The organism is Ferdinandcohnia salidurans, from assembly GCF_042680725.1.
In the GTDB taxonomy this organism is placed as follows: domain Bacteria; phylum Bacillota; class Bacilli; order Bacillales; family Bacillaceae_L; genus Ferdinandcohnia; species Ferdinandcohnia salidurans.
The window spans coordinates 1-57,671 of the sequence record NZ_JBHUEK010000015.1; the positions used below are offsets into that span (position 1 = coordinate 1).

General features: G+C 38.1%; 58 protein-coding genes (1 of these 58 running past the window's edge). 38 read left to right on the forward strand and 20 right to left on the reverse strand.

Features of this window, described 5'->3' with window-relative positions; all coding sequences use genetic code 11:
• Positions 1-239: 239 nt before the first annotated feature.
• Positions 240-1,067 (forward strand): cytochrome c oxidase assembly protein, encoded by an 828-nt coding sequence (locus tag ACFSFW_RS10010; RefSeq protein ID WP_388037631.1) that lies wholly within the window; start codon positions 240-242, stop codon positions 1,065-1,067.
• 18 nt (positions 1,068-1,085) lie between these two features.
• On the opposite strand, the gene ACFSFW_RS10015 is transcribed toward ACFSFW_RS10010, so the two are convergent.
• Positions 1,086-2,132 (reverse strand): ATP synthase beta subunit C-terminal domain-containing protein, encoded by a 1,047-nt coding sequence (locus ACFSFW_RS10015; RefSeq protein WP_388037633.1) that lies wholly within the window; start codon positions 2,130-2,132, stop codon positions 1,086-1,088.
• Between the two features lie 539 nt (positions 2,133-2,671).
• Between ACFSFW_RS10015 and ACFSFW_RS10020 the strand changes: the two genes are divergently transcribed.
• The 9 genes from ACFSFW_RS10020 to ACFSFW_RS10060 all read left to right on the forward strand — a co-directional run bounded on the left by ACFSFW_RS10020 (position 2,672) and on the right by ACFSFW_RS10060 (position 11,138).
• The gene (locus tag ACFSFW_RS10020) at positions 2,672-3,259 is read left to right on the forward strand and encodes a DNA-3-methyladenine glycosylase (protein ID WP_388037636.1); all 588 of its coding nucleotides are present in this window, start codon (positions 2,672-2,674) and stop codon (positions 3,257-3,259) included.
• A 145-nt stretch (positions 3,260-3,404) separates the two neighbouring features.
• Complete coding sequence (locus ACFSFW_RS10025; protein WP_388037639.1) at positions 3,405-3,752, forward strand: lmo0954 family membrane protein; 348 nt, start codon at positions 3,405-3,407, stop codon at positions 3,750-3,752.
• 43 nt (positions 3,753-3,795) lie between these two features.
• A complete protein-coding gene (locus tag ACFSFW_RS10030; protein ID WP_388037641.1) occupies positions 3,796-4,443 on the forward strand; it encodes a PspA/IM30 family protein in 648 nt (215 codons plus the stop codon).
• A gap of 107 nt (positions 4,444-4,550) precedes the next feature.
• Positions 4,551-5,285 (forward strand): cell wall-active antibiotics response protein LiaF, encoded by a 735-nt coding sequence (liaF, locus tag ACFSFW_RS10035; RefSeq protein WP_388037644.1) that lies wholly within the window; start codon positions 4,551-4,553, stop codon positions 5,283-5,285.
• Positions 5,282-6,322 (forward strand): sensor histidine kinase, encoded by a 1,041-nt coding sequence (locus ACFSFW_RS10040; RefSeq protein WP_304215192.1) that lies wholly within the window; start codon positions 5,282-5,284, stop codon positions 6,320-6,322. The genes liaF and ACFSFW_RS10040 overlap by 4 nt, the downstream gene beginning before the upstream one ends.
• A complete protein-coding gene (locus ACFSFW_RS10045) occupies positions 6,315-6,947 on the forward strand; it encodes a response regulator (RefSeq protein WP_388037647.1) in 633 nt (210 codons plus the stop codon). Before ACFSFW_RS10040 ends, ACFSFW_RS10045 begins: the two co-directional genes overlap by 8 nt.
• A 293-nt stretch (positions 6,948-7,240) precedes the next feature.
• Positions 7,241-8,398, forward strand: coding sequence for an HD-GYP domain-containing protein (locus tag ACFSFW_RS10050; protein ID WP_388037650.1), 1,158 nt, complete (start codon positions 7,241-7,243; stop codon positions 8,396-8,398).
• A 234-nt stretch (positions 8,399-8,632) separates the two neighbouring features.
• Positions 8,633-9,811 carry a hypothetical protein gene (locus ACFSFW_RS10055; RefSeq protein WP_388037652.1) on the forward strand — a complete coding sequence of 393 codons (1,179 nt, stop codon included), beginning with the start codon at positions 8,633-8,635 and terminating at the stop codon, positions 9,809-9,811.
• A 94-nt stretch (positions 9,812-9,905) separates the two neighbouring features.
• Entirely contained in the window at positions 9,906-11,138 is a 1,233-nt protein-coding gene (locus ACFSFW_RS10060) for an ATP-binding protein (protein WP_388037655.1), read from the forward strand.
• Positions 11,139-11,193: 55 nt separating this feature from the next.
• Here the strand turns inward: ACFSFW_RS10060 and ACFSFW_RS10065 are convergent, their stop codons facing one another.
• The gene (locus tag ACFSFW_RS10065) at positions 11,194-12,522 is read right to left on the reverse strand and encodes a helix-turn-helix domain-containing protein (protein WP_388037657.1); all 1,329 of its coding nucleotides are present in this window, start codon (positions 12,520-12,522) and stop codon (positions 11,194-11,196) included.
• Positions 12,523-12,692: 170 nt separating this feature from the next.
• Between ACFSFW_RS10065 and ACFSFW_RS10070 the strand changes: the two genes are divergently transcribed.
• The 3 genes from ACFSFW_RS10070 to ACFSFW_RS10080 all read left to right on the forward strand — a co-directional run bounded on the left by ACFSFW_RS10070 (position 12,693) and on the right by ACFSFW_RS10080 (position 17,094).
• Positions 12,693-14,234, forward strand: a complete 1,542-nt coding sequence (locus ACFSFW_RS10070) for an AbgT family transporter (protein WP_304215182.1) — start codon at positions 12,693-12,695, stop codon at positions 14,232-14,234.
• Positions 14,235-14,330: 96 nt separating this feature from the next.
• Positions 14,331-15,644 (forward strand): amidohydrolase, encoded by a 1,314-nt coding sequence (locus ACFSFW_RS10075; protein WP_388037659.1) that lies wholly within the window; start codon positions 14,331-14,333, stop codon positions 15,642-15,644.
• Between the two features lie 7 nt (positions 15,645-15,651).
• Positions 15,652-17,094, forward strand: a complete 1,443-nt coding sequence (locus tag ACFSFW_RS10080) for a M20 family metallopeptidase (RefSeq protein ID WP_388037662.1) — start codon at positions 15,652-15,654, stop codon at positions 17,092-17,094.
• Positions 17,095-17,154: 60 nt separating this feature from the next.
• On the opposite strand, the gene ACFSFW_RS10085 is transcribed toward ACFSFW_RS10080, so the two are convergent.
• Positions 17,155-17,382, reverse strand: coding sequence for a hypothetical protein (locus ACFSFW_RS10085; RefSeq protein ID WP_388037664.1), 228 nt, complete (start codon positions 17,380-17,382; stop codon positions 17,155-17,157).
• A 340-nt stretch (positions 17,383-17,722) separates the two neighbouring features.
• Here ACFSFW_RS10085 and helD point away from each other — a divergent pair, with 340 nt between their 5' ends.
• A complete protein-coding gene (helD, locus tag ACFSFW_RS10090) occupies positions 17,723-20,008 on the forward strand; it encodes an RNA polymerase recycling motor HelD (protein WP_388037666.1) in 2,286 nt (761 codons plus the stop codon).
• A 333-nt stretch (positions 20,009-20,341) separates the two neighbouring features.
• Here helD and ACFSFW_RS10095 read toward each other — a convergent pair whose 3' ends face one another.
• From ACFSFW_RS10095 to ACFSFW_RS10110, 4 genes are all read right to left on the reverse strand, one after another.
• Positions 20,342-20,479: a hypothetical protein gene (locus ACFSFW_RS10095; RefSeq protein ID WP_388037669.1), complete on the reverse strand. Its 138-nt coding sequence runs from the start codon at positions 20,477-20,479 to the stop codon at positions 20,342-20,344.
• Between the two features lie 56 nt (positions 20,480-20,535).
• On the reverse strand, positions 20,536-21,402 hold the full coding sequence (locus tag ACFSFW_RS10100; protein WP_388037672.1) for a permease: 867 nt from the start codon (positions 21,400-21,402) through the stop codon (positions 20,536-20,538).
• 55 nt (positions 21,403-21,457) lie between these two features.
• Positions 21,458-21,913, reverse strand: coding sequence for a MarR family winged helix-turn-helix transcriptional regulator (locus ACFSFW_RS10105; RefSeq protein ID WP_304215170.1), 456 nt, complete (start codon positions 21,911-21,913; stop codon positions 21,458-21,460).
• A 214-nt stretch (positions 21,914-22,127) separates the two neighbouring features.
• Positions 22,128-23,684 (reverse strand): ABC-F family ATP-binding cassette domain-containing protein, encoded by a 1,557-nt coding sequence (locus tag ACFSFW_RS10110; RefSeq protein WP_388037676.1) that lies wholly within the window; start codon positions 23,682-23,684, stop codon positions 22,128-22,130.
• Positions 23,685-23,958: 274 nt separating this feature from the next.
• On the opposite strand from ACFSFW_RS10110, the gene ACFSFW_RS10115 reads away from it, so the two are divergent.
• The 4 genes from ACFSFW_RS10115 to ACFSFW_RS10130 all read left to right on the forward strand — a co-directional run bounded on the left by ACFSFW_RS10115 (position 23,959) and on the right by ACFSFW_RS10130 (position 28,366).
• Positions 23,959-25,287, forward strand: a complete 1,329-nt coding sequence (locus tag ACFSFW_RS10115; RefSeq protein ID WP_388037679.1) for a polysaccharide biosynthesis protein — start codon at positions 23,959-23,961, stop codon at positions 25,285-25,287.
• A 242-nt stretch (positions 25,288-25,529) separates the two neighbouring features.
• Positions 25,530-26,219 (forward strand): Na-translocating system protein MpsC family protein, encoded by a 690-nt coding sequence (locus ACFSFW_RS10120; protein WP_388037681.1) that lies wholly within the window; start codon positions 25,530-25,532, stop codon positions 26,217-26,219.
• A gap of 140 nt (positions 26,220-26,359) precedes the next feature.
• Positions 26,360-27,037, forward strand: coding sequence for a Na-translocating system protein MpsC family protein (locus ACFSFW_RS10125; RefSeq protein WP_388037684.1), 678 nt, complete (start codon positions 26,360-26,362; stop codon positions 27,035-27,037).
• 225 nt (positions 27,038-27,262) lie between these two features.
• Positions 27,263-28,366 (forward strand): ATP-binding protein, encoded by a 1,104-nt coding sequence (locus ACFSFW_RS10130; RefSeq protein ID WP_388037788.1) that lies wholly within the window; start codon positions 27,263-27,265, stop codon positions 28,364-28,366.
• A 221-nt stretch (positions 28,367-28,587) separates the two neighbouring features.
• On the opposite strand, the gene ACFSFW_RS10135 is transcribed toward ACFSFW_RS10130, so the two are convergent.
• Positions 28,588-28,959, reverse strand: a complete 372-nt coding sequence (locus ACFSFW_RS10135) for an ArsR/SmtB family transcription factor (RefSeq protein ID WP_388037687.1) — start codon at positions 28,957-28,959, stop codon at positions 28,588-28,590.
• The gene (locus ACFSFW_RS10140; protein ID WP_388037690.1) at positions 28,959-29,375 is read right to left on the reverse strand and encodes an SRPBCC family protein; all 417 of its coding nucleotides are present in this window, start codon (positions 29,373-29,375) and stop codon (positions 28,959-28,961) included. Before ACFSFW_RS10140 ends, ACFSFW_RS10135 begins: the two co-directional genes overlap by 1 nt.
• A gap of 247 nt (positions 29,376-29,622) precedes the next feature.
• Here ACFSFW_RS10140 and ACFSFW_RS10145 point away from each other — a divergent pair, with 247 nt between their 5' ends.
• Positions 29,623-30,351: a TerC family protein gene (locus ACFSFW_RS10145; protein ID WP_388037692.1), complete on the forward strand. Its 729-nt coding sequence runs from the start codon at positions 29,623-29,625 to the stop codon at positions 30,349-30,351.
• A gap of 122 nt (positions 30,352-30,473) precedes the next feature.
• On the opposite strand, the gene mreBH is transcribed toward ACFSFW_RS10145, so the two are convergent.
• Entirely contained in the window at positions 30,474-31,481 is a 1,008-nt protein-coding gene (gene mreBH, locus ACFSFW_RS10150; protein ID WP_388037695.1) for a rod-share determining protein MreBH, read from the reverse strand.
• Positions 31,482-31,750: 269 nt separating this feature from the next.
• Between mreBH and ACFSFW_RS10155 the strand changes: the two genes are divergently transcribed.
• The 3 genes from ACFSFW_RS10155 to treC all read left to right on the forward strand — a co-directional run bounded on the left by ACFSFW_RS10155 (position 31,751) and on the right by treC (position 34,570).
• Positions 31,751-32,122: a DnaJ family domain-containing protein gene (locus ACFSFW_RS10155; protein WP_388037697.1), complete on the forward strand. Its 372-nt coding sequence runs from the start codon at positions 31,751-31,753 to the stop codon at positions 32,120-32,122.
• A gap of 54 nt (positions 32,123-32,176) precedes the next feature.
• On the forward strand, positions 32,177-32,551 hold the full coding sequence (locus tag ACFSFW_RS10160; protein WP_309100379.1) for a DUF488 domain-containing protein: 375 nt from the start codon (positions 32,177-32,179) through the stop codon (positions 32,549-32,551).
• Positions 32,552-32,884: 333 nt separating this feature from the next.
• Positions 32,885-34,570 (forward strand): alpha,alpha-phosphotrehalase, encoded by a 1,686-nt coding sequence (gene treC / locus ACFSFW_RS10165; protein ID WP_388037699.1) that lies wholly within the window; start codon positions 32,885-32,887, stop codon positions 34,568-34,570.
• A gap of 42 nt (positions 34,571-34,612) precedes the next feature.
• Here treC and ACFSFW_RS10170 read toward each other — a convergent pair whose 3' ends face one another.
• Positions 34,613-34,753 (reverse strand): hypothetical protein, encoded by a 141-nt coding sequence (locus ACFSFW_RS10170; RefSeq protein ID WP_180271128.1) that lies wholly within the window; start codon positions 34,751-34,753, stop codon positions 34,613-34,615.
• Between the two features lie 289 nt (positions 34,754-35,042).
• Positions 35,043-35,270, reverse strand: coding sequence for a DUF1128 domain-containing protein (locus ACFSFW_RS10175; RefSeq protein WP_099361144.1), 228 nt, complete (start codon positions 35,268-35,270; stop codon positions 35,043-35,045).
• Between the two features lie 106 nt (positions 35,271-35,376).
• Here ACFSFW_RS10175 and ACFSFW_RS10180 point away from each other — a divergent pair, with 106 nt between their 5' ends.
• Genes ACFSFW_RS10180 through ACFSFW_RS10190 form a run of 3 tightly spaced genes read left to right on the forward strand, consistent with a single transcriptional unit; the run spans position 35,377 to position 37,059 of the window.
• Entirely contained in the window at positions 35,377-35,856 is a 480-nt protein-coding gene (locus ACFSFW_RS10180; RefSeq protein WP_388037702.1) for a low molecular weight protein-tyrosine-phosphatase, read from the forward strand.
• Positions 35,857-35,861: 5 nt separating this feature from the next.
• On the forward strand, positions 35,862-36,215 hold the full coding sequence (locus ACFSFW_RS10185) for a YtxH domain-containing protein (protein WP_388037704.1): 354 nt from the start codon (positions 35,862-35,864) through the stop codon (positions 36,213-36,215).
• A gap of 4 nt (positions 36,216-36,219) precedes the next feature.
• Positions 36,220-37,059, forward strand: coding sequence for a YihY/virulence factor BrkB family protein (locus ACFSFW_RS10190; protein WP_388037707.1), 840 nt, complete (start codon positions 36,220-36,222; stop codon positions 37,057-37,059).
• Between the two features lie 263 nt (positions 37,060-37,322).
• Here ACFSFW_RS10190 and ACFSFW_RS10195 read toward each other — a convergent pair whose 3' ends face one another.
• From ACFSFW_RS10195 to ACFSFW_RS10205, 3 genes are all read right to left on the reverse strand, one after another.
• Positions 37,323-39,257: a heavy metal translocating P-type ATPase gene (locus tag ACFSFW_RS10195; protein ID WP_304215155.1), complete on the reverse strand. Its 1,935-nt coding sequence runs from the start codon at positions 39,255-39,257 to the stop codon at positions 37,323-37,325.
• Between the two features lie 298 nt (positions 39,258-39,555).
• Positions 39,556-39,702 carry a BH0509 family protein gene (locus ACFSFW_RS10200; protein ID WP_099355480.1) on the reverse strand — a complete coding sequence of 49 codons (147 nt, stop codon included), beginning with the start codon at positions 39,700-39,702 and terminating at the stop codon, positions 39,556-39,558.
• Between the two features lie 160 nt (positions 39,703-39,862).
• Complete coding sequence (locus ACFSFW_RS10205) at positions 39,863-41,026, reverse strand: MFS transporter (RefSeq protein ID WP_388037711.1); 1,164 nt, start codon at positions 41,024-41,026, stop codon at positions 39,863-39,865.
• A 148-nt stretch (positions 41,027-41,174) separates the two neighbouring features.
• On the opposite strand from ACFSFW_RS10205, the gene ACFSFW_RS10210 reads away from it, so the two are divergent.
• From ACFSFW_RS10210 to ACFSFW_RS10225, 4 genes are all read left to right on the forward strand, one after another.
• Positions 41,175-41,561, forward strand: a complete 387-nt coding sequence (locus ACFSFW_RS10210) for an OsmC family protein (RefSeq protein ID WP_304215152.1) — start codon at positions 41,175-41,177, stop codon at positions 41,559-41,561.
• Between the two features lie 91 nt (positions 41,562-41,652).
• Positions 41,653-42,735, forward strand: a complete 1,083-nt coding sequence (gene cax, locus ACFSFW_RS10215; RefSeq protein ID WP_304215150.1) for a calcium/proton exchanger — start codon at positions 41,653-41,655, stop codon at positions 42,733-42,735.
• A gap of 329 nt (positions 42,736-43,064) precedes the next feature.
• On the forward strand, positions 43,065-43,694 hold the full coding sequence (locus ACFSFW_RS10220; protein WP_388037715.1) for a YczE/YyaS/YitT family protein: 630 nt from the start codon (positions 43,065-43,067) through the stop codon (positions 43,692-43,694).
• 135 nt (positions 43,695-43,829) lie between these two features.
• The gene (locus ACFSFW_RS10225) at positions 43,830-44,648 is read left to right on the forward strand and encodes a YfkD famly protein (RefSeq protein ID WP_388037718.1); all 819 of its coding nucleotides are present in this window, start codon (positions 43,830-43,832) and stop codon (positions 44,646-44,648) included.
• Positions 44,649-44,700: 52 nt separating this feature from the next.
• Here ACFSFW_RS10225 and yfkAB read toward each other — a convergent pair whose 3' ends face one another.
• On the reverse strand, positions 44,701-45,822 hold the full coding sequence (gene yfkAB / locus ACFSFW_RS10230; protein WP_388037720.1) for a radical SAM/CxCxxxxC motif protein YfkAB: 1,122 nt from the start codon (positions 45,820-45,822) through the stop codon (positions 44,701-44,703).
• 133 nt (positions 45,823-45,955) lie between these two features.
• On the opposite strand from yfkAB, the gene ACFSFW_RS10235 reads away from it, so the two are divergent.
• Entirely contained in the window at positions 45,956-46,144 is a 189-nt protein-coding gene (locus tag ACFSFW_RS10235) for an SE1561 family protein (protein ID WP_388037722.1), read from the forward strand.
• A gap of 130 nt (positions 46,145-46,274) precedes the next feature.
• Here ACFSFW_RS10235 and ACFSFW_RS10240 read toward each other — a convergent pair whose 3' ends face one another.
• On the reverse strand, positions 46,275-47,465 hold the full coding sequence (locus tag ACFSFW_RS10240; protein WP_388037724.1) for a DUF4317 domain-containing protein: 1,191 nt from the start codon (positions 47,463-47,465) through the stop codon (positions 46,275-46,277).
• 136 nt (positions 47,466-47,601) lie between these two features.
• Here ACFSFW_RS10240 and ACFSFW_RS10245 point away from each other — a divergent pair, with 136 nt between their 5' ends.
• The 3 genes from ACFSFW_RS10245 to pdaA all read left to right on the forward strand — a co-directional run bounded on the left by ACFSFW_RS10245 (position 47,602) and on the right by pdaA (position 51,664).
• On the forward strand, positions 47,602-48,831 hold the full coding sequence (locus tag ACFSFW_RS10245; protein WP_388037727.1) for an MFS transporter: 1,230 nt from the start codon (positions 47,602-47,604) through the stop codon (positions 48,829-48,831).
• 114 nt (positions 48,832-48,945) lie between these two features.
• The gene (locus ACFSFW_RS10250) at positions 48,946-50,481 is read left to right on the forward strand and encodes a fumarate hydratase (RefSeq protein ID WP_388037730.1); all 1,536 of its coding nucleotides are present in this window, start codon (positions 48,946-48,948) and stop codon (positions 50,479-50,481) included.
• Between the two features lie 421 nt (positions 50,482-50,902).
• Entirely contained in the window at positions 50,903-51,664 is a 762-nt protein-coding gene (gene pdaA, locus ACFSFW_RS10255; protein WP_388037791.1) for a delta-lactam-biosynthetic de-N-acetylase, read from the forward strand.
• A 170-nt stretch (positions 51,665-51,834) separates the two neighbouring features.
• On the opposite strand, the gene ACFSFW_RS10260 is transcribed toward pdaA, so the two are convergent.
• Together ACFSFW_RS10260 and ACFSFW_RS10265 are read right to left on the reverse strand one after the other, a co-directional pair.
• The gene (locus tag ACFSFW_RS10260; RefSeq protein ID WP_388037732.1) at positions 51,835-52,428 is read right to left on the reverse strand and encodes a lysozyme inhibitor LprI family protein; all 594 of its coding nucleotides are present in this window, start codon (positions 52,426-52,428) and stop codon (positions 51,835-51,837) included.
• 101 nt (positions 52,429-52,529) lie between these two features.
• The gene (locus ACFSFW_RS10265) at positions 52,530-53,042 is read right to left on the reverse strand and encodes a DUF2269 domain-containing protein (RefSeq protein ID WP_388037735.1); all 513 of its coding nucleotides are present in this window, start codon (positions 53,040-53,042) and stop codon (positions 52,530-52,532) included.
• A gap of 173 nt (positions 53,043-53,215) precedes the next feature.
• On the opposite strand from ACFSFW_RS10265, the gene ACFSFW_RS10270 reads away from it, so the two are divergent.
• From ACFSFW_RS10270 to rlmD, 5 genes are all read left to right on the forward strand, one after another.
• Positions 53,216-53,539 (forward strand): DMT family transporter, encoded by a 324-nt coding sequence (locus ACFSFW_RS10270; RefSeq protein ID WP_388037738.1) that lies wholly within the window; start codon positions 53,216-53,218, stop codon positions 53,537-53,539.
• Positions 53,540-53,893, forward strand: a complete 354-nt coding sequence (locus tag ACFSFW_RS10275) for a DMT family transporter (RefSeq protein WP_099361161.1) — start codon at positions 53,540-53,542, stop codon at positions 53,891-53,893.
• A 57-nt stretch (positions 53,894-53,950) separates the two neighbouring features.
• Positions 53,951-54,259: a cupin domain-containing protein gene (locus ACFSFW_RS10280; RefSeq protein WP_388037740.1), complete on the forward strand. Its 309-nt coding sequence runs from the start codon at positions 53,951-53,953 to the stop codon at positions 54,257-54,259.
• Between the two features lie 258 nt (positions 54,260-54,517).
• Complete coding sequence (locus ACFSFW_RS10285) at positions 54,518-55,384, forward strand: DNA-3-methyladenine glycosylase family protein (RefSeq protein WP_388037743.1); 867 nt, start codon at positions 54,518-54,520, stop codon at positions 55,382-55,384.
• 16 nt (positions 55,385-55,400) lie between these two features.
• On the forward strand, positions 55,401-56,786 hold the full coding sequence (rlmD, locus tag ACFSFW_RS10290; RefSeq protein ID WP_388037746.1) for a 23S rRNA (uracil(1939)-C(5))-methyltransferase RlmD: 1,386 nt from the start codon (positions 55,401-55,403) through the stop codon (positions 56,784-56,786).
• Between the two features lie 330 nt (positions 56,787-57,116).
• Here the strand turns inward: rlmD and ACFSFW_RS10295 are convergent, their stop codons facing one another.
• A protein-coding gene (locus ACFSFW_RS10295; protein ID WP_388037748.1) for an exonuclease domain-containing protein crosses the window boundary here: on the reverse strand, positions 57,117-57,671 show its end. 813 nt of this gene lie beyond the right edge of the window; 555 of the gene's 1,368 nt are visible here — the last part of the coding sequence; the start codon falls outside the window, past its right edge — the gene reads right to left on this strand; its stop codon occupies positions 57,117-57,119.

Sequence of the window (57,671 nt, forward strand, 5' to 3'; positions counted from 1 at the left end):
AGTTTGAGCGCGCTCAAATTCACCTTTTTCACTATTCGAAGCTAGTTATGTCCCAGACTCTTTTTTTTGTCTGAAAAATGTCTGAAAAACGACATGTGATATAAATCATATTCCAGCAGGGACATAAGGATTTACAATGAAAGTAGAAGCGTATGTTTAGAAGAGTTTTGGCGTGGAGAAGTCAAAAGCGCAGGATTGTGACCTTCTGAGCAACCAATATCCGTAAAGCTGGTGATATTGTGATTAGTCAAATATTAGATGGTTTTAGTTTTCACTCCCAATGGAATGGGGGTATCATCTTTTTTACCTTGATTTTAATTGTCTTATATATGTTCCTTTTACCAACACCAAAAGATCATCCGAAGTATAAATCAATGGCGTTTACGGGGAGTATGCTGCTAATTCTATTAGCTGTGGGAAGTCCTTTGAACCTATTAGGACGCATGCTGTTTCGTGCTCACATCATTCAGATTGTGATTGTACTTCTTATTGCAGCACCGTTGATTGTAATTGGGTTAAAGACAAATCTGCTTGAAAAAGTGCTCCAAAAAAATGGTGTGAAAAGAGTTTATCGTGTTTTAACTTATCCCGTGTTTACAATTGTTCTCTTCCACGGTTTGTTAATTGGATATCACGTACCTGAAATGTTTGACTGGATTCGAACAGGATACTTTACAAACTATTTCTTTTTAATTGGCTTGATAGTAGCAGCCGTCTTATTATGGTGGCCAATCATCGGACCAATCAAAGAACATGATCAGATGACTTTTAAGAAAAAGCTTATTTATATAGTGGTTAACATTGTATTGTTTTTACCAGTGACCCTGTTTTTATGGCTCGCAGCTGATGCATTGTATTCTGTATATAGTGACACAAGTCAAATGTTGGCTGCACTGGCATTATGTATGCCTCTCGGTGAGGAGATTCCGCCAGATTTATTAGAAACACTACTCCCATATCCACCAGTTGGAGAACAAAAAAACGGAGCCATCATCCTATTTATCACACAAGCACTAATCTTCGGCTTGAGTGCAATATGGTTGTTTATGAAAAAAGGCAGGAAGTGATTTCCTGCCTTTGTGAGTTTAATTTAGTTTTCCGATGTAGGCTAATTCTGAGACGTCATTTGAGTCGGTAGAGCCATCAAGAATTTTGCGGATATCGAGTAAAGTATCCTGTAAACTAATCGATTCGCCTTTTTTACCAGTAAAGGCTTCTGCTACATAAAACGGTTGAGTTAAATAGGCTTCAAGACGTTCACCACGTTTGTAGGTTTGAACCTCAGTTTCTGGTAGCTTTTCAATCCCATGCACCGTAACGAGTGAACGAAGCTCGCGGTATCTTCGTAATAGTTTTTTGGCGCGCTGTTGAATTGTGAAATGTGTTTGGTCTAGGTGTGCCCCTTCAAGAACGGAAGAGGTTGAGTATACTGGATTAATGGCAGGGTATTGATGTCTTGCAGTGAGGTCAGCGTCAAATTGCCATAATGTTTCAAGCGGTCCAAATGGAACATCCTCATCGACAACTTCACCTTTTAAGTCCACAAGAACCGTAGTGACAGAGTCAATTCCAATTGAATGTAATTTTTCTTGCAGGGTTTGGATTTCCCCCGTAATCACATGTGATCGGTCAGCTGCAAAAACAATTTCCTTAGTTATCCCAATCTTTGCGATTTCATCGTAGGCTTCTTTAATTGTTTTGACTTGGATTTGAACTTCATCTAAAACATCATTAACCCCTAGATGATCTCCTTCCGGTAAAAGTAATACTGTCGTGAAATCATTATTACGTAAGCGATGAAATAATTCTGCAAGAACTACAAGCTGCCCCATTCCTGGGCGAGCGACAAGACCAACTGTACCTCCTTTTGCTAACGGAGCAAAGACATCAAGCGTTTTAATCCCAGTTTCAATCATTTCCATTTTCTCCCCTCGAATTAATAATTCATCCAAACTACATTCAGCTAAATCAGCAAGCGCCACAAGTGTGCGTACCTCTGCTCGACCTACTGGAATTTTTCCAGTACACAGATTAGAGACAGTGGCCGGACGTAATCCTACTGAACGAGCAGCAGTTGTTAAATTGGGTACTCTTCTACGAAGTAAAGAAACATTGAGTCGAATATCTTCCAAAATTTTCACCTCCTGTTACTTTTTAGAGTAATCTAAATTCCGTTTGGATGCAATAGGTATTTTCGCTGTAGCGTAATTTTTTTTACGGTTGTGGTTTGGTAGTACTAAAATTGATAGTGCAAAATTAATACTAACGCTTGTCCAGTCTTAAGCTAGTTCGCCAGGGTACTCGTCCTTTCGATAAGTGGCCGTTTTCGTACCTTCATATGCCGAAAGCCACCCAAGTGAGGGTACGAAAAGGGTGTAATCGTACCCTCACAAGTCCAGAGTCACCCAAGTGAAGGTACGCAAAGGTGTAATCGTACCCTCACAAGCCCAGAGCCACCCAAGTGAGGGTACGAAAAGGGTATAATCGTACCTTCACAAGCTCAGATCCACCTCAGTGAGGGCACGAAAAAGGTGTAATCATACCCTCACCACCCACAGAAATCTCACTTGAGGGTACGAATCCCATCCGAATGCAACTCTAAACCCCTCAAGAATACACCCACCGCCCCAATCCCATACTATACCTAAAAACCGAAACAAAAGGAGTTGCCATGACGGATATCCTACCTGAATCATTTTTTCATCAACCTACATTAGATCTAGCCCAAGCTCTCCTCGGATGTAAGCTTATAAAAGAAACCGAACAAGGTGTGGCATCAGGTTACATCGTAGAAACCGAAGCCTACAAAGGCCAACTTGATCGTGCGGCGCATTCTTTTAACAATCGAAGGACGAAGCGAACAGAGGTGATGTTCGGCAAACCGGGCTATGTCTATACATATCAGATGCACACGCATTGTCTCGTGAATGTGGTCAGTAACGAAATTGACATCCCAGAAGCAATTCTTATCCGAGCGGTTGAGCCTGACCGAGGAATGAGCCTTATGTATGAACGCCGCGGCCAAATGCCCGCCAAAAATCTAACAAACGGCCCAGGAAAACTAACGAAAGCATTAGGGATAACAATGGAGGACTACGGACGCCCATTTTTTGAACCACCCATTTACATCACAAAAGGCTATATCCCCGAAGACATCTCAATCGGCCCACGAATTGGAATTGAAAATACAGGAGAGGCCAAGGATTATCCGTGGCGATTTTGGATCACTGACAATCCATTTGTTTCCCGCAAAAGATAAGGGTTTGCTCGTACCTGAGCAGACCCTTTTTTTCATAAAAACTTACGCCTTCTAAGCCTCAGGTCCTAGTGAAAAATATAACTGGGGCTCATTATAGCAAATCGAAAATCAGGATAAGATTGAATCATGAAAGGAGGAAGTAAACATGAAAAAATTCGGATTGTTTATTCTTGGAGGTATTGCAGCAATTGTGCTTTTATCGCAGGTTGGACCACTGATTGGTTTAGCGATTAGCTTAGCCATTCTGTATTTTGCATTTAAACAGTTTATGAAGACTGATTCAACACTGGGTAAGGTACTATGGGCAATTGTCGGGGTTATCTCTCTTATTGCGTCAGCTTCAAATGCACCTGCAATTCTAGGCGTCGTTGCAGCATACATCCTATATGTTGTTATTAAAAACTGGAAAAAAGAAAAAAAAGAAGTCGTATCTGAATCAACTGACCCATTCACTAACTTTGAAAGACAATGGGCTGAATTGAACAAACGTTAATTTTAAGAAATAAAATTATTCATTAAAAAGGAGAATGATACAAATGGCAAACCTATTAACTCGTATAAAGGACACAATTTTAGCAGATTTTCATGGCGTGTTGGATGAAAAAGAAAAGAAAAACCCGATCGCGTTGCTTAACCAGTATCTACGTCAATGTGAGGCAGAGGTTGAGAAGGTTCGCAAGCTTGTCGAGCGTCAGCACTCATTAAAGGATCAATTTGCAAGAGAACATCGCGAAGCAGCGGATCTTGCTGAAAAGCGTAAATACCAAGCGGGTGTAGCACAGCAAGCTGGTGAAACAGAATTATATGAGTTCGCTGTTCAGGAACAAGTGTCATATGAAGAACGTGCTGCTAAATTACAGGAAGCGTTAAAAAATACGGCTACAGAACTTATCGGACTTGAGAAAAAGTATGAGGAGATGAAGCATAAGCTTAAAGATATGCATATCAAGCGTATGGAATTAATGGGGCGTGAGAACATTGCACGTGCTAATCACCGCATGAATCAAGTGCTAGATACAAATGCATATACAAATAAAGCTTCAAGAACTTTTGAAGATATGGAATCATATCTTGATCGTCTCGAGCATCAAGTAAATTCCTCTTACCATCGCAACACAATTGATGCAAGAATTGCACAGCTTGAAAAAGAAGTAAAAAATGAAGAAACACATTCAATTTCATAGTGAAAACATGGTATTCTAAGAAGGCGTAGACAATCTACGTCTTCTTAGCCCCTATAACTTACGGGCGATAATCAATGCATTCAATGAAATGAAGGGAGGATCCGGACATGTTAAATAAAATCAAATCAGACAATCTTAATGCATTTTTTCTTCTTGGAATTATTTTATTAATCATTGAAGTTACGTTTTTTAATGGCGGAGTCCTGTTCTCTTTTGTAATATCGTTTGGATGTATTTATATTGGCCGTAAAAAATTGCCGCGAACATTTGGCAAAATCCTGTTTTGGTTTGGATGGATTAGTTTAGCTTTTACCATTTTAAATATGATGACAGTAAAGTTTTTGATTCTTGCTGTTCTTATTTATTTACTTATTCAATTTTTACAATCTAAGAAAAAGCCACATTATATTAAACCTGAAATAAAAGAATCGGAAAAAACATCGAAACAAGAACCAATTCTTAGACGTCAGCCCTTGTTTCAAAACATCGTCTTGGGTCAACAAAAAACACCAGAGTATGTGTATGAATGGAACGATGTGAACATTCAGTCTGGAATTGGCGATACGATTATTGATTTAAGCTATACGGTTTTACCTAAAGGTGAATCAGTTATTTTTATTCGAAATGTGATTGGAAATGTTCAAATCTTTGTCCCGTATGAGGTTGAAGTAAAGGTACATCATTCCGTCCTTTATGGAGCCACAACCATCTTTGAAAATCAGGACGCTAAGACGGTGAACCAAACACTTCATTATCAGACTGAACAATATGATCACACAGAACCCAAGATTAAGATCGTCACTTCCATTGGAGTGGGGGACCTAGAGGTGAAACGAGCATGAGTACCGTAAAAAAACAAATTATTGTTGGTATTTGTGTCTCGGTGTTTTTATTTGTAGTGGCTCATGTCATTGCATTCATGGCCTTTCCTTTAGCCAATTGGGCAGAACTCTGGCAAACAAAGCTAATGGATTTACCGTATATTATTTTAACCTTAAGTCTGAGCTTAATTGCTGGGCTTGTTTTTGGGATATTGTCAGGGTATTTATGGAGAAAACAGTTACTTTCTGTGTCTAACGCGATTTATCAAATGGAACAGGGAAGATCCATTTCTGACATCCCAGTAAACCAAACAGCTGAATTCAACACCATTTGGGAGCGGATTAAAAAGCTACAAACTCATATCGCTGAACAAACGAAGCTGTCCCAAAAACTTGCAAATGAAAAGGCTGAGGATCAGGAAAAACGAATACAACAAATTGTTTCCGATGAGCGTAACCGTTTAGCGAGAGAACTCCATGATTCCGTTAGCCAACAGCTCTTCGCTGCGTCGATGATGATGTCCGCTATCAATGAGTCAAAGCCACGAACAGATGAACGTGAGGCAAAACAGTTTAAGCTTGTTGAGGAAATGATTCATCAATCACAACTAGAAATGCGTGCACTCTTGCTCCATTTACGTCCAGTTGCATTAAAAGGAAAGACACTCCAAGAAGGAATTCAGGAGCTATTAGTTGAATTATCACAGAAGGTACCCGTAACAATTGAAACAAAGATTGAGGACTTTCAAATTGATAAAGGGGTCGAGGACCACTTATTTCGCATTCTTCAAGAGTCAGTTTCAAACACCCTCCGCCACGCAAAAGCAAATCAGTTAGAAGTCCTGCTAATTAAAAGGGATGAATTTATCATTTTACGAATCGTTGATGATGGAATTGGATTTGATGTGGAACAAGCGAAGACTGGTTCTTATGGTCTACAGAATATGTATGAACGTGCAGTGGAAATAGGCGGTACAATGCGGACCGTTAGTCTTAAAGACAAAGGAACACGGATTGAAGTAAAAGTACCAGTGTTAGAGGGTGGAGAAAATGATTAAAGTATTATTTGTCGATGATCATGAAATGGTAAGGATAGGAGTTTCCTCCTATTTATCCGCACAGCCAGATATTGAAGTCGTAGGTGAAGCAGATGACGGAAAAATAGCGGTTGATTTAGCACTAGAGCTTCGACCTGACATTATATTAATGGACCTCGTAATGAAGGAAATGGATGGCATTGAGGCAACCAGAAGAATCATTGAGAGCTGGCCTGAAGCAAAAATTATCATCGTCACAAGCTTTATTGATGATGAAAAGGTATATCCTGCTTTAGAAGCGGGTGCAACGAGCTACATGTTAAAAACTTCGAAGGCGAGTGAAATCGCTGAAGCCGTACGTAAAACCTATCATGGACAGTCGGTTTTAGAACCAGAAGTTACGGGAAAAATGATGGTTCGAATGAGACAAAAGGAAAAACAGCTTCCACATGAAGAATTAACAAACCGAGAAATGGAAATCTTGCTTTTAATCGCGGATGGAAAAACGAATCAAGAAATCGCGGATGAACTTTTTATCGCACTAAAAACGGTAAAAGTACATGTAAGTAATATATTAAGTAAGCTAGAGGTACAAGATCGGACACAAGCGGTCATTTACGCATTCAAACATTCTCTTGTAAAATAAAATAATATTTCGACAAAAAACGCAGATTTCTTTCTGTGTTTTTATTTTTGTATTAAAATAAAAGAACGTTTTTTATCGAGTGGGCACAAGGGCCTATAAGGCGATTACCATAATTTATGTGATTGAGGAAGATTTTTATACCTAATTAACTATTTAGTTTGTAGGACAGATGGTTTATAATTGAAAAGTCGATATTTGACGAATTGCGTCTGTGACTTTTGTACCTTTTTTGTTATAAAAAAAGGATTATTGCATATATATCTAGAAATATAAGAGAAAATGGAGAAAAAGAGATGCAGAAAATGAAAAGCAAATCTACTATTCTTAGTTCTGAAGAAAAAGGTACATTAAAATGGTTTTTAGGCCTTTTTTACTTAATAATGATTGTTTATGATTTGTTCTATTATATTATCTATCCGAAATTTGTCACGGGCACAAGTCCAGGACTTCCAAGTAAGTTTGGATATGTGGTTTATATTATTATGTTTCTACTTATTCCAGTAGCAATTTATTTAAGCAAAAAGGATAAGCTTTATCTAACTAAGTACGTAGTAGTAATAACCTATATGGTACTTTCAATATTAAATGATGTATCTTTCTATCTTAATAGTTCATATGAATATAAAAGTGGTAATCTTGCAGAAATGTTCATAGTTCTATTTTCTCCTATCTTTGTCAGTAAACGATTTTATTATGTGGTCACTATCGGTGAGTTTATACGCTATTTGATAATAGGAGGAATTCTCCGCACCAGTGATGCATTTTTTCCGTTAATATTAACAGCAGTATTCTCTGTAATAGCACTTATCTTTTTATTTAGATTTCAATCTTATGTACAGGCTGTTAAAACTTCATATAATGAACAACTAGAAGGTATGGTTAAAGGTGTAATTGCGGCTCTTGAATTAAAGGACCCTTATACTAGAGGTCATAGTGAACGGGTAGCAAGTTATGCATTATCTCTTGCAAAAGAAGTAAAAGAATTTACGAATGAAGAGTTAATGGCATTTAATTATGCATGCTTACTTCATGATATTGGAAAGGTTAATATTCCTGACCAGATATTGATGAAACCTTCTAAACTTACAAAAGAAGAGTTTGAGGTTATTAAGACACACCCAGTAGTTGGTGCGGAAGCTGTAAAAAATATTGAAGGTTTAAAGGGAAATATTTCTGTTATCCGTTCCCATCACGAACGTTGGGATGGTAAAGGATATCCCGATAATTTACAGGGTGAAAATATCCCGTACCTTGCAAGAATTGTTGCAATTGCCGATGCCTTTGATGCAATGACTTCCTCACGATCTTACCGAAGTGCTCTTCCTGCTGAGGAAGCCTACAAAAGAATTATTGAGGGACAAGGAACACAATTTGACCCTAATCTAGTTGAAACATTTAAAGAAGTTTTTCCAACTTGGGAAAAGATTTTACAAAATGATGATGTTAATTAAGTCGATATAGAAATTACATTGAAAGGAGGATGAAAAATATGAAAATCAGAAAGCTTAAAAAAGTAAAGACAACTTGTTGGTGGTGCTTTTTTACACCTAGAACTCCATAATAAAGAGTAGGATGCTTGCTTTTAATGCGCATCCTTTTTTATTTGCTTAATATCAACACAAATGTGTTTGTTTGTCGAATAATGTTATAATCTGCATATAAGAAAAAACATTAGGGTGAATGTATTGAGACTAACAAAAGAAGCACTACTAACATTACATGATATTGAAATTCGAAAGGACACTAAAAACTATATTGTGGAAGATCTTTCAACCCACGACTTTTACGAAATGCCATTAGTTTGTATTGATGCATTAGGTTTTATACAAAAAGGGTTGAGGTTAGGTGAAATTGAAGAAAAGTTGATAAAAGCCTTTCCAGACGAAGACATTAATATGATTGGCTTTGGTGAGCAGCTCCTTGAACTAAATCTAGTGCAATCAGTCAATGGTTCGGAGATAATAAAAAAAAAGGAACAGAATGGCAAGTTAGGGCTTGGTTGGATACCACAAAAGCTAGGAAAAGTATTCTTTAATAAATATCTTAACTATCTATATCTGGTATTTTTTATTGCCAATATTGGCATCTTTATCGTTCATCCTTCTTTATTTCCTCATTACAAGGACTTATTTGTATTTGATATCTTATCCTTAAACATATTATTGTTAGGCTCTCTTTCCTTTTTTCTTGTTTTGATACATGAATTTGGACATATATTAGCAATTAGGTCATTTGGCCTTCCAACAAGATTGGATATTGGACATCGATTATATTTTGTAGTATTTGAAACGGATCTTTCGATGGCATGGAAACTCCCTGCAAAGCATAGAAATATCCTTTATTTAGCAGGGGTTTGTTTAGATAATGTTGTTCTTTTTCTAGCCTTAATCATTCAATTATATACACCAAATCAATCGAATATAGTTTCTGGTATAATTGGACTTATTGTATTTGATGTGCTAATAAGAATTGTTTTCCAGGCTTGTATTTATATGAAAACTGATTTTTATTATCTATTTGAGAATATTACAGGCGTATATAACCTTATGGAAAGTAGTACTAAATATATTAAAAATATCCTTTTGCGATTAAATACTAACAATAATGAACTTTTCAGTGGCGAGGAAAAGATTGTTAAAACGTACAGTTTATTTTTTATAATTGGAGTAGGGGTCACTTTAGGATTATTTTTCGTCTATTATTTGCCCCAATTAGTATATATGTTTATTAATATATTACCTGGTTTCCGTAGTCCTATTACGGACTCGAAATTTTGGGATGCAATATTGTTTAGCATACAGATGGCAGTACTTATAGGGTTATTAATTTACTCGTTTTTTAAGTCTTATATAAGAAGAATGTAGAAAATTGATAAAAATTGTTAGTTGTATAGGACTTTTAGTATATAATGTATTGTATTAATCGCAAGGAAGATCATTTAATTAAAGAGGGCTAATAATGGGAAAGAAAAATTCATCTACGTTATTACCGCATGAAGAAAAGCGTGCTTTAAAAATATATTTAATATCATTTTATTTAACTTTAATCGGTTTTGATATATTTTACTACTTATTATTTGATAAAAGAGGTAGTGAAATTACACCCGGATTTAGTATTGGAATTGGTTTAATAAATTACCTGCTTTATTTGGCTTTATTAATTTATTCAATCTACTTGTTTAAAAAAGGAAAGCAAACAATCATTAAATATATTTATGTGTTGTTTTATTTTTCTCTAGCAATGATTTATGATTGTATTATTTTTATAAATGACCCTTCGTCTTATTCAAGTGGAAATGCAGCAGAATTAATTCTTGTTTTATTTTCACCGCTATTTATAAATAAACGTTTCTTTTGGACTACATCAATTGCTGCTTTTTTAAGATATTTAATCGTTGTAATAGTCATTCAATCACCGGTGGCTTTTATTCCAATTGTATTAGTTATGATCTTCTCAACCATTGGTTACATCCTCCTAACCCGTTTCTACTCGTATATCGAAGCACTGTCGGAAACGCATGAGGAGCTCCGCAAGAAGGAGAAGCTTGCGTTTGTGGGGCAGATGGCGACGACGGTTGGTCATGAAATTCGTAATCCGTTGGCGTCCTTAAAAGGGTTTACCCAACTTCAGCGGGAAAAACATAAAGAGGATGAAGTGCAATATATGATCATGGAGCAGGAAATTGATCGAATTAATTCAATCCTTAATGATTTACTGGTTATCGGCAAACCAAGGCAAATTAATGTGACGAAATGTAATCTAAAGGAACTTCTTGAATATGTCCTTTCGATCATTGAGCAATCTGAGAACGCGAGGAATGTTGCAATTGCTCTGAAAATGGATGAGGCTGTTCCGGATATCGAATGTGATGAGAAACAAATGAAACAGGTTTTCTTAAATCTCATTAAAAATGGTTATGAGTCCATGCCAGAGGGTGGTAAGCTAACGATTACAGGCAGCCAAACCGCAAATAACATGGTATCTCTTATCATTAGTGATGAGGGCTGTGGAATTCCTGAGGATGTACAGGAAAAGCTGTTCGAACCATTTTTCACTACAAAGGATTATGGAACGGGTCTAGGCTTAATGGTGTCTAAAAAAATCATCGAGGACCATCAGGGGAAAATTAGCATCAATAGTAAACCTGCAAAAGGAACAAAGGTAGAGATTATCTTACCGATTACGCAATAAAAAAGTCGACTCTGGGAGTCGGCTTTTGTTTTCAATGTATACATTTTCTCAAAGATTAAGATAATTTAGCTAAGAAATCAATATGATAAACTTTCTTGGGCCTACCACGTAATTTTTTTTGCTTTTTATAAGAAACTTCTGCTACTCCCTTTTCCTCAAGCTTTTGCAAGATACGGTTTGCTGCTCTTTGAGATATTCCGAAATGAATGGCAAGATCATCTGAAACAATTTCATTTGTTTGAAGCTTTTCCAAAACGGCCATTATTTTTTGTATATTTAATGCAGACATGCCTATTTGGCTGCTAAATTTCTCAATTTGGATGTTCAGTTGATTAGGAATCTGTAAACATGTCTCATCACCAAGAGGTCCGATTAATTGTTCATCTTCGGTCATTATATAGGACGTTCCTCGATCGATTCTTCTTTCTTTGTTTGCATGTTCAGCATTGAGACGAGCCTCTTGCAACGAATTGCCAATTCCCCAACCAATATCTATTTCATAAGGTAATGCTTGCTTAAGATAGGACAGTAGCGAACATTGTGTAAACTCATTTGTAATGTCTCTCAATGCCTTATAGTTTGTAATGACCTCAAAATTAAGGAAGTTTCTCTGGATAATAAAGCCGTGTTGATTTTTACTATTGTAATCTAACAGTGCTTGATTCAACAGTAACATTTTTCGTTCCAGGTCATGATTCATGTCAGGGCTTATTGTTATTTGTGATATGGCAATATTACCGATAGCTACTTGATTTTCAGTTAAACGCATCATTTTAATTTGATTAATAAAATCACTCACTTTTTTAACCATTGATTCTAAGGAAGGATAAACAATAACATGTTTGATGCCGTTTTCAGTTAATTTTTTTGATATACTACTAACCCTCGTAAAAGAAAGATCGATTTTGCCAGCTTCAAATAAGCTTATATGCTGTTGAAACACGTCGTCATATACTGTCTCTGTGTCAAATGACTCAATATCCTCGTTATGAAAATAGGGAAATTCTTCTTCTTCTAACCATTCCTTTAATCCTAGAAAATTATTTTGCTCAAAAATAAAATCAATTAATGTTCTTGAAATATCAAAATTCTTTTCTTTTAAAATTGTTTTGCATAATGTTTTATAAAAATCACTTTCATTTAAATCAAAATAAATGGTAGGTTTTTCAAAGTACGTTAATTCCTTTTTCATATAAAAATAGGGTACCTGACCACTAAAGATGATGCCGTCCATAAATAGGGCGTTTTTTTCATACATTTCTTTAATTTCATTAAAGTTTTCGTATGGAAGAAATGTAAACTTACATTGATTTTCAAAAAAGTTCTCTAACTCTCGAATCCATGTTAATGAATTTTTTGCTGTGATGATTCCTATTTGAAACATCTGTTAACTCCTTGTTTTTTCCTTTTATTATACTATAGCAAAAATAGACATTATAGAAAATAGTCAGAATCTTACATTGTAATTCTTTATTTTTTCTATTATGATAGAAACTATATTAGGAAGTGGACAAAAGGTGTCCGAAAATAAACCAAAATAAAAGAGGTGATGTGATGGCTCAACCAACAGTTGAAACTCAGAACAATCAAAATCAAAAAGGATATATGCGAATATTAAACTTTATTGAAGTGTTAGGTAACAAACTACCACATCCATTTATGTTATTCGTATATTTAGCAGGATTTATGATTCTGTTATCTTGGGTCGTTAGTCTATTTGATGTGACTGTTGTCCATCCAGGATCTGGTGAAGAACTAGAAATTAAAAGCTTAGTTTCTGGTGAAGGACTACAGTTTATGTTAACCACAATGTTGGATAACTTTACTGGCTTTAAGCCGTTAGGTCTTGTTTTAACAATGATGCTAGGGATTGGACTAGCTCAGAAGGTTGGATTGCTTGAGAGTGCAATTAAACAATCAATCATGAAAGCGCATAAGTCAATTATTACCTATGCTGTGTTTTTTGTAGCGATTATGGGTAATATTGCATCTGATGCAGCATTTGTTATTATTCCACCTCTTGCAGCTGTTATTTTCCATACGATGGGTAGACATCCGATTGCTGGTTTAGCTGCTGGATTTGCGGGTGCTGGAATTGGGTTTACGGCAAACATCCTGATTGCTGGTACAGATGCGCTTCTATCTGGAATTTCAACAGAGGTTGCAAAAACAATTGATCCAAATGTAGTGGTTACACCTGTCGATAACTGGTTTTTTATGAGTGCTTCTGTATTTGTTCTTACCGTAGTTGGGGTATTTGTCAACGATAAAATAGTTGAACCAAGGCTTGGGAAATATGAAGGTGGCTCGGTTAGCGAAGCATCGAAGGAAGTAGATCCACTTGAAAAGAAGGCACTTAGAAATACATTAATTGCTGCACTTATTTATATTGGGGCTATTGTAACATTAATCTATATTCCTAATTCCCCGTTAACAAATGAAGATGGTGGTTTAATTCCGTCGCCATTCTTAAGTGGGATTATTCCGATTATTTTCCTTTTCTTTGTAGTCGTCGGTATTACTTTTGGTGTGACAATGAAAAAAATCAAAACCACATCGGATGTACCAAAGTATATGACTGAGGCCATTACCGAAATGGCTCCTTATATCGTACTCGTATTTGCGATTGGACAATTTATTGCGTATTTTAACTGGAGTAATCTCGCAACATGGATTGCTGTTAATAGTGCAGCATTCTTAAGTGATGCAAATATTTCGGGCTTAGCTGTCATCATTGGCTTTGTTATCTTAACCGCATTACTTAGTCTATTTGTAACGAGTGGTTCAGCATTATGGGCACTCGAAGCGCCTATTTTTGTTCCAATGATGATGCTAATGAACTATCATCCAGCATTTGTTCAGGTTGCTTATCGTATTGGTGAATCATCTACTAATATGCTAACACCACTTAACCCATATATTGCGATTATCCTCGCTTTTATGAATGAATATGATAAAAAAGCTGGAATTGGTACATTGATGGCACTGATGATTCCTTACTCAATTGCATTTTTAGCAATCTGGATTGTCATGCTACTCGTATTTGGCCTATTTGGTATTCCAATTGGACCAGGAATTCAAATGTACATGAATTAATTTGTTTTTATAAAAGCTTGTAGATTACTTGTTTTAGGAGGAGGGATTAAAGCCCTTCTCCTATAAACATTTCAACGTCTAAAAGGGGTGACCAAGATGTCAAGAAACTATGCACAAATGGTAGAAGAGATTTATCCAACAATGGTTGAATGGAGACGAGATTTTCATAAATTTGCTGAATCTGGCTGGGTCGAATTTCGAACTGCTTCGATTGTTGCTTCAAAACTATCAGAATGGGGTTATGAGGTTAAGGTTGGGAAAGAAGTAGTCGACCATAACTCTCGAATGGGTGTACCACCGCAATCAGTACTTGAAATGCATGAAAAAAGAGCGTTAGAGCAAGGAGCAAAAGAAGAGTGGCTCCCATATTTATCAGGTGGATATACAGGAGTAGTGGGTGTATTAGACACAGGAAAACCAGGACCAACTGTAGGACTACGATTTGATATGGACGCACTAGATATTCAGGAATCGAATGCAGAAGATCATTTTCCTGTTAGCCAAGCATTCCAGTCTGTTAATTCTGGGATGATGCATTCTTGTGGTCATGATGCGCATACTTCAATTGGTCTAGGACTTGCCAAGCTTTTAACAGGAATGAAAGAAGAACTAACTGGAAAAATTAAACTCATTTTTCAACCAGCTGAAGAAGGTGTACGTGGTGCGAAATCCATGGTAGAAGCAGGAGTCGTCGATGATGTTGATCTATTTATTGCAGCTCATGTTGGTACAGGAGTTCCATTAGGTGAGGTTATTTGTGGTTCTAATGGATTTTTATCAACGACGAAATTAAATGTTGAGTTTTCTGGAAAAGCTGCACATGCTGGGGCAAAACCAGAAGAAGGAAAAAATGCTCTACTTGCTGCTGCTTCTGCGGTTCTTGGCTTACAAAGTATTCCTCGTCATAGTGGTGGAGCATCGAGAGTAAATGTCGGGGTACTTCAAGCTGGAAGTGGTAGAAATATTATCCCTCAACATGCTCACTTAAAGGTTGAAACTCGTGGGATCAATACAGAAGTAAATGAATTTATGTTAGAAAGCGCAAAAAATGTATTGAATGGCGCTGCTTCTATGTATGGAGTGGATGTTGAATATGACATCGTTGGGGAAGCCCGTACTAGTGATTCAAGTGAAGAATTAATCGAATTTATGCATGACAGCATCGGGAATGTGACAGGCGTACATTCAATCGTAAAATCGTCTTCTTTTGCTGCAGGTTCAGAAGATGCAACCTACATGATGGCTAGAGTGAAAGAAAACGGGGGACTTGCAACCTATAGCATACTAGGAACTACTTTAGCTGCTGGCCATCATAATGAAAAGTTCGATATCGATGAAACAGTCATGAAAATTGGAGTAGAATCATTTCTACACATCTTAACATCAGTTAAAAATCGACAATGGGGGTAAGTGAAAATTGAACTTTGTTCAACAAATAAACGACTATATAGAGGCAAAAAGAGACACATATATCAAAATTAGCGATCAAATTTGGGATTTGGCTGAAACGAGATTTGAAGAGCATCAGTCTGCGGACGTTTTATGTCAGGCACTTGAAAATGAAGGCTTTAAGGTTGAACGTGGAGTAGGTGGAGTCGAGACTGCATTTACTGGTACCTTTGGAAGTGGAAAGCCTGTTATTGGGATTTTAGGTGAATTTGATGCCCTTTCTGGAATGAGTCAAAAAGCAGGGTCAACCACATATGAACCTCTCGAAGAAAAAGGGAATGGACATGGTTGTGGACATAATTTGCTAGGAACTGCTCCATTAGCAGCGGTTATTGCCGTTAAGCAATATATGGAGGAAAACAATGTATCTGGTACCATTAAATATTATGGATGCCCTGGTGAAGAAGGTGGTTCAGGAAAAACATTCATGGCAAGAGAAGGTGCGTTCGATGATATTGATTGTGCCCTCACATGGCACCCCCATTCAACAAGCGGAATATTTACGCTGTCAACTCTAGCGAACTATCAAGTTTATTTTACATTCAAAGGAGTAGCTGCTCATGCTGCAAACTCCCCACATCTAGGTAGAAGCGCATTAGATGCGGTTGAACTAATGAATGTAGGTGTCAATTATTTACGTGAACACATTATACCAGAAGCACGGGTCCATTATTCCATTACGAATACAGGAGGATTTTCTCCGAATGTAGTCCAAAGTGAAGCACAAGTTCTCTATTTAATTCGAGCACCTCATATGAAGGATGTAAGAAGTATATATGAACGTGTTGTGAATATTGCTAAAGGTGCAGCTCTGATGACGGAAACAAAAGTCGAGGTCACTTTCGATAAAGCGTGTTCAAACTATATTCCAAATAATGCTCTAGGCCAAGTGTTACATAATCATTTAGAGAATGTAGGCCTTGCGGAATATAATGAAGAAGAAATGAGTTATGCGGAAGAAATTAGAAAGCAAATTTCAGATGATGATGTTAGCAATGCCCTTAATGAAATGAAAAAAGTGGCGGGATCAAAGGCCAATTTAATTACAAGAGACTTCGCAACAAAAACATTCAACGACCTTGTTGTCCCATATGAAGAATCGAATGGTATCTTGTTTGGTTCATCAGATGTTGGGGATGTAAGTTGGATTGTACCAACAGCACAATTCTTTGGCGAATGCTTTGTATTGGGAACACCACTCCATTCATGGCAGTTAGTTTCCCAAGGCAGAACATCAATTGCTCATAAAGGAATGCTTCAAGCAGGTAAGGTGTTAGCTAATACAGCGTTAGATTTATTCCTTCGTCCTGAGGTAATTGAAGATGCAAAATGTGAATTAGAAGAAAAATTAGATGGAAATCCATATGAATGCCCTATTCCAAAAGGGGTAGAGCCATCACCATTAGCATAATAAGATAGACACAAAAGTAGGCGCATGATTCATTCATGCGCCTACACTGTTTTTGATCACTTATTTTACTTCGGCTTCAGATTCCTTAATGTCTTTGTTTTGATGCCACATTTTAATATGAGTTAGTATAGTAAATGCAAAGAAGAAATTCATTGCCAGCACGCTAACGAGTAGATGTAAATCTCCAAAGTAAATACCAGTATACCCTTTTAATTTAATCACAATAAAGCCTTCAAATAGTAATAAAAAGAAACTTAAAAAAGCGGCAATCCCTGTCCGAATCATCATTAGCTCCCCCTTATGTATGCTAAAATCTATTTTTATTTTTCAGTAATTGTGGATAATTTGTGAACTTACTTAAAATTATACACTACTCTGTAATAATACGTAAGATGAAAGCGCTAAAAATTATTTAGCGAACATTTTTTTCAGTTAAGATGTTGCAAGCAAAGTTAGTAATGAATATTCCATAAAAGGAAAATATAGGTTGCCTTCGTTAAGGGTGTATACTATAATCAAAAATACGTCTTTTACATATTGTATCGGAAAACTTTGTTCTTTGAGCTTACTAACCATGGATTATCAGCTAATTCATGGTTTTTTCTTCTTGATAATTGGAGGTGGTTTGATGATGGAGGAGAAACATCAAGACTTCGATGAGGAAACAGAACGGTTGGATTTTACGAAAAAGTACATGGATATTGTCATTCAGGCATCAGAGTCAACCGAGGAGAATTTTCGTGAAAATTTAAAGGGAGCTTTAGATGGTGTTGATTTCAAAGATAGTAGTTTGAGCTATCTTAATATGCTAACGAATTCAACCTTACTAAGAAGAACGCATGAAGAGGTGCGAAATCTGAAGAGAAACCGCAACAAGCCTTACTTCGCGAGAATTAATTTTAATCGGGAAGAAACGGGGAAAGAGGAGATTCTCTACTTCGGGAAGGTCTCTCTCTTTGATAAGGAAACCCAGCAGCCCATTATTGTGGATTGGCGTTCACCTGTTGCTAACCTCTATTATGACGGCCGCCTCGGGGATGTCTCATATGAGGCAGAGGGAGAGGAGTTTAAAGGGTACTTGGCTTTAAAGCGCCAGTTTATCATTGAGGATGGGGAACTTGCGGAAATTCGAGATGTTGATTTAACAACTACCGATGAGCTTCTGCAAAAGTCTTTGTCCGAAAGTGCAAGTAACCGCTTAACTGATATTGTCTCAACTATTCAGGAGGAGCAAAACAGTATCATTCGTGCGGATTTGAACAAACCAATCATTGTTCAAGGAGCCGCAGGAAGTGGGAAAACAACCATTGCCCTACACCGCATCTCTTATTTTATTTACACCTATGCAGAGTATTTTTCTCCTGACCAGCTGATGATTCTGGCACCGAACCGCCTTTTTATCGATTATATTTCTGAGGTTCTTCCAGAATTAGGTGTTGATCACATCCAGCAGACGACGTTTGTTGATTTTGTGAAAAAATGCCTTGGAAAACCGATTAAGCTCACAAAAGCAGATGAGAAGCTACTCGGATTCATCCATGATGAATATAACAATCCCGGAATGATTAAATGGATCTCAGCATTTAAAGGTTCCCTTGAGTACCGAGATATGCTGGAGCATTATGTGGAGGATATATTAAGTTCCTTACTGCCAAAAGAGGATTTCTTTGTCTCAAAGTTTCGTCTATACAAGGCGAGAGATATTCATCATTTAATGACCTATGAATATCGCTATCTTCCATATTATAAGAGGATTGAAAAAGTAAAAAAGGTGCTTCAAAACACAGTCCGGTTGGAAAAGAAAAAAATGCTTCATAAAGTGACAAAGTTTTATGATGATAAGCTGGATAACGTATTATTCAAAACGCAAATCGACCCGGAAAAGCGCCGTCGTTATGTGACAAAAGCGCTGGATAAAAAGGCGGAGCTTATTGAAGAAATCACAAAGCAATCCCGCACGGCAGTTAATACCTATATTAAAAAGCTTCCACATCACGATGTATTCTACTATTTTCAAAGGTTTGTGACTGAATTATTTCCTAGCTACGCGTCAGGGATTCTGACCGATGAGCAAATACAATTCTTTATGGACTATCAAAAACAACTAAAGAAATCATATGAGCTTGAGGATTTAGCTGGACTTTTATATTTGAAGGCAAAGCTTTATGGGGTGAAAAAGGAGCTGAAGGCCCGTAATGTTGTCATTGATGAGGCGCAGGATTATAGCTATTTTCAGCTAGCTGCCTTAAAAACAGCACTTGAAACTGACATGTTTACAATTGTAGGGGATCTAGCCCAAGGAATTCACTCTTACCGAGGCATTAACAATTGGGCAACAGTTAGGGATAACATCTTTCCAAGGGCAACCTATAAGACCCTACAAAAAAGCTACCGGACCACCATTGAGATTATGAATGCAGCAAACCAATTACTTGAGCTCCTGCACCTAAATCTACCAATGGTTGAGCCAGTTGTCCGCCACGGTGAAAAGCCTGTTTTTCATCAAATTAGTGGGTCTGAGAAAGAAACCGTTCTCGCCATAACTGAGGTAATTAACACTCTTTATAATGAAAATATGAAAACAGTCGCGATTATCAGCAAGACCAATAAAGAGTGCCAAAAACTAGCGAAAGCCTTCAAAAAATATAGTGATCTTCCTGTGCAGCTTTTAAAAGAAAATGAGGAAATTAATAAGCAAGAGGTCGTCATTGTCAGCTCGAATCTGTCAAAAGGCTTGGAATTTGACGCGGTGCTGGTCTATTCGAACGAGGAAGTATTCAATAATAATGAAATAGACATCAAGCTTCTTTACGTATCCATGACCCGTCCATTGCACCGGCTTCACTTTTTCGGATCCGACCTTACCAATTTTTTGCTGGATAAAGTGGATGAGGAATTATATCAAATAGAATAAAGAACCAGGGGGACGGTTCCCCTGGTTCCCGTGGATGTAATTTAATAATAGTGTCCATTGAGGACCAATAGAACCGTCCCTATGGTTCATTGAATTTGACGCGGTGCTGGTCTATTCGAACGAGGAAGTATCCGATAATAATGAAATAGACATCAAGCTTCTCTACGTATCCATGACCCGTCCATTGCACCGTCTTCACTTTTTCGGAACGGATCTTACGAATTTTTTGCTGAATAAAGTGGATGAGGAATTATATCAAATAGAAGATAAAAAGGAGCCTTGGCAACTAGGCTCCAAGCCAATGCCCCCCTTCATTAGAAGAGGGGCATTACATTAGCTACAACAAGATTGCTGATTATCACAGCATTCGGCTACATCTTGCATTTTTTCATCCTTAACTTCTTCGATCGTAATGGAGCAGCAGTCTTCTTTGGAAAAACTTCTAAATTTGTTCATAAAACCTTTAAACATAATAATCTCCTCCTAATGGATTAATATTTATATCAATCTTTTATAAGATTAATACCTTAAATAAAGTAGAACAAAGTACCAGACAAAGTAGACATTGTAAAAACAGAGAGTAAAAAGGCAACAACTAATCGTTTATGAAAAATGGAATTTAATAAAGCAACTTCTGGTAAACTGGCACCTGTTGAACTGATCATAATTGCCATCACAGGACCTAGAGCCATTCCTTTTGCAACCATAATTTGAGCGATTGGAATCATGGTGGATAGCCTTATATAGAGGGGAATCCCAATAATCGCTGCCACAGGTATTAACCACCATTCATTTCCACCAAAATACGTAGTTATAAAACCAGTTGGAACTGCACCGTGAATGATAGAGCCGATTAAAGCGCCAACAATGAGATAGGGGTAGACAGTTTTCATAAGGGATAACGTCACTGCCCAAGCCTTTTTCATATTGAATTTTGTGACTCCTTCGTTTAAGCCTTTGACGATAACTTTTTTAACAGCACTTTCGAATCCAAGTGCTTCAAGCGTAAATCCGATAATAATCGAAAAAACAGTCGTAAGAACTGTATATAAGACAGCGACTTTCCAACCTAAGAGTGCACCCATTAAAGTAAGTATTGTTGGATCAAGAACAGGCGATGCGAATAGGAACACCATTACAAAACCGAATCTCATCTTTTTCTGAAGCATTCCAACCACAATAGGGATGGTCGAACAGGAACAAAATGGTGTTATGAATGCTAATAAGATAGCGACAGTTGCTCCGACCACTTTATTAGAATGAACTAAATACTTCTCAAGTTTCTCGTATGGAATTAATCCTTGAAGCATGCTTATGACTAAAGAGATGAGAAAAAATAGCACGGTTAATTCAAGAGCAATTGATAAAAAGTCAAAAAATACGTCTTTCCACATTGTATTCACTCCTTTATATTTGCAAAATGCAAGTATTGTTTCAAATAGTATCCTCCTATTTAGGAGGACAACAATAGCTTTCTGATTTCTTCATTGCATCATTTAATAATTTTACAGATCTTATCACTGACTCTCGTTCATATTCGCTTAGGTGAGATAGGATTTGACTTAGATAATGATTCATTTCTTGATCGATATTAATCTCCATTGTTTCACCTTTTTCTGTAAGGGAAAGAATGTTGACTCTGTTATCATTTGGATGAGGCGTTTTCTTAACGATTTCTCTGTCTACTAGTGTTTTTATTTGTCGGCTAAAAGTTGTTATATCAATACCTAAAGCTCCAGCAACTTCTTGCATGGAAGGATCATTCTGTCTTTTTATTTCGTATAAAATATGACTTTGTAAAAGGCTAATTTCTTCTCCACAGCAGTTTTCACAGCACTGTTCATTTAGGAAACCAAATCGTCTTACAACCATTTGAAATAAGCTTCTCAAGTTATTATTTTCCATTATTTTCACCTCTGATTTATTTATACAATAAATATTTGCGATTTGCAACTATTTTTATTATCATTTTGCAACTATTTTGAGAACCAGGGGGACGGTTCCCCTGGTTCCCGTGGACGTATTTAATAATAGTATCCATTGAGGACCAATAGAACCGTCCCTATGGTTCATATGAAAAAACGCAAAACACCTGATATGGTGCTTTGCGTTTTTTAAATTAAAATACTTTTGTTGTCCAAGATTCAACATTCCATACGTCTGTCACAACGTCGTGATAAAATTCAGGTTCGTGGCAAATGAGGAGCATGCTTCCTTTATATTCTTTAAGGGCACGCTTTAGTTCATCTTTTGCGTCAACATCTAAATGGTTTGTCGGCTCGTCAAGTAGAAGGATGTTTGTATCTCTATTAATTAATTTACAGAGACGGACTTTTGCTTTTTCCCCACCACTTAATACTTCAACTTTGCTCTCGATATGCTTTGTCGTCAAGCCACATTTTGCAAGTGCTGCACGAACTTCATACTGGTTGAAGGAAGGGAATTCACTCCAAATTTCTTCAATACAAGTATTATAGTTAGCTTCTTTAATTTCTTGTTCGAAATAGCCGATTTCTTGGTTCTCACCTAGCTCAACTGATCCAGATAGCGGCTTGTTCATACCGAGGATGCTTCGTAATAGAGTTGTTTTTCCGATTCCATTCGCTCCAACCAACGCAATCTTTTGACCTCTTTCCATGCGAAGATTAAGCGGTTTTGAAAGTGGATCATCATACCCAATCACAAGGTCCTTCGTTTCAAAAATTAGCTTACTTGACGTTTTACCTGTTCTAAAATTGAATTCTGGCTTCGGCTTTTCCTTCGCAAGCTCAATGACTTCCATTTTATCAAGCTTCTTTTGGCGAGACATTGCCATATTTCGTGTGGAAACACGGGCCTTGTTTCGAGCAACAAAGTCTTTAAGCTCAGAAATCTCTTGCTGCTGCTTTTTATAAGCTGACTCAAGCTGTTGTTTTTTCACTTCATAGACTTTCTGGAAGTTATCATAATCCCCAACATAGCGATTAAGTTCTTGATTTTCCATATGATAAATGAGGTTGATTACACTATTTAAAAATGGAATATCATGCGAAATCAGGATAAACGCATTTTCATATTCTTGAAGATAACGTCTAAGCCAGATAATGTGTTGCTCATCCAAATAGTTGGTAGGCTCATCGAGTAACAGAATGTCTGGTTTTTCAAGTAAAAGCTTTGCAAGCAATACCTTTGTACGCTGACCACCACTTAAATCTTGAACATCACGCTCAAGACCGATATCCTCTAAACCCAGTCCACGGGCAATTTCGTCTACCTTCGCATCGATAATATAGAAGTCATTGTTTGTAAGAGTATCCTGGATGGTTCCAACGTCCTCAAGCATTTTTTCAAGTTCATCAGGAGTTGCGTCACCCATTTTTCCATATATTTCATTCATTTCTGCTTCCATATCAAATAGATATTTGAAAGCATTATTTAATACATCGCGGATGGTCATTCCTTTTTCAAGCACCGTATGCTGGTCAAGGTATCCAACGCGAACATTTTTTGACCATTCAATTTTCCCTGCATCAGGCTCAATCTTGCCAGTGATGATATTCATAAATGTTGATTTACCTTCACCATTTGCTCCAATCAACCCGATGTGTTCACCTTTTAAAAGACGAAATGAAACATCATTAAAGATTGCACGATCACCAAAACCATGGCTCACATTTGAAACTGTTAATATACTCATCTATTTACACCTTTTTCATAAGTTCTAGTAGGGACCAGGGGGACGGTTCTCCTGGTTACTTATTTTCAAAAAAAATAAAATCAATAGGGACCAGTAGAACCGTCCCTATGGTTTCTGGTTTCTAAACACATTATTACAATTATAAACGAGGAATTAAGTGGTTGGAAAGGGTACTTTATTAGAAGTGCAGTAAAAATTTTCTTTTCGTTAAATAATTTTTGGACTTGTCTCATATCTATTTAGTACTGAAAAAAAATAAATAAGGGGCTACAGGATGAATACATTCTTTAAAGGAACATTGTTACTGATTATCGCAGCATTTATTGGTGAATGTGTGGAGTTCTTAATCAATCTCGTTCTGGCAAAAGAGCTCGGCGGGCACGGAATGGGATTATATATGACCATTTTGCCTTCTATCTTTTTAGTTGTCATTTTGGCAAGTCTGGAGCTGCCTATTTCCATTTCCAAATTTATTGCCGAAAAAGAGGACAGGTATCACAAGAGTATGCTAAAGCATGCCACCGTTTTAACAACTGTATTTACAGCAATTATTATTTCGCTCGCATTTGTGATTCTACCGGTTATCCCTGTATTCGATGATTATCATCCATTTGTTAGATGGCTGGTCATCTTGTTTATTCCCATCGTCTCGTTTCTATCAATTGCCAGGGGGTATTTTATGGGAATACAATCGATGGGGCGAATTGCATTTGCGAACTTCCTACGTAAAGCAGTCCAGTTAATCTTATTAGTGTTTATTTATCAATTACTTGAATTTGAGATTCATACTTCAATCCTTATCGCCTTATGTACACTTGTTGCAAGTGATTTAATCGTATTTGGTTATTTAGGATATGAATATCTCATTCACTATCGCAGATTAGGCCATCGTCCGACATCATCATTAAGTGGAAAAGCTGTACGCAAAAACCTGCTAGCGGTTTCCTTGCCGACAACTGGGATGCGAATTTTTCATGCAATCTCACATGCGGTTCAACCATTTTTAATTAAAGCAGCACTTCTAAAAGCAGGCATGCCTGCAGCAGTCGCAACGGAGCATTTTGGTTTGATGACTGGAGTCGCATTAACAATAGGCTTTTTCCCAGCTTTTATCGCTCATTCATTGCTAATCGTGTTAATTCCAACTGTATCAGAAGCCTACTCAAAGAGAGATATGTCGATGCTGCAAAACCTTCTCAAACAGGTAATGAGAATGACCTTCCTATACGGGGTTCCAGCCTGTGTGATTTTTTACTATTTCGCAGAACCACTTACACATATATTCTTTGAATCATCTTCAGCCACTGTGTATTTGCAAATGTTGTGGCCATATTTCTTATTCCATTTCTTCTTAATCCCGATGCAAGCCTATTTAATCGGGTTAGGGTTGGTAAAGGATGCATTCATCCATAATGTTTGGTCAACTGTCGTATCATTTGGGATTATGTTTGCCTTAGGATCCCTTCAAACTTTGCAAATGGAGGGAATTATCATTGGTATGAATATGGGCGCTGTTTTACTAGCACTTCTGCATTACGTAACAATCTGTAGGAAAATTGGTGTCTCCATATTTTCAATCAAGTTTCTACACACGGCATCATAGGTCATTTTGTTTGTCTTTATAGTAACTTCGTGATACAATGAGCAAGATTAATGTCTAGCAGTCATTAGTCTCAATATTTGCAACTAATAATACGTATTTTTAAAAATATTAAAATATTAAAATTCATTTTTCGAAAAGATTGGTAAATGGTAGAATACGAATAAGTCTAACCATGGCCTAACTTCTATTTTGTGTAGAAGTTAGGCCATTTTTTATTGCGTTTTAGGAGGATTATGGATCGCATGTCAAGGAGTTACATTACAAAACAGGAAGAATTAACACAAATCAGCAGCTATGTGAGCAAACAAATAAAATCAAAATTTGGAAAAGGTCCAGAAACTTGCTTTACGTCGATTTCGGAACAATACATTGTGGTTCACATTAAAAAGTTTATGACAAAAATTGAATATGAACTCGTTGAAAAAGAGGATATTGAAACCGCCGAGAGAATCCGAAAAAGTATAATGGTAGATCTTTATGACCCTATTCAGGAAACGTTAGAGGAGCTATTGTGTGTAAGGATCACCCAATTGTATCAAGACTGGAACTTTCAAAAAAACACGGGTGTGCTTCTGGCGGAAGTGGTTCAGGAAGAGAGGACACCAAACCAAAATTCGCTTGAATTTATGTTACTACGAAACGAGATTAGCAGACAAAGCGAATTTTATCAATATCAGCCAAAAGAGCTTGATTTAACGAAAATTGGTTCAACGGTTTATATCATTAGATGTGCAGGCTATTTACTCCCTATCGAAAGGTTGTTACTTGAAAAAGGGATGCACATTCTCTCTGAAAGAGAAAATAGAGTTCGACATAATTACATTGCAAATATAAAGAGATTCAACAAAATTACAAACAAAGAAATAGATGATATCTTTATGATTTGGAATTACGACAAAGATGTTAGCTATAAAGTTTTTTACTGTAAGTGATAATTTCCTAATAATTCCTACCAAAAAAGGCAAACTATACGTGTGTATGGAAAAGAGAGGGAAACGATGCTACAATAATATAGGCTAATGAATATAAAGTCATTGGTTATTGTAGTGAATTCCCTAAAGGTGGGAGTCACATGGATTTACAGGAAAGATTAAAATACATAAGTAGTTACACAAGCAAACTTCTCCGAAATAAATTTGGACGGGGACCTGAGTCCTGTTTTGCGGTTACTGCCGACCACTTCTTAGTTCTGCAAATTCGTGGCTTTATCTCTCCAATGGAAGAGGTTCTTTTACAGGAGAATCAGCGTATTCAAGTGGACCATGCAAGAGATGTTGTAATCAAAAGTATAGTAGCAGAATTAAAAGGTGTATTTCAGGTAACCCTTGAAACGGAAGTAAAGACATTTTTTCATGATTGGAACTTTCCGAATAACACAGGCGTCATTATTGCAGAATTGGAAAATACGTTAATGCCAATGAAAAAGAGTGAGGAAATTAATTTTCCACTTCTTGAATATGAAGTTGCAAGGATCAGCGAACTCGTCGAAAAGACACCTGAGGAAACATCTAGTTTCCAAATTTCCCCGAAAGTTTTTATCGTGAAGCGTGAAGGAATATTGGTTCCTATTGAAAAGGCGTTAATCGAGGAAGGCTTTAAAAGAGAGCTCCATATTGCAAAGGACGATCTTGAAAAAAAATATCTGCACCGCTATGGAAAGTTTGATCAAGTATTTCAGCGAGCGGTTACCGATATCTTTGTTGACTGGAACTTTAAAAATGATAACAGCTTAATTTGTTTTATTTTATAATAAATATGGTAAATGCGAGGATGTCTTATTTGGACAAGCCTTCGTCATGGCCTAACTTCTATTATGAGGTTAGGTCTTTTTTCTTTTTTTTAGAAAAAATAGAGAAAAGGTTGGGGAGAAATGGGAAAGAGAAGATGGAAGGCATTAAATTTTTCGATATTTCTGTGTAGTTTGATTTTAATTTTGGGCCAAATCTTTTATGTAGGGCCCATGAATCGAATAGAGATGTATCTGTTACTAATCGTATTAATAGCATCATTATTTTCTATTTATGAATCACGAAAAAACCGGGAGTACCGCTTTTTGGTCGAAAATGCTCCACATGCGATTATCCTGATGCGCCAAGAGAAAATTTTCTATATAAACGACACGGGGAGATTTCTGATCGGGGTTTCGGATGATAAATCGGTCATTGGCCATTCATTGACCGATTTTGTTCAATACGACTCCAAAAAGACAACAAGAAAAATAGAAAGAGGCCATAAGTTTAAAAAAATAACCGAAGGGATGATTGACCATCCGGTATTAGGCGAGATCTTTGTTGAGTTAAAAGTAATGCCAATTACCTACCAAGGGGATAGTTGTCAATATATTGTCGTCCGGGACATTACGGAAGTAAAAAAGAGCCAAGAGCTTATTCAACAAACCGATAAACTTTCGATGATTGGTGAAATGGCAGCGGGGATTGCCCACGAGATTCGAAATCCGCTTACAAGCTTAAAGGGGTTTGCTCAACTTTTGCAAGATGAAAAAGCGACAAAAATGATTAACGGTTACTCCGAAATCATGGTATCCGAAATAGACCGGATTAACACCATTGTTGATGAAATGCTTTTACTCGCAAAGCCGAAAAAACTGGAGCTTAAGAAACAAAGGATCACAACGATCTTGAATGAAGTGGTGTTTCTATTAGATACACAGGCAATTCTACACAATATCCGAATCAAAACAGCCTATGATGATGAAATAAAAAATGTGTTCATCAATTGTGAGGAAAATAAACTGAAGCAAGTCTTCATTAATATTATGAAAAATAGTATCGAGGCCATCGATGATGGAGGAATCATCGATATTACGTTATATCCAAAAGGGAACGATGCGATTCTTCGCTTTGCTGACGACGGATGTGGAATCCCAAAGGACAAGCTCGAGAAAATCGGCAAGGCGTTTTTTACAACGAAAGAAACAGGCACCGGCCTGGGCTTAATGATCTGCCAAACGATTATCCAAGAACACGGCGGCCAACTCACAATCGATAGCGAAGAAAACAAAGGCACCACCATCGAAATTTCATTACCGCTAATAGCTGAAGGTCTTCATCTGGGATGAAGACCTTTTTGCATGGGGTTTGTTGGAAGGGGGGGATGAAAGCTCGAACAATCGCTGAGGCTAGGCGCAAAGTCCTTCATGGGGTTGATGAAGTCCCGCTCACCGCTGTAGCTCGCGCGTAAAGTCCTTCATCCCAACGATAAGCTTGTTAAGTTTGCTCTTTATAAAAGTTAAGGTCTTCATCACCCGATGAAGACCTTAACACAAGACACATCATGAACTTAGTCTTCCGAATCAGATGGCTTCACAACTTTTAATCCACTACCACCATCTAGACTGTTCTCCGCGATATACTTTAACACCGATAGCTTATTATTCCAGAATTGATCGAAGTAGGAAAGCCAATCGTGCAGCTCGGATAACGATTCAGGCTGAAGGCGATACCGTTTTTCTCTACCAACTTTTTTGCCGCTCACTAAATTGGCCTCAGCAAGAATGTGAAGATGCTTTGCCACGGCTGTCCGACTCATCGAAAAGTGACTAGTAATTTCTGAAATAGGGAGTTCCTTATTTGAAAGTAAACGGAGCACCTCTCTACGTGTTGGATCAGCAATCGCTTGAAATACATCATATCTTCCGGCCGACTCTGCCACTAATTAGTCGCCACCTGACGCAGTTTTTGTACGATACCTGCCCAACCGCCATTCATTGTTTCGCGGACCTCTGAAGCTTTGCGATTTGCTTTACCAATGATTTCTTCAGAATCTTTCCAACCTCCATGTATAAGGGTGAACTCTGTTTTTCCATCGATATCTTTTAAAAGAAACTCCACAACCCAGCCATCCGTGTCCCAGGAAAAAGTAAGAAGATGTGGCGCCTCTACTTTTAAAACTTTACATGGAGAGGGACCAAATGGAGATTGGATATGAAATTCATGGCCTTCCTCTGCTACTAAATCATTTGGCATGAACCAAGTTCCGATTCCTTCCCCGTTCGATACAAGGTCCCATACCCTTTCAATAGGTGCTTCAATTAAAACAGTTTGTTTTATATCAGGTGTTTTTGCCATAATAAAATCTCCTTTTCGATTGTAAATAAAACCATTTGGTTCTGTATTTTGATTATATGAAACCAAATGGTGTTATGTCAATAGAATTTCATATGTAGTATGAACATCAATGATGTGGATAATTCTGGTGGTTTTGCATGTAAGATTTCATACCCAATATATTGAATGTGACAAAAAATAGGAGTATGCTAGAATATGTAATTTAAATTATGCTATTTTACCATATTAATTGAGGGGGAATTACCCTATGGATATGCTAACGATTCTTGGACTAGCTATCTCTTCTGGAGCGACAATTGCTCTATTAAAAATCATCGCTATTGATATTATTTTATCTGGAGACAATGCTGTTGTAATTGCGATGGCTACTAGAAATCTTCCAAAAGATCAACAAAACAAAGCCATCTTTTGGGGAACAGCAGGAGCGGTTATTTTACGTATTATATTTGCAGCCATCATTGTTTACTTGCTGAAAATTCCTTATGTGAATGTGATTGGCGGAGTCTTACTCCTTTTCATCGCCTACAAGGTATTAGTCGAAGAAGAAGGAGAAGCACATGTGAAGTCTACATCTGGCATAATGTCAGCTATTGGTACAATTATCATGGCAGATGCTGTCATGAGTCTTGATAATGTAGTTGCGGTTGCAGGTGCTGCTGACGGTCATATTGGTATGATTGCACTAGGTGTTTTCATAAGTATTCCAATTATGATCTTCGGTTCTAAGTTCATCGTAAAAGCAATGGACAAATATGCTTGGATTTCATACGTCGGTGCCGGTATTCTTGCATGGACAGCGGGGGAAATGGTAATGAAGGACAAGGGATTTACTAATTTCCTTCACATCGAACATGGTCCAGTTTCATACCTAATCGCAGCAGTATTAACAGTTCTTATATTAGGACTTGGATACATGAAAAATAAAAAAAATGCTGCCAAAAAAGAATTTCAAAAAACTACTTCTAAAACAGCATAATAAAAAGAAATAGAAAAGGCCGAATCGTATAGGATTCGGCCTTTTCTAATTTAGGTAACCATAGGGACGGTTCTAGTGGTTCCTATGAATATGGAACCAGGAGAACCGTCCCCCTGGTTCCGTTATTTTGCGATTTTATGAAGTTTTGTGATGATGCTTAAGGAACGTCCTGTTCCGATTGCAACTGATTCGAGTGGATTTGGAGCAAGGTGTACCGGGACGACAATTTCTTGGCTGAGCCAATCTTGCATGCCATTTAATAACGCTCCGCCTCCTGTTAAAATAACTCCACGATCGACAATATCACCACTTAATTCTGGTGGGCAATCCTCTAGGGTTGCGCGGATTGCTTCTAAAATATGAAGTAAGGATTCTTTTAGCGTTTCTTGAATTTCGGTTGAACGCAATGAAATGGTTTTCGGTAGACCAGTGACAAGGTCACGTCCGCGAATATCCATTGTTTTTACTTCATGTTCAACAAGTGCATAGCCGATTTCAAATTTAACTTGTTCAGCAGTATGTTCCCCGATAAGAACATTGTATCTTTTTCGTACGTATTGAATAATATCTTCATCAAACTGGTCTCCGCCGATTCGAACTGAGTTACACGTGACAACACCACCAAAGGAAATAATCGCAACCTCGGTATTGCCTCCACCGATATCAACGATTACGTTCGCAACCGGCTCATCAACCGGTAAATCAGAGCCAACGGCTGCCGCAACTGGTTCTTCAATTAAATAAACCTGCTTGGCTCCACATAGTCTAACCGCATCTTGTATGGCGCGACGTTCAACGGATGTAGACCCAGAAGGTGTACAAACGACCACATTTGGTTTGCGAATTGAGTAACCAATTTTTTGACTCACTTTTTTCATAATATGACGAAGCATATCTGCAGTCATATTGAAGTCAGCAATGACACCTTGACGTAAAGGGCGAATCGCTACGATTTTTTCAGGCGTCTTACCAATCATTCTTTTCGCTTCTGCCCCAACAGCAATGACTCTGTTACTTTCAGTGTCAACCGCCACTACGGATGGCTCATTAATGATGATACCTTTATTTTTTGTATATACAAGAATATTTGCAGTTCCTAAATCAATTCCAATTTCCACGTTTGAAAACATTGTTATCTCCATCCTTTATAAAGTTTGGGGTTCTATTTCTAATAGACTAAAAATGGTTTTGCGAAACAATTTTAGTCCTCATTTATTTATAAAAGTAGTCATTTCAACCCACTTACTCTATAGAGTTCACGAAAAAATGTCGATTTTTGGGGGTTGTTGTCATATTGTAAAAATTGAAATATAGGAGAAATATATGAGGAGAATGGCAAAATGTTCAAAAAACACGTAAAGTAGTAGTAGAAGAAACACTCCAAGAAGGAGGCGTTAATATGGATTTTTCACGTATTGTATCAGAGGATAAAATTCGTAAGGCCTATAAAGAAGGGGAATTTGATAACTTACCTGGATTTGGAAAACCTCTTAAGCTTGATGACGATTCTGCGATTCCAGAGGACCTTCGAATGGCTTATCGCGTCATGAAAAATTCAGGGTTCATCAATGAAGAAACAGAAATTAAAAAAGAACTGCTTACGATTGAAAATCTCATTGATAACTGTGAGGATGAAGTACAGCGGCAAATCTACCAGAAAAAACTAAACGAAAAACAATTTCGTTTAAACCAAATTCTAAAAAATAGAAAGACTTCACATTCAGCCGTATTTAAAGACTATCAAATGAAATTGCATAATAAATTCAAATAGTGAAAAGGGGGTAAAACATTTCGTTTTGCCCTTTTTTTAGGAAGGAAGTCAAAAATGATTGTATTAAAACGTATTTATGAGCCTTCTAGTACGGAAGATGGAAAAAGAATACTAGTGGATGGAATTTGGCCACGAGGAATATCAAAGGACAAGGCTCAACTTGACAAGTGGATGAAAGAAATCGCCCCAAGTACTGAGCTACGCAAAGAATTCAACCACAAGCCTGAAAGATTTGAAGAATTTAAGGAACATTACATAAAAGAGCTGCAAGAGACTGAGGAGAAAAAAGTGGCGTTGAATCAGTTGCTAGAGATGGCGAAGGAAGAAAAAGTTACTCTTCTGTTTGGTGCAAAGGATGAAGTACATAACCAGGCCGTCGTGCTGAAAGAAGTACTAGCGCGTGTAATGGACGAGCATCAAAATGGTTAGTGGCAGTATTTTCGAAATAGCGGCAGTAATTTTGAGTTAGTGGCAGTATTATCGAAATAGCGGCAGTAATTTTGCTTAGTGACAGTATTTTCGAGATAGTGACAGTAATTTCGGAACAGTGACAGTATTTCACCGATAGTGACACTATTTTTGAATTAACACCAGTATTTTCACAGTCATTGACTCCACCACATCATGATGCTTTTGCCCACCAAATCAATGGTAGCAATTATTTGACTAACTTGTATATACAAGTTAAACTACAACTACAAATAAGTTTGTTTCCTTTATGAAATACTACAAACATGAATTACATATATGGTGGTGTAGCAATTGAAACAGCCTTGGTGGAAGAAGTCAGTCGTTTATCAAATTTATCCGAAGAGTTTTAATGATACAACTGGAAATGGTGTCGGTGATCTTCAAGGGATCATCGAGAAGCTCGATTACCTGAAAACCCTTGGAGTGGATGTCGTTTGGCTAACGCCGATTTACAAATCTCCACAGCGGGATAACGGGTACGATATTAGCGATTATTTTGCGATTCAAGAAGAATATGGCACGATGGAGGATTTTGATCGCTTGCTAGAGGAAGCTCATTCACGCGGCATCAAGATCATCATGGACATCGTTGTGAACCATACCTCGACTGAAAACGAATGGTTCAAGCAATCCCGACAGTCTAAGGACAACCCGTATCGAGATTTCTATATTTGGAAAGACCCTAAAGACGGTCACGAGCCAACTAACTGGGAATCTAAATTCGGCGGTAATGCTTGGGAGTATGATGAAACAACAGGTCAGTACTACCTTCATCTTTTTGACGTAACCCAAGCGGATCTTAATTGGGAAAATGAAGAGGTTCGTAAAAAAGTCTATGACATGATGACTTTTTGGTTTGAAAAAGGGGTAGATGGTTTCCGTCTTGATGTGATCAATCTCATCTCAAAAGACCAAAGCTTCCCGGATGATGACGGTTCTGTCCCTCCAGGTGACGGCCGGAAGTTTTATACAGATGGGCCACGCGTCCATGAGTTCATGCACGAAATGAATCAGAATGTTTTTTCGAAATACGATAGTATGACGGTTGGGGAAATGTCCTCTACGACAATTGAAGATTGTATTAAATATTCAAACCCTGAACGTGAAGAACTTAGTATGACTTTTAATTTTCATCATTTAAAGGTGGATTATCCGAACGGTGATAAGTGGACGGTTGCCGATTTTGATTTCCAAGCGTTGAAAAAAATCCTCTCAACTTGGCAGGTTGAAATGCATAAGGGTGGTGGCTGGAATGCACTGTTCTGGTGCAACCATGACCAACCGCGGATTGTTTCAAGATATGGGAATGATGGTGAATATTTAACGGAATCAGCGAAAATGCTTGCGACAACGATTCATATGATGCAAGGTACGCCTTATATTTATCAAGGTGAAGAGTTTGGAATGACCAATCCGAAGTTCAATGATATCTCTGAGTATCGTGATGTTGAGTCCATCAATATCTACAATATTAAAAAAGAACAAGGAATGAGCAAAGACGAAATTATCGAGATTTTAAAACACAAATCACGTGATAACTCTCGGACACCTGTGCAGTGGGATGCAAGTGAACATGCTGGTTTCACAAGTGGAACTCCATGGATTAATGTTGCTTCAAATTATAAAACAATTAATGCGCAAGAAGCGTTAGAGGATAAAAACTCAGTCTTCTATCATTACCAAAAATTGATTAGGCTCCGTAAGGATTTCGACATTATTACGTATGGAGATTATGAATTATTTCATGAGGACCATCCTGAAATCTTTGCGTATGTACGTAATGGTGAGAATGAGAAGCTTCTAGTCGTAAACAATTTCTATGGAAGAGAAACAACGTTTGAGATTCCTGCAGGATTAAATGTAAGTGAGTATACCAGTGACTTACTCATTTCCAACTATGAGAATTCGCAACTTGACCTTTCAAAAGGAATCAAATTACGTCCATACGAATCTGTTGTCTACCATTTGAAAAAATAAACAATGAGCCATACCTAAGGGTGTGGCTCATTTTCATACCTATTATTCTTTTTCATCAGGTAGTGGGTCAATTTTTTTTGAATCATCGATATCCATCGAAGTGGCGACAAAGTAAAACCAGAATCCAGCGGAGATAAAATACAACACAGACATGCCAATAAGCGTTAGCCAAAGTCCTAGCAAATGTAATCCCCCCTTTAGATGGGACACAGGGACAGGTTCATTGTCCCAAAGTTACAATGCCCTTTCTATAGATATATGCAAGGGTGAATAGTTATTGACTCAATATTCTGATTTTGTGCAGTGCCACAATAAAAAAACCGCCAGGAACCAGGGGGACGGTTCTCCTGGTCCCCAGGTTCCATAATCATAAGGAACCACTAGAACCGTCCCTACGGTTACCCAGATTTTGTAAAATGCCAAAATAAAAAAACCCGCCAGAGGCGAGTTTCAGTAAGGTTGGTACTATGTATTATTTATTTTTGCGTAAGCTCCCGAGTTCTTCGACAAGTGCTTGCATTTCGTTCGGGCTAAATGAGTTCTTTTTCATGGTAAGGTCGTAAATATCCTTTAATTCTTCGTACATTTCTTCGTCAAAATGGGAAGGCTTAATGGCACCGATGTTTAGCACTTTAAGTTTTTCCTTAATTTTTTCTATCATAAACTCTACGTTTTCGACTGACTTTTGTGAGAGATCCATGTTTTCATCCTTTCAATTTTCAGTGTATTCTTATTGTATCACGTTTCTGCTATTATTTAATATGGCGAGGTACGGAAAAATATGACATGAAGGAGAATGGACAAAAATGATAAAGGTATTATTCGTATGCTTAGGCAATATCTGTAGATCACCGATGGCGGAGGCCATTTTTCGTGATTTAGTACAAAAGGAAGGGCTTGCGGATCGAATTCAAGTTGACTCAGCAGGAACGGGAGACTGGCATATCGGACATCCCCCACATAAAGGCACGCAAACCATTTTAACAAAATATAATATCTCATTTGAAGGGATTAAGGCACGTCAAGTGATACCTGCAGATCTCGGTCAATTTGATTATATTATTGCAATGGACTCAGACAACTTAGGAAACCTTCAAAAAATGATAACTGGAGAAAAAACAGGTCGAATTCAACGGCTGCTTGATTTTGTTGATGAAAGCAAGATTACAGATGTACCTGACCCGTACTACACTGGAAATTTTGATGAGGTGTACGAACTGGTGACCAACGGTTGCAAACGTCTATTAGACGTCATCAAAAAGGAAAACCTAGTTGGAAAGGAGTAATACGAATGGCGAAACGTAATAAAATGGTCGAAGGCATGGTCATAGGCGCTGCCATTGGTGCAGCAATTTCTTTACTCGATAAGGAAACAAGAGAGCAATTTTTACATACTAGTAAAAGAGTGAGCAAAAAGGCAGTGGAAGTGATGAAAAATCCACAACGTTATACAGAGCTTGTCAAGGACCAGTTCAATACTGTTCGTACAACTGTTGAACAGGTCGCAGAGGATGTTCGTATCGTAACCTCAAAGGTGAATGAAATCGTTGAAACCACACCAGAAATTGTCGAAGCTGTCAAAGAAACAAAGGATGCAATTGCTAATAAAACGGAAGGTATGAGGGACGATAATATAGAGAGGTGAAGAGATGACCGAAGTTCGAACCTTAGATTTGCGGTTTATTAAGGAATTAATTTTGCGATATAAGGAAGATGAAGTAGGGAGTATGTCTGCAGAATTAGCCTACTTTTTCTTGCTTTCATTATTCCCGTTTTTAATCTTTCTTGTGACACTCATAGGATACTTGCCAATATCCCAAATAGATGTTTTGGCATTTGTGGGACAGTATGCACCTGAAGGTACTGTTGATTTGATTGAAGAAAACTTGAATTTTATAGTCAGTTCAAATAAAGGCGGGCTGTTATCAATAGGTATCATAGGTACATTGTGGTCATCATCCAATGGAATCAACGCGGTCGTTAGGTCGTTCAATAAAGCCTATGATGTAAAAGAAACCCGGAATTTCTTTATTACGCGTGGGATTTCAATACTGCTCACATTCGGGATGATTTTTGTCATTATTGTCGCTTTATTATTACCAGTCTTCGGAAAACAAATTGGGATTTTTATGTTTTCGTCTTTTGGCTTATCTGATGAATTTTTGGATGTGTGGAATGGAATTCGTTGGATTGTGAGTGCGGCTATCCTGTTTATTGTATTTACGTTTTTGTACTGGGTGGCGCCTAACCGTCCGTTAAAATTTAAAGAAATCATTTCGGGATCCTTTTTCGCGACTTTCGGATGGATGTTCGTTTCCCTCGCGTTTTCCTATTACGTGAATAGCTTTGGCCATTATTCTACGACATATGGCAGCCTAGGTGCCATCATAGTACTGATGATTTGGTTCTATTTATCAGCGATGATCATCATCATCGGGGGAGAAATCAACGCCATTTTAAACTGCCATCGGATTAGGGATGGCCGATAATTTTACCGTAAGTTACCTTCATGGAAAGTGAGGTAGCGAGAGATAATAGAGGTGTAAGTACAGTACAAGGAGGCCTTTATTATGTCTAAAAAAGACGGTGGAACAAAACAAAAGGGAAAGAAAAATAGCCCAAAACAAAAAACTAGCAGTTCTGCAAATGGCAGCAACGGCTATCACTAGGAACCATAGGGACGGTTCTATTGGTCCCCGATACATGGATAGTTAACAAAAGAGGACTTGACCGATGGGGTCAAGTCCTTATTTTATGACTTCAACAAGCGAAGTCCATTTAAAATAACGAGAATGGTGCTTCCTTCATGGCCAATGACGCCAAATGGCAGGTCAATGATTTGAAAGAAGTTTGACAGAATTAACAGCATAATCACACTGATAGAAAAAATAATATTTTGTTTGATGATCCGGTTCATGCGTTTTGAAAGCTTAACGGCTTCCGCAATTCGTGGAAGGTCATTTTTCATCAATACGACATCAGCAGTTTCAAGTGCAACGTCCGTTCCTTGACCCATCGCAATCCCAACATTTGCAGTTGCTAAAGCAGGTGCATCATTGATTCCGTCTCCGACCATGGCAACAGTATCATATTTTGAAATAAGGCCCTTAATGTGGTTCACCTTTGTTTCAGGCAAACATTCAGCAATATGTTGGTCAACATGACTTTCAGCCGCAATGGCTTCAGCTGTTTTTTCACCGTCTCCGGTTAGCATAACTGTATAAATCCCAAGGTCTTTTAGGTCAGAAATAGCTGAAACTGTATCATCACGGACAACGTCTTTGAGTGCGATAATTCCAGCAATATCGTTACCTGCTTTTACATAAACAATCGTTTTACCTTCAGAAGCGAGTTGTTTCGCAACACCATTATTAAAAGTAACTGCAGCTTCTTTTCCAACAAGATCTGCTTTACCTATTAACCAATGAGTCTCACCGACAGTTGCTTTAACCCCATATCCAGGCATATCCTCAATACCATCTATAGTTATTAGCTCCTGACCATTTGACTTAACATGATTCACGATTGATTGTGCCAGTGGATGGGTAGATTGATTTTCAATGGAAGATACAATTTGTAAAAATTCGTTTTGATCAATTGAATCGGAAACAATCACATCGGTTACGACAGGTTTACCTTTTGTCAGTGTCCCTGTTTTATCAAATGCAATAGCTTTTAAATTACCTAACTGCTCAAGGTGAACACCACCTTTAAACAGGATCCCACGTCTTGCTCCATTTGAAATCGCCGATAATGTTGCTGGCATAATGGAGGCAACCAGAGCACAAGGGGATGCAACGACTAATAAAATCATGGCACGGTAGAAGGATTCAGTCCAAGACCACCCTAATAGGAAGTGTGGAAGGAACATCATTAAACCTACCGCAATTAAAACAAACTTCACATACGTACCTTCAAATTTTTCGATAAATTGCTGGGAGGGGGACTTTTCGCTTTGAGCTGATTGTACAAGCTTAATAATTTTTTGGAACAACGAATCCTCATTCGGCTTTGTCACTTCAACAGTGATGGAACCACGAAGGTTAACGGTCCCCGCAAAAACATCGTCTCCTAGGGATTTACGTACAGGAATCGACTCACCTGTAATGGCCGCTTGGTCGACGTTCGTGTCACCTTTTAAAAGCTTACCGTCAGCTGGAATGCGTTCACCTGGTTTGACTAAAATCGCATCTCCAATTTGAAGAGAAGAAACATGGACAATTCTCTCAATACCATTTGTAACAAGTGTCGCTTCTTCAGGCTGAAGGCCCATAAGTGAAGAGATTTCCTTATGACTTTTATTCATCGTATAGGTTTCAAGAGCACCACTTAATGCGAAAATAAAAATTAAAATCGCACCCTCATTCCAGTATCCAATGATCGCAGAGCCAATTGCGGCAAATATCATTAACATCTCTACATTTAATTCTTTTTCCGCAATCGTATCAGAAATACCTTCCTTTGCTTTAGCAAAACCACCAATTACAAACGCGAGGAGATATATAACAATTGAGGTGGTGTTGTGTTCGAAGTGCCCTAATGTCCAGGCAATCGCAATTAAACCACCACTCGTTAACGCTGCAATCAATTCACCGTGAAGCTTTACTTTTTCAAAGAGAGGGGATGATTCATTATCTGTTTTATATACTTGCTGTCGTCTTGGAGCAGTCTTTGCTTCAGTATTCATTTAGTTCGCCTCCATTTTCTAATTGAGAAAAACAATCAATTATCCATATCTAATTGAGAATAAAAATCAACTTGATACTGCTAATTGAGAAAGGGAATCACAATCAATAAGCCATCTAAACAAGAAAACTGCAATCTATTCGACAGCAGTTGCTAATTTAATTTATTTTTACTTTATAATTATTATTAATTATATCATATTACCTCAATTTTAAAAGTGTTTTTTATAATAATTTTAAATAAGCTTGTAAGAACATAAAAAAACAACTCGCCAACAAATGACGAGTTGTTCTTCTTCTTTATTCTGCGATTTCTTCAAAGTGAAAATAGGTGGTGTTATAGATATGCTCGATATCTGCATCGGTCATATACATAAGCTCCATTTTAGTAATGCCCTTAAACTTCTCAATAAACTCCATCATGTTTTTGCGTTCTTGCCTACTCATTACAATCATCCCCTTAGATTTTTTTCGTCCTACACATCTGTTTTAATACAGTGTATTAATCTTTAATGTATTATATAACAGTTTTTCGAAAAACGTCAATCAGATTTTGAAAAATAGGCAGAAAATCATAGAAAATAAGAAAGACTCCCTAAAAAGGAAGTCAATTTTCAACTGTTTTGGCTGCCGTTCTCGTACCAAAGACAGATAGAATAATAAATATTAAAAATAGAATCGTTCCTATGACATTAAAAAAGCTGATGCTTTCAAAGTATTGGATAAACAGTCCCCCGAAGAACGGTCCGACAAGGCTTCCGATGCTAAAGAAAACGCCACATAGAAGGTTTCCGGTCGGCAATAAATTCTTTGGCATTAAGTCTGTCATATAAGAGATTCCGAGAGAGAACGTCGATCCAACTGCCATTCCTGCAAACGTAATGCAGAGCCAGAGTCCGACATGAGAGTGTTCAAGGAAGCTTGCAATGGTAAAACTTAAAAATCCTAAAAACAGTACAATTATTAAAATATTTCTTCGACCAAATTTATCACTTAGGATACCCAATGGAAGCTGGGTAATGATACTGCCGAGCGCAAATGAAGTTAATAGAATTGAAACAAATCCTACATTTAGATCAATTCGTAATCCATAAACCGGAAAACTTCCGTTAAGAGATGACTCAAGAAAGCCATAGGCGAGCGGCGGTAGAAACGCAACCCATGCATACTTCCAGGCTTTTGAAAAACGATTGAATGTTTCCCTAAATGAGTTCACCCCTAAATCTTGTTCCGGAAACTCATTTTTTAATAGGAATAAAAAGAACCAACCAATTAAACAAAGGACAGAAGATAAAATAAATGGCAGGGTTTCATTAATGTTAACCAAAGGTGTCATTAACGGTCCAGTGGCAAAGCCAAGCCCAAAGAATAATCCGTATAAGGAAATGTTTCTTCCACGCTTATTCTCAGGAGAAAATGATGTAATCCATGTTTGTGTTCCAAAATGCAAGGAGTGATCCCCAATTCCGATCAAAAGCCTTAGTACAAACCAAAACCAAAATGATTTCCATAATGGGAACATGGCAAGTGATACGACAACGAGCAATCCCCCAAATAGAATGACAGGTTTGTAGCCATATTTCCTTAGCGGGTACTCCATAAATGGTGAAACAAGTAATATACCGATATATAGTGCAGTTGCATGTAATCCGTTTAAGGTGGATGACATTCCGTTATTTTCAAAAATAACCGCAATCAAAGGAAGCAGCATTCCCTGGCTAAAACCAGAAACTGCAACAATACTAACTAATATCCAAAACCGTAATCTCATGTTGTTTTTCCCCCAGTTTCAATTCACAATCTAATGATACAAAATTAATGAGGGGTTGAAAATGGAAAAGAATGATTCTCTTTTCTTTTCATTCTATGGAGAATTTGAGTAAACTGAAGATATCAGACAAAGACAGGGGGCATTTTTCATGATTTTTAAGATGCAAGAAGTAGGCTTTTACACAGATGTAGAATTTGGTAAGTTGCAGGTTGCTGGGGACGAAGCTCATGGATTCAGACCTTATCAGCTTTTAGTTTCGTCTATCGCAGTTTGTAGTGGGGGCACACTTCGTAAGGTCCTTGAAAAAAAGAGAATGCAGGTAGAGGACATCACCATTAAGACCGAAGTTGAGCGAAATGAGGCTCATGCGAACCGGGTGGAGAAAGTTTACATTCACTATGTGATTAAAGGAATAGCTTTAGCTGAGGAAAAAATCCAACGTTCGATCGAAGTCGCTCATCGAAATTGTCCGATTGCCCAATCGGTACAGGGAAGCATCGACATTATTGAAACTTTTGAAATCGTGGATGCATAAAAACATACTATTAGTACATAATTTTTAAAGATAAAAACTACGCTAATGATGGGCGTAGTTTTTTTAGATTTCGTCCATTTCGATTAGGTCAATGAAAGGGAGTGTTCCTATGAATCGAATCTTCTTGATTATGGTGATAATTGGCTTACCTCTTTCTATCATTGGAAGTCTGCTTCACTGGCCAGCCGTTATCATGTTTATTGTGTACTGTTTAACCATTATCGCTTTGGCTGGATTTATGGGAAGAGCGACGGAAAGCCTTGCTATAATTGCTGGTCCGAGAATTGGTGGTCTGTTAAACGCGACCTTTGGAAACGCAGTTGAACTTATTATTTCTATCTTTGCTTTAAAAGCAGGACTTGTCACGGTTGTGCTTGCATCACTAACGGGTTCTGTCCTTGGTAACCTTTTACTAGTAGGGGGTCTTTCCTTTTTAGTCGGAGGAATTAAGTTTAAAAGGCAAAAATTTAGTGTGCATGATGCGCGGCACAATTCGGGTCTATTAATTTTTTCTGTCATTCTTGCCTTTGTTATTCCAGAAGTTTTTTCAATGGATATGAATAATACAGATACATTTACATTAAGTGTTGGAATTTCAATCATTTTAATTATGTTATATTTAGCTGGGCTTTTCTTTAAGCTCGTTTCGCATCGGGGCATTTATCAGGAAGATTCGGAACAGGTCGAAAAAGAAAGTGAAGAGCATGAAGAACCTGAGTGGGGGAAATGGAAGGCGTTTATTATCTTGGCACTGTCAACGGTTGCGGTAGGATACGTGTCTGAAAATCTCGTTCATACCTTTGAAGTCGTGGCGGAAGCGTTCGGCTGGAGTGAAATTTTTATCGGTATTATTATTGTGGCGATTGTCGGAAATGCAGCTGAGCATGCATCAGCAGTTATGATGGCTTATAAAAATAAGATGAATGTGGCCATTGAGATTGCAATTGGTTCAACGTTGCAGGTAGCGATGTTTGTTGCGCCGTTATTGGTTTTGATATCATTATTCCTAGACACACAAATGTCGCTAGTTTTCTCTATGCCAGAACTTATTTCGATGATAACGGCGGTATTTTTAACCATTGCACTAACAAATGATGGAGAAACGAACTGGTTCGAAGGTGGTACTCTTTTAGCCGCATACGCCATCATGGGAATTGGATTTTATTTATTATAAGAAAAAAACGACTCTGTGTAGAACATCCACACAGAGTCGTTTGGTGTTTTAATCTTCTAAGTACTTTTTAAGGGATAACTTAACTTTTTTTCATGGGTGTTCTCTTCGTCCGGCAACTCGATAGCATACCCCCTCCATTAAGGTATGGTCTCCTTATCCCTCCTTTGTAAGGTATACTTAATAATATTTACAAAACATTAAAAATATTCAATTTAATTTTAAAAAAGTGAAAAAATATCGATTAATCTTTCCAAGTTGATTATAATAAAATCCAATGTTTAAACTAATTGTTATCCTTTTATAAAAAAAAATCTTTAGGGAGCACTTCTATGATCACACGTCGAATCATATTTTTTTGTGTTGGATTGTTTGTATTAGCACTGGGAATCAGTTTAATGATCATTGCAGATATCGGGGCTGGGGCATGGGACGCACTCAATGTTGGACTCTCAGAGTCAATCGGTCTTACAGTAGGAAATTGGGTTATTATTGTGGGTATTTGTGTCATGCTTTTAAATGCATTTTTACTTAAGGAACGGCCAGCATACTTATCAATTGGAACCATCATTTTAATTGGCTTTTTTATAGATTTTTGGTTATTAGTAGCACTGGCTGGACTGGATTTTGATAGCTTAGCTGTCATGGTTCTTGTTTTTTTAGGAGGATTAGTGGCTGCTTCACTTGGGATTGCTATTTACCTGCAAGCCAAGTTTCCACTCTCACCCCTGGATAATCTAATGCTCGCGATCAGCAAGCGATTCAAGTTAAGATTTGGGATCTCGAAAACAATAGGTGAGGCGACAGGCTTGGTGTTGGCACTTTTGTTTGGGGGACCCATTGGCATTGGAACTTTGATAGTTACATTCGGAATCGGACCGATTATTCAATTCTTCTATCCTCATTGTGAAAGGTTGATGGAAAAGGGCTTAGGCTCCAGGGCAAAACCGAAAATTAGTTAGTCGGCCTTCCGGGTTTACCGGAAGGCTTTTTGTATGCCAGTTTCGTGCTACTAGAAATTTTCTAATAAAAGGATGGATAATCCGCAAAAACTTCGAAAACACTAAGCACAAAGCCAAGGAAAGGAGTACCGACCTATGAAACGATATTTTCATTTTATAGTTGCCGCCATATTTATGTTTAGTTTTGTTACAGGAACAGCGATGGCGGAAGGTACCGAAAAAGCAAAAGGTAATAAAGCAGATAAATTCAAGATTCCTAGTTCTGTTTTAGACATATCACAAGATAATACGTACCCGAACCCAACGCAGGATTTGCCATATCTACAACCAAGTAAGCTCACAAAAGAGCTTATTAATAGTGCTGACGTAGAAATAGAAAATCCAGATCTCATTCGTATTTTAAATGAGTCGGCTATTCAAACGACACCTTTAGCGCTTGGGTATCGCGCAACCATTTATTTAGGGCAATGGCCACTGAGTTATGAATCGTCTGAAACAAGCACGAATTGGGAATATGAAAAAATCAATACAAATTATTATGACAATCGTGGTGGAAAGACTCCATATAAAATCCACTACAAACAGGAAATGCAGAAGATTGTCAAAGGAGGATTAACAGCGGAAATTCAAGATGCTGAAGATGTAAAGAAAATGATGCTGATTGAAGCTGCGAAAAAGTCGAAGCTTCCACTTTCCTTCAAAACGATTATTGGTGGAGGAACGAAAAAAGACCAAATCTATAATGTGCCTCCGAAAAAGCTAGGATACTTATATGCCTATGCGCCAGCAGTTAACGAAAAAGGTAAGGTTACATACGGTGAGGTTTATCTAGTTCTAAAAGGAAGCAAAAAATCGATCGTCGTTAAAAATGTAACCCACCAAGGAATCGGCGCATGGATTCCGGTCCAAGACCACGTTTCATACGGATTCCTCGTATCAGACACCCCAAGATAAGCCGTTAATACGGGAACAAAAAAATTCGGGCGACACTCAGCGCCCGAATTTTTTATAGATTTGAACTCCGCTTTGTAAAGTCATCCTCTTTGTAATACGCATTTTTCACGAGAATGTTAGGCCCAAGGCATTTTACTGCCGGGCAATGGCAACTAATTTCTTTCGCGATTTTTGTTTGTGACCAGTTGTCATATGCGTCTTGAAGCGTGGTTGTTTGGATATTACCTAGTGGTGGGGTGTCTCCGAAATCAGTCACGATTATATCTCCGTTGAAAATATTCACATTCAATCGAGAGCGACCATCTGGGTCATTACGCACTGTAACATTTTTACTTGAATACAGTCTTTTGAGCAATGTAAGATCATCCTCATGGTGACTGCATGGATAAAATGGCAAGGTGCCAAACAACATCCACACATCCTCATTGCGAATATCAAGGAGATGATGGATGGCGCTCCTAATTTCTTCAAGAGACAACACCTCTAGATTGCTAGCAAAATCGCTTGGGTACATAGGATGCACCTCATGTCGACCGCACTCCATTTCCTCCACAATTTGTTTATGAATTGTTTCTAAATGTGGAAGAGTACGTTTATTTAACATGGTTTCTGCAGCAACCATTACTCCAGCCCTCGATAAGGCTTTGCTATTTTCAATCATGCGCTGAAAATAACGTTCACGCTGTTCAAATGATGGCTTTTTCTCCATCATCGCAAATCCACCTTCAACAAAATCATCGACCGTTCCCCAGTTATGTGAAATATGAAGCACATCTAAATATGGGACAATTTTTTCATACCGCGCGAGATCCAACGTGAGATTCGAATTGATTTGAGTACGAACCCCTCTTTCATGGGCATACTTTAGGAGAGGAACCACATAATTCGCAACAGATTTTGTTGACAGCATTGGCTCGCCACCTGTGATACTTAAGGAACGAAGCTTTGGAATTTCATCTAGGCGTTTTAATAATAGATCAATTGGTAGAGCATTTGGATCCTTAGGTTGTAATGTGTAGCCAACCGCACAATGCTCGCATCTCATGTTACAGAGATAGGTCGTTGTAAATTCAATGTTGGTAAGCTGCATTGAGCTATATTGCTCAACATCTAAATAAGCCTCCCACGGGTCATGTGTGGGAGAAATTTGAATAGAAGATTGTAATTTTGACATATGTAACTCCTTTATACGGATTTGTTAAAACACAAATCGCCTTAGGCATTGTATTGAAAAGAATAATAGTTGTCAATGCAAACATCTTTTACTAAGATAAAAAGATATCGGAAAATGAAAGGAACGTTGTCACTTGGGAAACGCAATTCATGATAAGGACTTACAAATAACCTATTTAAAAAATCGACTAAATATGTTCGTAGAGGTGATTGATTCATTAGACCCTGAATCAACTGACCTAGAGGACATCGACCGCCTGATCGGGATGCTCGATGACTTAGAAGGAAAATACGAACGATTTAAAAAGGATTGGAAAGAATAAAAGGTTGGAGGACGCTCAGCATAATTGTGCTGAGCGTCTAATTGTTTACATAGGATCTTAGCTCATTGGCTGGATTTGCTACGCAAAATAAAAAAACAGTGGATCCAGAACAAAATCCACTGTTTTTCGTTTAGAAGGAACCAGTAGAACCGTCCCCTTGGTTCTTCGTCTCCAAGGTCAATCCTTCGACAACAACGTCCTCATCAATCTCCAATAACAAGCAGCGCTTGCCTTGGTACATGATGTATTTGACGTATTTGAGCTCTTTTGGATCCAGTGTGAGTTTGGCAACCTTGGTGTTGATTTTGATTGATTTTGGAATGAGGTTGTTAGCTTTGAATTCATGTCGTTCGTCATCAATTACACTTTTAAAGGCATGCTCTACTTTAGCGGTATCCACATTTTCTACGCCACTCACCTTCAAGATGCGCTCTACGTCTTGATAGTTGATCATCGGTGGTTCGCTATCTTCTTCTTCCTCTTCATCTTTTTCTTGAACAAGGCGGTCGATTTCATCATATACATTTGAAATAACCTCAGATTCTACCTTGTCCCCGATGACATTTTTCAAGATCATTTCAAAGCCAATCCTGTCATCTTCTGCTGTCATGATATCTTCGCAATTCAACACATCGGAAATGAACGTATAGCTAGGCTCATTCGCTTTTCCGGAAGCATAAAGAATATGATTTACGTCTGCTGCATTGTCGTTAAAGGCTGGAAAAAGAAAGCCGGTTAACGGAGCAGTTATATTAATAATCGGGTCCAGTTCAGTATTTGGTTTGAATGTTCTTTCAATATAATCAAATACCAATGTCTTTTTCGGTTGGTCAATTTTATTCAATGTGCAAAGAATGAGTGGACTGAAATAAACCTCATCAGAGCCGCCTAATTCAGATTCAGCGTCTCGTTTTCGAGTTGGTTTTCGGTATTCGGCACGGATGAATGTCACCACTGTGTCAAACTCGTAAACCATAGAAGCATACATTTTCTCTACAATTTGCAGCATTTGCTCCAACCATTCTTCGGTGTCTTCAAGCTGTAGTCCATCATACAGAAGGTCGCGTGTGCTATTCTCCACATCATGCATAAACTTCAATTCAAATAGCTTCGTATCAAGTTGCCCACTTAGTGTCTTTTTAAAGTTATCTAAAAATAGTTCCTGAGCTTCCTGTTCTAACAGCTCAAAAGGCTGACAAATGTGGTGATAAATCTCACCGGATTCCTTTTTGACATACACATTAAAAATTTCGTTTATTTTTAAGTATTGGTTTTCTAGTTTAAATTGTTTACGGATGTTTGCGATGTCTTTTTTATTCACTAATCTCAACTCCCATTTTTTGATTATACATGTTGGCATCAAAAATTGTAATGATTGATTTTTTCGTGTATGTATGCGCACTACCGGTATGAAAACCCATATATATAAGGTAAAAAGCAAACAGGGGAAGATAGTATTGGGCATGCAATCAAGTAAATTTAGATGGGTTATTTTTGCTTCCGTTTTGTTTACGTATGTAGTCATGTCAAGTCAGCGAACCGCACCTGGATTGATTACAGACCAATTGATGACGGATTTTCAAGTAACAGCAACCACGATTGGACTCCTCACAAGTATCCAATTTTTTGTGTACACAGGACTGCAAATGCCAATGGGAATCTTGGCTGATCGATATGGACCTAACTTTTTCCTGATACTAGGGGCCATCCTTACGGGCGTTGGAACCATCATATACAGCTTGGGTACCCATGAAGTGATCCTCTTTTTTGCGAGAATCCTAACAGGAATAGGGGATGCAACCATTTGGGTGAACTTAGTGCTGATTTTAAGCAGATGGTTTAATGAAAGAGAATTTACCCGGCTAATTGGTGTTGCAGGCATGACTGGTAGTCTTGGTTTCCTGATGGCAACTGTCCCTTTTTCAGCATTAATTGTTTTACTAGGTTGGCGAGGCGCTTTTCTTTCAGGGGGAATTCTACTTTGTTTGTGTGGAATTTTTCTTTATATTGTACTTGTCAAAAAGCCAGGCCACCCGATGATTGAGAAAAAAGAAGTTCAACGTGAAAAAACATCGGTGTTACTCCGTCGGATTTTTACCAATCGGCAGGCATGGGCGTTGTTCTTATGTCACTTTGGACTTGTTGGAGGGTATTTAGGTTTTATAGGCTCGTGGGCAGTACCTTATGGAATGGATATGTACGGTTTGACCCGTTTGGAAGCCAGCCAACTTATTATGTTTAGTCTGATTGGTGCGCTAATGGGTGCACCGTTAATCGGCTGGATTTCAAGTCGATTAGGGTTAATCAAACAACCTTATATCATTTTTCATATTGTTACGGTGTTATGTTGGTCTACTTTTCTTGTTTTCAGAGAGGGACCTCCATTATTCTTGCTCATTTCACTTTTCTTTATTATCGGATTTTCGTTCGGTTCAAATTCTCTAACCTTTGCCGTTGTTCGCCAAACGTTCCCAACAAGTGAATCTGGTATGGTATCCGGATTTGCGAACACGGGTGGATTTTTAAGTGCTGTATTGCTTCCGGCCTTTTTCGGGGGTGTATTAGACCATGTTGCCGCTGGATATTATTATGGCTTTATCATTCCCTTGATTTTTTCACTCTTCGGTTTGATAGGAGTGAACCTCATAAAAGAAAAACCTCAAGTTGCGACGATTCCCGTAAGATAAAATCTGGAATCGTTTGCAAATCCCTTTCCGAAAAAAATAGATAGGAGTATAATGAAAATTGTGATTATAAATAATGTGTATAAAAACGGGGATATAAGGGAAAGGGGAATACAGATGGATAAGCTACAACAAAGTATGTACAAGTTAATTGTAGAGACATCAACAAGACTTCCAAAGGATGTACGTAGAGCGGTTGCTCGCGCAAAAGCGAGTGAAAGTGCGGGTACTCGTGCTGCTATGTCTCTTTCAACCATCACCAATAATATTTCAATGGCGGACGTAAACGTATCACCAATCTGCCAAGATACAGGTCTACCAACTTTCAAAGTGAAGACTCCTGTTGGAGTGAATCAATTAAAAATTAAAGCTGCGATTCGTGCAGCAATTGTGGAAGCAACGAAAGACGGTAAGCTTCGTCCAAACTCAGTTGATTCATTAACTGGTAAAAACAGCGGGGACAACCTTGGTGAAGGTGTTCCAGTTATTAAGTTTGAACAATGGGAAAAAAATTACATTGATGTTCGCCTTATTTTAAAAGGTGGCGGCTGTGAAAATAAAAACATTCAATACAGCTTACCTTGTGAATTAGAGGGACTTGGTCGTGCAGGCCGTGACTTAGACGGTATTCGTAAGTGTATCATGCACTCTGTGTACCAAGCACAAGGACAAGGCTGTAGTGCTGGATTCATCGGCGTTGGAATCGGTGGAGACCGTACTTCAGGCTATGAGTTAGCAAAAGAACAACTTTTCCGCTCTGTTGAAGATGAAAATCCAAACGAAGATCTTCGCAAACTTGAAGAATACGTAATGGAAAATGCAAACAAACTAGGCATCGGAACAATGGGCTTCGGCGGCGAAACCACTCTACTTGGTTGTAAAGTTGGCGTTATGTACCGTATCCCAGCAAGCTTCTTCGTATCTGTTGCGTACAACTGTTGGGCATATCGCCGTCTAGGTATCACTCTTGATGCTGAAACTGGTGATATCAAAGATTGGTTATACAATGAGGGAGAGGAAATCGACTTCTCTAAAGAACAAGAAGAGGTAGAAGAAGTAAAATCAGAAACTCGCGAAGTTGTGCTACAAGCTCCAATCACTGAAGAGCAAATTCGTGAATTAAAAGTTGGTGATGTGGTTAAAATCAACGGCCGTATGTTCACAGGTCGTGACGCGATCCACAAATATCTATCTGAAAACGATGCACCAGTTGATCTAGACGGTCAAGTCATTTACCACTGTGGTCCGGTAATGCTTAAGGATGAAGATGGAAACTGGCACGTAAAAGCTGCTGGCCCAACAACAAGTATTCGTGAGGAACCTTACCAGGGGGACATCATGAAAAAATTCGGTATCCGCGCTGTAATCGGTAAAGGCGGAATGGGACCAAAAACGCTTGCTGCACTTAAGGAGCATGGTGGAGTTTACCTAAACGCAATTGGTGGAGCTGCACAATATTATGCAGACTGCATCAAGTCAGTCGATGGCGTTGATTTAATGGAATTCGGTATTCCAGAAGCAATGTGGCATCTATCTGTTGAAGGCTTCACTGCCGTTGTAACCATGGATTCACACGGCAACAGCTTACACGAGGATGTTGACAAATCATCATTAGAAAAACTAGAACAATTCAAAGAGCGAGTATTTGCTTAATTTGAAAAGGGCCCGTTACGTATTGTGCGTAGCGGGTTTTTTGCTTGGGTGAAATTTAAAGATGGGCAAATTGGAATCGGGGGATAATAAGCGAATGCCCGATTTTTCAAGAGTTGTGTCCGATATATTCCAAGTAATGTCCGAAATATAAAAAATTGTGTCCGATAATTTGAAAACAATGTCCGAAATACTAAGAGCAATGTCCGATATATGCACAATGCATATCTTGTACCTACTCAAATCTAAACAACCCACCCCCACAAATTTTATTCATCCACCCAACAAAAACTTTTTGGTAATGGATTCGTGCATGAACTCCCTAAATGTGGTAAAAACTAACTCTACTACTAACGGAGTTTGGGAGGTTTTACTTTTGAAAAGGCTTTTGGGCTTACTTCTTCTTTTAACTGTTACCTTTTCATTGGTTGGTGCCCACCAGGCAGCAGCAGCTTATTCAAATGCACCCATCCATTGGGGCTTCAAAAAAAGCAAGAACCATGAACCGGCATCAGCGGGTGAGGAGTATGATAAACTACTCGCAAAATATGGCGCATTTTATATTGGAGACACAACCAAGAAAGACATCTACCTGACTTTTGACAATGGCTATGAAAATGGCTATACCGAAGAAGTTCTCGATGTATTAAAAGAGAAAAAGGTTCCTGCAACCTTCTTTGTAACCGGACACTATCTAAAAGATCAGTCCGACCTCGTCAAACGAATGGCAAAGGAAGGACATATTGTTGGCAATCATTCATGGTATCATCCGGATTTAACAAGAGTGAGTGACGAGCGACTCCGAAAGGAATTAGATTCAGTAAGGGAGGAAACGAAGAGGCTGACTGGGCAGGATGTCACCTATCTTCGACCACCGCGAGGTATTTTCAGTGAACGCACCCTAGGATTATCAAGGGATTTGGGCTATCAAAATGTGTTCTGGTCACTTGCATTTGTTGATTGGCATATCAATAACCAAAGAGGTTGGGAGTACGCCTACAACAATATCATGAGACAAATTCATCCAGGTGCCATTCTGTTGCTACACACAGTATCAAGGGACAATGCGGAAGCGCTTGGTAAAGCTATCGATGATTTACGAGAAGAAGGGTATACCTTCCGAAGCTTAGATCACCTAATGGCGGAAAAATCCATTAAAGAAGAGCTCCTATTCAATATGAACTAAAAAGGAAAAGGACTTAGAATCATCATCTAAGTCCTTAGTTATTAATGTCTAGCTTCGGGCGCCATCGGCTCTCTGGTCTAAGCTAATCGCTTCGGAAGGTAAAATACACCTTCTGTCAGCGCTTGTCTTATGCTTGTCGCCGATAAGCAGGCGCCTTACGCTTTTCCATTTCACATATATTTTTCAACCAATTCATAGCATCTTTCTTTGGTGACCTGTGCTTGTGTGTTTGTTTTAACTAAAGACTCCATTGTGCCACCTTTGTACTGTTCAGCTTCTTCACTTGCCGCCTTATATTTCTCTTTAATCCATCGGCGTTGTTCTTCACGTAACTCATCCATTTCTTCAGTCGGAAGTTGTTTCTCAAGTTCTTTCCAGATTTTATTTAGGGCATCGTCCCAGGCTTTAAAATTTGTTGCCGCAATTTCATCCATCTCAAGTTGTGTTTCACCCTCAGGCTTGCTTTCGATTTCCTTTTCAATCGCTTCGAGTTCACTTAAATATTGGATCTTAAGAGGACTGTCTTCTGTCGCCGCTTCGACGTTAGTGTCTGTAGACTCTGCATCAGTATTTTCATCAGTGGTATTTGCCTCGTCACTTGCTTCAGCAACCTCAACAGTCTCATTTGAATCTACTTTTTCTGAGTCTAAGGTATTTTCCAAGTCTTTAGTTGGTTCTTCTGGTGTTAAACTGGTCTCCTTATCTGTATTTGAACAGGCAGCCAACAAACCTAATATGATAATTAATAGTAAAAACTTCTTCATTGCAAAAACTCCTTGTAAAATTTGTTCTATGTAACCTACTTTAACAAATAAGTATGTATCGTCAAATTATATCGTAAAAACGATAAAAGAGCTGTAAGTTTTCAGCTCTTTTTCTGTGATACTTTTTTCTTCCGCCAGGGTTTAATGTATGAAATAATAAAAATAAAAATGGTAACTGCCACTTGAAAATAGACCGCATATTGTCTCATTATGTGGTTTTGAATGAACTCGGGGTTGGTCAAAGCTAATTCCCGTTGAGTTTCAAGGAGCTCCATATTCGTGATCATGAGCTTGTCTATAATAAAAATCCCAACAATCGTTTGAATTAAATATAGTACGAATTTCACGCCAACCCAACGATGCTTGAAAAAGCCCCAGTTTGTAAAGAACCCATAGATCAGCCCCACTAATAGTGTGCCAATTGCACCCCAACGAACAATGTTATCACTAATGATTACGATATTTTTATATCCCAAATAGGACTCATCAAATTTAGTAAAATCAAGATGAATATTAAGGGCAAGGGAACTTAATATTCCTCCGAAAAAGACTACGACTAGAAAGACGTGAATGATTTTTAACCATTTCATCCCTTTAGGTCCGATTTTTTTCATCTTCCAATACCTCCCGTGTTTTCTGAACAACATCATCCATTTTACGCCGAGGAGGAACGTTTAAAAATATGCCTCAGACGTAACTTTCACTACAACTGAGGTCCTATATTTTCTAAACTTGACCGAGGAGGTAAAATGGAGAAAGAGCCTTTTTTATGGTAGGAGGAATTACAATGAATCCATACATCCTTTTGGTTTTTGCGATTATTAGTGAAGTGTTCGGCAGTTCGATGCTCAAAGCAACAGACGGGTTCAAAAAGTTCCTGCCTTCTTTAGGAGTCATGATTGGATACGGTCTAGCATTCTACGGTTTATCACTTTCTTTAACAACGTTACCACTCGGAATGGCATATGCGATTTGGGCAGGAGTAGGGACAGCACTAACTGCATTAGTCGGAATCATCGTCTATAAAGAACATGTTGATCGGAAAAAAGTCCTTGGATTCTTCCTAATCATCGGTGGAGTAATTTTACTTAATGTCGGAGGGGGTCATTAAATGAGAGGATATTTTGCATTATCTATTTCAATAATTTGTGAGATTTTTGCAACGGCCATGCTTAAAATGTCCGAGGGCTTTACTGTTCTTTTTCCGTCGGTCGGTGTCATCATTGGTTATGGACTCGCATTTTATTGCTTATCTTTATGTTTAAAAACCCTACCGCTAAGTTTGGCGTATGCGATTTGGTCTGGTGTCGGAACTGCATTAACAGCAGTCATTGGTGCGCTTGTGTGGGGAGAGGTTTTTAGTACGCTTAAACTAGCAGGCATTATTTTGATAATCGGTGGAGTGATACTATTAAATTCTTCGAAAAGCGAAGAAATTGAGAATTCAGAAGCTAAAGCACTTTAATAAAAAAGCATATCCTCTTATAATTGAAAGGGAATACATAAAAAGGGGGACAAGGAAATGGTTGGAGAATGGGAAAACGCAGAACCAGGGGTAAAACGTAAAATTTTCCCTCCAGGTGAATCAGTAATGATGATGGAGGTGCACTTTGAAAAAGGTGCGGAAGGCTACCAACATAGTCATCTTCATGAACAATTCACGTACGTCATGAAGGGAAGCTTCCAGTTCACAATCGAAGGTGAACAAACTATCGTTTCCCAAGGAGAAACGATTTTTATTCCAGGGAACCATAAACATGGAGTCGTGGCACTTGAAGAAGGTATTTTACTAGATGCATTTACACCTCTTCGTGAAGACCTAATCAAATAAGCCTTGGCTTATTTGCGCTCAGATTTTTTCGAGCTTGCTCGAAAAGTTACCTTTGAAAATCTGTGGCATCCGCCGGAGGCTTTAACTTTTTTCAGCCGGGTTTGAACTACGAGAACTTTATTGCTCCTAATAATAGATATCAGTGCTACTACTGAAAAAAGTTAATAGATAACAGGGAATCCTCTTGCTTGCAGGGGGATTTTTTTTATGCTGAAATGGTATAATGTGTACTAACACTTATGAATTGAGGTAGGTTCCATGTGGGAGAAAACAGTGCATGTACAGCCACCATATAATTTTGATCGCGTCCTAGACCGGCTATCGATAAATCCACTTATCGATTTAAATAAAGATAAACGCTCCGTGAAGGTACCATTTTATATTAAAAACGAACCTGTAGTTGTTACGGTCAAAGCAACTGGAACAATAGAGAAGCCAACTTTCGTAGTCACGGGTACTCAAACTGATTTAATGGAACAGGCTTTGCAGCAAGTTTCTCACATTTTTCAATGGGACGTACCATTAGATAAAATCCAGGCCCATTTTTTACAAACAGACCTTAGAGATATTTTCATAGAACATCGCGGGACACCGTTGGTCTTAGATTTCGATCCGTATTTTTGCTTGATGAAGTGTATCATCCATCAGCAACTTAATATGACGTTTGCCTATACACTGACATCAAGGTTTGTCACGACATTTGGCGAGGAGATTGAAGGAACATGGGTGCATCCTCGACCTGAAAAAATAGCGGAGTTAACGGTTGAAGATCTGAGAGAGTTGCAATTTAGTGGTCGGAAGGCTGAATATGTGATTGATACCTCCAAACTGATTGCAGCAGGAGAACTAACACTTAATGACCTCAAATCGAAAACGGATGATGAAGTCATAGAGACTCTTGTAAAAGTCCGTGGAATTGGAAAATGGACCGCAGAAAATTTTCTTTTATTCGCGTTGGGACGGCCCAATCTATTCCCGATGGCAGATATCGGAATCCAAAATGCCATCAAAAAATTATACAATCTTGAGAAAAAGCCATCCTATGAACAGATGGAAGAATACAGCAAGCCATGGGAACCATACTTAAGCTATGCCTCCTTGTACTTATGGCGGAGCATCGAATAGAAAGTTGTGTGTAATAATGAAACAACAAAAAGAAAACCAAGCAAAATTACAGGTGGGACAAACATTCCCCCTTACAATAAAAAGACTCGGAATCAACGGAGAAGGTGTCGGTTATTTTAAAAGGCAGGTCGTCTTTGTTCCGGGAGCCCTGCCAGGTGAAGAGGTAGTCGTTGAAGCAACAAAGGTCCATCCGAAATTCTCTGAAGGAACGATTAAAAAAATCCGTAAAAAGTCAGAGCATCGGGTGAAGCCACCATGTCCAATCTACGAACTATGTGGCGGTTGCCAGCTGCAGCACTTAGACTATCGTCAGCAATTGAATGAGAAGCGGGACATTGTGGTTCAAGCTTTTGAACGCTATGGTAAAACGCCGATTGAAAAGCTGAATATTAAAGACACAATCGGCATGGACAACCCGTGGAACTATCGAAATAAAAGTCAGTTCCAGGTTGGACTAGATAAGACAAAAGTGATAGCGGGACTCTACGGCCTTAATTCTCATAAGCTAATCGATATTGCCGACTGTATGATCCAACATCCTGCAACAAGCAAGGTCACTCAAACAGTCAAAATGATCCTTCAGGATTTAAAAATCTCAATCTATAATGAACGAAATCGAAAAGGACTTGTCCGAACAATCGTAACAAGAGTAGGCGTCCAATCGGGAGAAGTTCAGGTTGTCTTAATTACAGCTCAAAAAGAAATTCCACGTAAACAATTATTAATAGATGAAATCTCGAAACGATTACCAGAAGTGAAATCAATCATTCAAAACATCAATGGCCAAAAGACTTCACTCATTTTTGGAGACGAATCGATTCATTTACACGGAAACGAGGTCATTCAAGAAACCCTAGGAGACCTTTCATTCGAACTGTCAGCACGTGCCTTCTTCCAGCTGAACCCGGAGCAAACCGTCAAACTATATGACGAAGTAAAAAAGGCAGCACAATTAACCGGTAAAGAAAAAATCGTCGATGCCTACTGTGGAGTAGGAACAATTGGACTATGGCTAGCAGATGGTGCCGCTGAAATCCGCGGAATCGAAATCATCCCAGAAGCCATCGAAGACGCAAGAAAAAATGCCAAAAAACATGGCTTCCAAAACGCCACCTATGCCGTAGGAAAAGCAGAAAAACTCCTACCAAAATGGGTAAACGAAGGCTGGCGCCCAGACGTCATCGTCGTCGACCCACCACGCACCGGCTGCGACGATCAATTCTTACAAACTGTTTTAAAAGTAAAACCGAAAAAGATGGTGTATGTGTCTTGTAATCCATCTACACTTGCGAAGGATATTCAAGTATTGTCGAAGCTTTATCGGGTGGAGTATGTGCAGCCGGTGGATATGTTTCCGCATACGGCACATGTAGAGGCGGTTGCGGAATTGGTGCTAAGATAGTATGCAATCAATAATTAAAACATGTGGAGTTCGTCTCAAAGATATTTTTAAAAGATGTAGCAGGTCCTAAATAAGGAGCCTGCTGTTTTTTATTATGTGCCACTAAATCATTAATAGAATACTATTAGACTGAACATTCTCAAGCTATGCTTCTTGAGAATGATCTACCAACTTTAAGCAAAATTGTGATGAAAGAATGATCATCAATAATTTACTGAGAAAATTTCCGTTTACATGTAGAATGGGAATTTTTTTCTTTCACATTAAATTCCTGCAACAAATTTCCAATTACCCCACCTCAACTGTAATGATTTAACTTATACTGATGTACTAATCAATCATTTTTAAAAAATCATGTTCAGTAATAATTTTGATCTCTTTTCCTTTTTCAATAAGTTCGTAAGCTTTCTCCTCTTTTGTACTTAATCCATCTTCACCAACAAGTGATTTATCTTGCTTTCCAACAACTAAAAAATGAGTTTTGCTGCTAACTCCGGATTTTAAAACGCCACCTAAATCCGCAACCTTTTGCATTGCAGTTTTTCGTTCAATTGTCTGAAGTTCTCCAGTAAAGACGATGTTTTTCCCAAAAAGGATATGATTTTCATCAAACGTTTCAGTGCTGGCGGCGATTTCTGTCACACTTACCTTAGTAAACTTTCTTCTTTTTGCGAACGATTTTATTGGTTTTAATTCCGAAAAGGATTTTATAGCAATACTACGATGTAAACTACAATATGATTCTAGTGACTTTTTCTTTTTTGAATTTACACAATGAAGAACCAACTCCGCAGTTGCAAATGCATCAGCCAAAGCATCATGATGATTTTCTAATGATATGCCGAAGAATTCTGTTCTTTCTTTTAAAGAATTCCCCACAGTTAC

Bases quoted from the DNA above. Each gene is read 5' to 3' on its own strand.
- ACFSFW_RS10105 (WP_304215170.1), bottom strand. From the start codon at position 21,913: ATGGAAAATAATAACTTGAGAAGCTTATTTCAAATGGTTGTAAGACGA.
- mreBH (WP_388037695.1), bottom strand. From the start codon at position 31,481: ATGTTTTCAAACGTGGAAATTGGAATTGATTTAGGAACTGCAAATATT.
- ACFSFW_RS10275 (WP_099361161.1), top strand. From the start codon at position 53,540: ATGAGAGGATATTTTGCATTATCTATTTCAATAATTTGTGAGATTTTT.
- ACFSFW_RS10195 (WP_304215155.1), bottom strand. From the start codon at position 39,257: ATGAATACTGAAGCAAAGACTGCTCCAAGACGACAGCAAGTATATAAA.
- ACFSFW_RS10120 (WP_388037681.1), top strand. From the start codon at position 25,530: ATGTCAAGGAGTTACATTACAAAACAGGAAGAATTAACACAAATCAGC.
- ACFSFW_RS10095 (WP_388037669.1), bottom strand. From the start codon at position 20,479: ATGTTTAAAGGTTTTATGAACAAATTTAGAAGTTTTTCCAAAGAAGAC.
- yfkAB (WP_388037720.1), bottom strand. From the start codon at position 45,822: ATGTCAAAATTACAATCTTCTATTCAAATTTCTCCCACACATGACCCG.
- ACFSFW_RS10140 (WP_388037690.1), bottom strand. From the start codon at position 29,375: ATGGCAAAAACACCTGATATAAAACAAACTGTTTTAATTGAAGCACCT.
- ACFSFW_RS10285 (WP_388037743.1), top strand. From the start codon at position 54,518: ATGTGGGAGAAAACAGTGCATGTACAGCCACCATATAATTTTGATCGC.
- ACFSFW_RS10200 (WP_099355480.1), bottom strand. From the start codon at position 39,702: ATGAGTAGGCAAGAACGCAAAAACATGATGGAGTTTATTGAGAAGTTT.
- ACFSFW_RS10070 (WP_304215182.1), top strand. From the start codon at position 12,693: ATGGCTCAACCAACAGTTGAAACTCAGAACAATCAAAATCAAAAAGGA.
- ACFSFW_RS10060 (WP_388037655.1), top strand. From the start codon at position 9,906: ATGGGAAAGAAAAATTCATCTACGTTATTACCGCATGAAGAAAAGCGT.
- ACFSFW_RS10210 (WP_304215152.1), top strand. From the start codon at position 41,175: ATGATTTTTAAGATGCAAGAAGTAGGCTTTTACACAGATGTAGAATTT.
- ACFSFW_RS10260 (WP_388037732.1), bottom strand. From the start codon at position 52,428: ATGAAGAAGTTTTTACTATTAATTATCATATTAGGTTTGTTGGCTGCC.
- ACFSFW_RS10025 (WP_388037639.1), top strand. From the start codon at position 3,405: ATGAAAAAATTCGGATTGTTTATTCTTGGAGGTATTGCAGCAATTGTG.
- ACFSFW_RS10050 (WP_388037650.1), top strand. From the start codon at position 7,241: ATGCAGAAAATGAAAAGCAAATCTACTATTCTTAGTTCTGAAGAAAAA.
- ACFSFW_RS10115 (WP_388037679.1), top strand. From the start codon at position 23,959: ATGAATACATTCTTTAAAGGAACATTGTTACTGATTATCGCAGCATTT.
- ACFSFW_RS10205 (WP_388037711.1), bottom strand. From the start codon at position 41,026: ATGAGATTACGGTTTTGGATATTAGTTAGTATTGTTGCAGTTTCTGGT.
- ACFSFW_RS10250 (WP_388037730.1), top strand. From the start codon at position 48,946: ATGGATAAGCTACAACAAAGTATGTACAAGTTAATTGTAGAGACATCA.
- rlmD (WP_388037746.1), top strand. From the start codon at position 55,401: ATGAAACAACAAAAAGAAAACCAAGCAAAATTACAGGTGGGACAAACA.
- ACFSFW_RS10280 (WP_388037740.1), top strand. From the start codon at position 53,951: ATGGTTGGAGAATGGGAAAACGCAGAACCAGGGGTAAAACGTAAAATT.
- ACFSFW_RS10020 (WP_388037636.1), top strand. From the start codon at position 2,672: ATGACGGATATCCTACCTGAATCATTTTTTCATCAACCTACATTAGAT.
- ACFSFW_RS10180 (WP_388037702.1), top strand. From the start codon at position 35,377: ATGATAAAGGTATTATTCGTATGCTTAGGCAATATCTGTAGATCACCG.
- ACFSFW_RS10145 (WP_388037692.1), top strand. From the start codon at position 29,623: ATGGATATGCTAACGATTCTTGGACTAGCTATCTCTTCTGGAGCGACA.
- ACFSFW_RS10045 (WP_388037647.1), top strand. From the start codon at position 6,315: ATGATTAAAGTATTATTTGTCGATGATCATGAAATGGTAAGGATAGGA.
- cax (WP_304215150.1), top strand. From the start codon at position 41,653: ATGAAAGGGAGTGTTCCTATGAATCGAATCTTCTTGATTATGGTGATA.
- ACFSFW_RS10075 (WP_388037659.1), top strand. From the start codon at position 14,331: ATGTCAAGAAACTATGCACAAATGGTAGAAGAGATTTATCCAACAATG.
- ACFSFW_RS10155 (WP_388037697.1), top strand. From the start codon at position 31,751: ATGGATTTTTCACGTATTGTATCAGAGGATAAAATTCGTAAGGCCTAT.
- ACFSFW_RS10125 (WP_388037684.1), top strand. From the start codon at position 26,360: ATGGATTTACAGGAAAGATTAAAATACATAAGTAGTTACACAAGCAAA.
- helD (WP_388037666.1), top strand. From the start codon at position 17,723: ATGATGGAGGAGAAACATCAAGACTTCGATGAGGAAACAGAACGGTTG.
- ACFSFW_RS10185 (WP_388037704.1), top strand. From the start codon at position 35,862: ATGGCGAAACGTAATAAAATGGTCGAAGGCATGGTCATAGGCGCTGCC.
- ACFSFW_RS10065 (WP_388037657.1), bottom strand. From the start codon at position 12,522: ATGTTTCAAATAGGAATCATCACAGCAAAAAATTCATTAACATGGATT.
- liaF (WP_388037644.1), top strand. From the start codon at position 4,551: ATGTTAAATAAAATCAAATCAGACAATCTTAATGCATTTTTTCTTCTT.
- ACFSFW_RS10030 (WP_388037641.1), top strand. From the start codon at position 3,796: ATGGCAAACCTATTAACTCGTATAAAGGACACAATTTTAGCAGATTTT.
- ACFSFW_RS10085 (WP_388037664.1), bottom strand. From the start codon at position 17,382: ATGATGATTCGGACAGGGATTGCCGCTTTTTTAAGTTTCTTTTTATTA.
- ACFSFW_RS10130 (WP_388037788.1), top strand. From the start codon at position 27,263: ATGTATCTGTTACTAATCGTATTAATAGCATCATTATTTTCTATTTAT.
- ACFSFW_RS10175 (WP_099361144.1), bottom strand. From the start codon at position 35,270: ATGGATCTCTCACAAAAGTCAGTCGAAAACGTAGAGTTTATGATAGAA.
- ACFSFW_RS10110 (WP_388037676.1), bottom strand. From the start codon at position 23,684: ATGAGTATATTAACAGTTTCAAATGTGAGCCATGGTTTTGGTGATCGT.
- ACFSFW_RS10270 (WP_388037738.1), top strand. From the start codon at position 53,216: ATGAATCCATACATCCTTTTGGTTTTTGCGATTATTAGTGAAGTGTTC.
- ACFSFW_RS10100 (WP_388037672.1), bottom strand. From the start codon at position 21,402: ATGTGGAAAGACGTATTTTTTGACTTTTTATCAATTGCTCTTGAATTA.
- ACFSFW_RS10265 (WP_388037735.1), bottom strand. From the start codon at position 53,042: ATGAAAAAAATCGGACCTAAAGGGATGAAATGGTTAAAAATCATTCAC.
- ACFSFW_RS10160 (WP_309100379.1), top strand. From the start codon at position 32,177: ATGATTGTATTAAAACGTATTTATGAGCCTTCTAGTACGGAAGATGGA.
- ACFSFW_RS10225 (WP_388037718.1), top strand. From the start codon at position 43,830: ATGAAACGATATTTTCATTTTATAGTTGCCGCCATATTTATGTTTAGT.
- ACFSFW_RS10220 (WP_388037715.1), top strand. From the start codon at position 43,065: ATGATCACACGTCGAATCATATTTTTTTGTGTTGGATTGTTTGTATTA.
- ACFSFW_RS10040 (WP_304215192.1), top strand. From the start codon at position 5,282: ATGAGTACCGTAAAAAAACAAATTATTGTTGGTATTTGTGTCTCGGTG.
- ACFSFW_RS10190 (WP_388037707.1), top strand. From the start codon at position 36,220: ATGACCGAAGTTCGAACCTTAGATTTGCGGTTTATTAAGGAATTAATT.